Genomic DNA, 41101 nt, shown 5'->3' with positions numbered 1-41101 from the left:
AGGCGCTTGCCGAGCTCGCGTTGGAGCACGAGGGGGTCGGTGAGCTCCGCGAGGTCGCAGAACGCCTGCTCCTGCTGCGCCAACCAGTCGGGGGTGTTCAGCGGGCTTCCGATGACCCGCTTGTCGAGCAGGTCGAGCTGCGTCAGCAGCACCGAGGCGTGCGCGGCGGTGATCCGTGCCGACCGCAGCAGCCGCTCCACCGCCGGCCGCTCCCGCAACCCGCGGGACAGCTTCGCCCAACGGCGAGCCTCCGAAGGGCTCATCGGAGCGGACGCCTCGGTCGCGGAGTGTCGGGCCAGCCACGCCCACTGCGCCCGCGACCCGGTCTGCTGCCACGTCTGCGTCGCATCCACGACCTGCAACCGAGCCGCGAGAGCCGCGGCGATCTCGGCCTGCATCGCGAGCAGCTCGTGCACATCAGCCGCGGCGACCAGCCCGTCCGGGGACGGTGCGATCGCGGCTTGCAAGGCAGAACGGGCAGCGGTGACCCGCGCGTCCGCCGGGACCCCCGTCGTCGCCTGCACCATCCCCATCACCCCCTATCGAGCCGTTCGCAACTCTGTGCTAATGGTAACCCGGATCTGCCGGATCGCAAGGGGTGTGGACGACTATTTCGGGATGAAGGTGAGCGCGCACATCAGGCTCGCAAAGCCCTGCAGATGCTGGCGTTCCGGGTCGGCGTCCGCACTGACACGGTCGCCGATTTTGCCCCAAGGCAGGCGACACTCAGACGACGGACCTGACTGGCGTGGTTCTCATGCGGCCGCGTGTGCGCAGCCGCTCGCGAGTGCTGCGGGTCGACTCCGACGCCGGGAGCACACCGCCGCCTCGAAGCGCTGCCGGAGGACTCGACCCGGCGAGGAGGGATCAGGCAGCGCGGGTCGCGGCGCGCGCCTCGACCCAGCGGGCGAAGCGGTTGAGCGACACCCGCACGCCCGCCGCGAACACCGGCTTCACAAGCGGCCAGCCGAGCCGGCCGACCACGCCGAGCGGCAGCTCGAGGTCCTCGCTCCACACGAACGTCGCCAGCCTACCGCCGCGCGGCTCCACCTCGAACGCACCGGTGCCCCGCACGACCCGACCGGTGTGCAGCACGTGGCAGGCCCGCGGCGGGTCCCAGCGGGTGATCTCCATCGTGTCGAGGAAGCCGAGTCGGCCGACCCCGGTGAACGCCTCGATGCCGCCGCCGACGCCCTGCCCGCCCTGCGCTGTCGGGCGCACGCTCGTGCCCAGCATCCACTCGCCCTGCCCGGCCCAGTCGACCGCACCGGCCCACACGTCCTCGACGGACGCGTCCACGTCGACCCTCAGCACCAGCTCAGCCATGCCCCCATGGTCCTCGCTGCGAGGGGGTGGCGCCACTCAGGGGTACGACGGACCCGCCTGCTCGTCGGCGTCCTCACCGGCGTAGCGGTCGGCGGGCGCGCCGAGGTCGTGCGGCTCGGGCAGCGCGTAGGGGTCGGGCCCGCCGGTCGTGGGGTCCGGGACAGGGCCGGGTGCGGGCGTCGGGAACGGCTCGGGCGGTGACAACGGCTCGGCGGGCCGGAGCGGCTCGGCCGGCCGGAAGGGCTCGTCCGGCGCGAACGGGTCCGGGTGGGCAGGTGACACCAGGGGGGCCGCGTGCGGGGGAAGCCCGTCGGGCGGGGTCGTCGCGGGCCCGGACCACGCGGGTGCCGCAGGCGCAGCCGGCTCAGTCGGCGCGGACCACGCGGGTGCCGCAGGCGCAGCCGGCTCGGGCGGCGCAGTCGTCTCGGTCGGCGCTGTCGCCTCGGTCGGCAGGTGGTCCTGCGCGGGCGCGACGGGGGCGACCGGCTCGGCGTCGTGGACGAGGTCCTCGCCGGTCGGCGCGACAGGAGGTGCCGCAGAGACGACAGCGGCAGGGGCTACCGGGTCGGGGGTCTCGACGGCGTCGTCGAGGTCGGGGGACGCGGGCTCGAGCTCGAGCACCTGGGGCATCCCCCAGTCGTCGTCCCCGCGGTCGGTCCCCTGGTCGTCTGCGGACGGCGACAGGCGGGCAGCGCTGCGGGCCGCGCCGCCGTCGTCGAAGGCCCATCCGGTCTCGTCGTCCGCCGACCCGTCGGTGTCATGGCCAGCGCCCGTCGTGACCGCGGCGTCGCGCGGCTCGTCGAGCGGAGCGGGCACGGTCTGCTGGGTGGTCAGCACCGGGGTGAGCAGGGCTGCGCTCGGCGCGGCGACACCGGTCGTGGCCCGGGCGGGAGTCTCGTCGTACACCTCGTCGGAAGCGGGGCCGTCGCCGGCGCGCGCCTCGAGCTCGAGGATGCGGGCGTCGCGCTCGGCGAGCTCGGACTGCACCCGGTCGAGGACCTCGTCGACCTCCGACATGCGGTAGCCGCGCAGCGCGAGCCCGAAGCGCACGGACGCGACGTCCTCGGGCTGAAGAGGCCCGCTGGGCAGGCGCAGGTCGGCGGCGTCGGCGGGGGCGTCGAGCAGCACCTCGCCCTCGCGGGTGGCGACGGCCGCGGCCACGAAGAAGATCGCCAAGACGCCGAGGACGGCGAGGAGGGTCAGCACGCGGCGATGCTCCCACGCCCGCCGCCACCCACGGCGCAGGTCCAGGGAGGTGGCGTCGCGGACGCCGGCGACGCCACCCCCCGCACGGGACCGCTCAGACGTTCTTGCGCGTCCAGGGCCCGGTGATCGCGAGCGTGATCCCCGGGCTCTGGATGTTGGCGAACAGCGTCGTGCCGTCGTCGGAGAACGTCACGCCCGCGAACTCGTTGGGGTCTTCGAGGGCGTTGCGGGCGAAGTCAAAGGGCTGCTTGTCCGCGGTCGTCCCGACGAGGTACTGCTCGCCGTCACCGTCCTCGGCGAGGATCACGCCCCCGCCGTACGGCGAGACGGTGATGTTGTCGGGCGAGTCGTACTTGTCCTGCCCGGCCGAGAAGTAGAGCTCGAGGCTGAGGGTGTCGGCCGCCGGGGTGTACTTCCAGACCTGGCCGTTGTGGGCGGGGAAGCCGGGACGGATGCGGTTGTAGGACACGACGAAGAACAGGCTGTCGTCGCCCCACCAGGTACCCTCGAGCTTCTGCGAGCGAGTGACCTGGCCGGTCGGTGCGAACTGCGACCGGATCGGGTCCTGCACCCGGGCACCGGAGCTGGTCACGGCCACGGCGGAGGGGTTGCGGACCGGCACCCACGTGAGGCCGCGGAAGCTCGTGCCCGCGACCGTCACGGTCGACAGGTCGTCGACGCCCGGCACGCGCATCGCCGACAGCGCACCGCCGGCGCGCAGCGAGCCGTAGCCACCGAGCGGCTCGTTCGGCACGAAGCGGTAGAGCAGGCCGAAGGGCCGGCTCGCGTCCTCGGTCTGGTAGACGGTGCCGGTCTGCGGGTCGATGGCGACGGCCTCGCCGGGGAAGCGGCCCATCGCGACGAGCGGCGTCGGGTCGGCGTTGCGGCCCTCGTCGAACGGGTCGACCTCGAAGTTCCAGCCGTGGTCCTTGGTGTAGACCGAGCCGGCCATCGCCTCGGTCTCCTCGCAGGTGATCCAGGTCCCCCACGGGGTGCGGCCGCCCGCGCAGTTGGTGGCGGTGCCGGCGAGCGAGACGCGGTCGGCGAGCAGCTCGTTGCTCGGTCCCACGAGCAGCGTCGACGTGCCGCCGGTCGCCTTCGGGTCGTAGACGTGCGAGGCCGGTGCGGCGTCGACGGTGCTGAACGCGGCGGTCGAGCCCTGCTCGTGGTTGCGGACCAGCGCGGTGCGGCCGTGGCCGGCGTCGAAGGTCGCCATCCCGTCGTGCTTGCCGGGGACGCGCCCACCGGTCGAGAGCAGGTCGCCCTCGCGCGACAGGATCGTGTAGCGGAAGCCCTGCGGGAGGTCCAGGATCCCGGCCGGGTCGGCGACGAGCGGCCCGTAGCCGCCGTACGGGCGTGGTGCGGCCGACGCCGGTCCGGCACCGAAGATCGTGTCGACGGAGCCGGCGAGCGCGATGCCGAGGCCGGCAGCGCTGCCGCGGGTCAGGAGCTCACGACGGGACAAGGGCATGCGGTTCCCCCACGGGGTGTGGCCCGGCTCCGGCGCCGGGCGACTGCTGTCGACCCTTCGCGGCCCTGGTCGACAGCGACCGCCCGCGGGGTGAGCACCAGGTGAACAGAAGGGGACCTCTGCCCCAGGATCACTCCGACGGCTCGGCCTCGATCGTCTCCTCGAGGGTCGGCCGCATCACGACCGGCGAGGCGATCCCCGCCTCGAGCAGGTCGAACGCCTCGCCCACGGACCGGGCCCACTGCAGGGCGTCCGCCGACTCCCGTCGTACGAATCCCCTGTCGACCATCAGGTCGACCTGCGCGCGCAGCGGCGCGTAGAGACCGTCGAGGTCGAGCGCCACCACGGGCTTGCTGTGCATCCCGAGGAAGCGGGCGGTCCACACCTCGAGCAGCTCCTCCAGGGTGCCGAGGCCGCCGGGCAGCGCGAGGAAGGCGTCGGAGCGGGCGTCCATGAGCCCCTTGCGGGTGCGCATGTCGTCGACGACGAGCAGGTCGTCGGCGTCCTGGTCGCCGACCTCGAGCTCGAGCAGGGCGGCGGGGATGACACCGGTGGTGTGGGCCCCGCCGGCCCGGGCAGCGCGCGCGACGGCACCCATGCAGGACAGGTCGCCGCCGCCGGAGACGAGCGAGTGGCCGCGCCGGGCGAGCTCGCTGCCGACCTCGGTGGCGAGATCGACGTACGCCGAAGCGATCCGGGTGCTGGAGGCGCAGTAGACGCAGATCGCGGCCACTAGTCGGGGATCGCGCCGAACTTCTCGCGTTCGGCCTCCTGCATGATGGCGACGACCTCGTCGACGTCGTCGGAGACTTGGAACAGCCCGGGGTCCGGCTCGCTGATCTTGCCGTCGGCGAGCAGCGTGCCGGTGATCCAGTCGAGCATCGGCTGCCAGAAGTCCGACCCGAACAGCACGAGGGGGAAGCTGGTGATCTTCCCGGTCTGGATCATCGTGACGGCCTCGAAGATCTCGTCGAGGGTGCCGTAGCCGCCGGGGAAGCCGACGTAGCCGATGGAGTACTTGAGGAAGCAGGTCTTGCGCGCGAAGAAGTAGCGGAAGACCATGCCCATGTCGACGTAGTCGTTCATGCCCTGCTCGAACGGCAGCTCGATGCCGAGCCCCACCGAGGTCCCGCCGGCCTCGTGGCAGCCGCGGTTCGCGGCCTCCATGATGCCGGGACCGCCGCCGGTGATGACGGCGTAGCCGGCGCCCGCGAGCGCCGCCCCGAGGGCCTGCGCCTGCTGGTAGTGCGGGTCGTCGGGGTGGGTCCGGGCGGAGCCGAAGACAGAGATCGCGCGACCGAGCTCGGCCAGCGTGCCGAAGCCCTCGACGAACTCCGACTGGATGCGCAGCACCCGCCACGGGTCGGTGTGGACCCAGTCCGACGGACCGCGGCTGTCGAGCAGCCGCTGGTCGGTGGTCGTGGCCTTGACCATCCGGCCCTTCTGGAAGACCGGCCCGCTCTGCCTCCTCGACGGGCGGTCGTGGGTCGTCGAGCCCTGCGCCTCGGCGTTGGCCTCGACGCTGTCGTCCTCGTGCTGGCGGCGGGTCTCGTCGTCGTTCACGTGCGCGTCGTCATCTGGGTCACAGCCACTCGTTCCTGGTGAAGCCCCGGTGCAGGGCGAGGGACAGCACGGCCATCAGACCGAGCGCGAAGGGGTAGCCGTAGAGCCAGCGCAGCTCCGGCATGTGCTCGAAGTTCATGCCGTAGACGCCGGCGATGAGGGTGTTGACACCGGCGATCGCCACCCACGCGGAGATCTTGCGCATGTCGCCGTTCTGGCGCATGGACACCTGCGCGAGGTGCGACTGCAGGGCTCCGGTGAGCAGGTCGTCCATCGCCTCGACCTGCTCGGCCGAGCGCACGACGTGGTCGTGCACGTCGCGGACGTAGGGGATGACGTCCTCGTGCAGCAGCGGGTGGCTGCCGGTCGTGAGCCGCGCCGTCGCGTCGACGAGCGGCCGGACCGCCCGCTTGAACTCGAGCACCTCGCGCTTGAGCTTGTAGATGCGCTCGGTGGGGTCGGCGCTGCGGCCCCCCGAGAAGACCTGCAGCTCGATCTCGTCGATGTCGTTCTCGACGGCGGCGAGCGCCGGGGCGTAGCCGTCGACGACGCGGTCCGCGACGGCGTGGAGCACCACGCTCGGCCCAGCGGCGAGCCGCTCAGGGTCGGCCTCGAGCTCGGCCCTGACCTGGGCCAGGTCGGCCGCATCACCATGGCGGACCGTGACGATGAAGTCCTCGCCGAGGAAGACCATCAGCTCGCCGGTCTCGATGACCTCGTCGTGGTCGACGTAGCGGACGGTCTTCAGCACGAGGAAGACGGTGTCGTCGAAGGTCTCGAGCTTGGGCCGCTGGTGGGCGTGCAGCGCGTCCTCGACCGCGAGCGGGTGCAGGCCGAACTCCTGCGCGACCGCGGCCAGCGCCGCGTCGTCGGGCTCGTGCAGCCCGATCCAGACGAAGCCGTCCGCGTCGCGCGCCGCCTCCTGGGCGTCCTGCAGCTCGACCCGGCCACCGCGCCGATGGCCGCCGCAGTAGAGCGCGCAGTCCACGACCGCCTGGTCGAGCCCGAGCCGGTGCACGACCGCCGCGTGCTGCTCAGGTGCGGGCCGGCGCCGGCGCACCGGAGCGGTCATCGCCGCGGGGAGGCGGGCCCTGTCGATCACCTGGCCCACGGTGTCACACGGGAGCGCCCATCGACGGTAGGGCTGAACCGGTGGCGTCCGGGCGACGTACAGACGGGCGTGCGGAGGACGCGGTCGGGACAGGTGACGGACGACGCTGCCGTCGACCTGCACGACGAGGCGGGCGTGCAGGCGGCGTACCAGGCCCACGGCGCCGAGCTCTACCGCTTCGTGCTGCGCGGCCTCGGCGACCCGGGCGCGGCGCAGGACGTCGTGCAGGAGACGTTCCTGCGGGCCTGGCGGGCCGCTGACCGCTTCGACCCCGACCTCGCATCGCTGCGGGTCTGGCTGTTCGCGATCGCCCGCAACGCGATGATCGACCACGCGCGGGCCTCGAGCCGGCGGCCGTGGCAGTCGGTGCTGATCGACCCGCCGACGGCGGAAGCCGCGTCCTCCGCGGTCGACGACCCGACCGAGCAGCTGCTGCGGTCGTGGGTCGTCGAGGAGGCCCTGCAGCGCATCAGCGAGGACCACCGCACCGTCATCGTCGAGACGCACCTCAAGGGCCGGTCCTACGCCGAGGTCGCGGCCGAGCACGGCATCCCGGTCGGCACGGTCCGCAGCCGCGTCTTCTACGGCCTCAAGGCACTGCGAGTGGCCATGGACGAGATGGGAGTCGCGCCGTGACTGACCCGTCCCCCCGCGAGGTCGTGCACCGGGCCCTGCGCGAGCAGCTCGGCGCCTACGCGCTCGGGCAGCTCGGCGAGGTCGAGGCGGCTGCGGTCGGGGCCCACCTCGACGGTTGCGCCGACTGCCGGACCGAGCTGGCCGAGATCGCGCCCCTGGCGGCCGACCTGCGCCTGGTCGACCCTGCCCGGCTGCCTGGGCCGGTGACGCCGCCGGCCGACCTGGGCGCGCGGATCGTGGCGGCCGTCGCCGCCGAGCGCGTGCTGCGCGACGCCCGGGTGCGCCGGGCTGCGCTGCGCCGCCGGGTGGTCGCGGCAGCCGCGGCCGTCGCGCTGATCGCCGGTGGGGTCGGCGCGGGGCTGGCCCTCGACGAGCCGGCCGCGCCCGCGGTCACCGCCGTCGGGCCCTACGAGCCGGTCGGTGTCACCACCACCGGCGTCACGGTGACCAAGGTGGGGCTGGTCCCCCACACCTGGGGCGTCGAGGTGAAGCTCGTCGGGTCCGGCTTCGCCGCCGGTGGCCGCTACCGCGCGGTCGTGCGCAGCCGCGACGGCCGTGACCTGCCCGCCGGGGAGTTCCTCGGGACGGGCACCGGCCAGCTGACCTGCAACATGCAGGCCGCGCTCCTGCGCGAGGCCGCGTCGGGCTTCTCGATCCTCGACGAGACCGGGCGGCCGGTCGTGCAGTCGCGCTTCCGTCAGGCCTAGGCCAGGTAGCCGCGCAGCACGTCGGCGCAGCGGGTGATCTCGCGGACATCGACGTGCTCCTCGCGGGTGTGCGCGAAGGACGGGTCGCCCGGGCCGTAGTTGACGGCCGGGATGCCGAGCGCGGAGAAGCGGGCGACGTCGGTCCAGCCGTACTTCGCGACCGGGGTCACCCCGACGGCCTCGACGAAGTGCGCCGCCGCTGGCTGCGTCAGGCCCGGCAGGGCTCCGGCCGCGCTGTCGGTGAGGGTCAGCGCGTAGCCGTCGAAGACCTCCTGCACGTGGGCCAGCGCCTCGGCCTCGCTGCGGTCCGGCGCGAAGCGGAAGTTGACGACGACGGTCGCCTCGTCGGGGATGACGTTGCCGGCGACACCACCGGTGACACCGACCGCGTTGAGCCCCTCGCGGTAGACGCAGCCATCGATGTCGACGTCGCGCGGGCGGTAGTCGGCGAGCCGCTGCAGGACCGGGGCCGCGCGGTGGATCGCGTTGTCGCCGAGCCAGCTGCGGGCGCTGTGGGCGCGCTTGCCGGACAGCTGGATCTCGACGCGCAGGGTGCCCTGGCAGCCCGCCTCGACCTGGGCACTCGTGGGCTCCATGAGGATCGCGAGGTCGGCCTGCAGGAGCTCCGGGCTGGTGCGGGCGAGCCGCCCCAGGCCGTTGCGCGAGGACTCGACCTCCTCGTTGTCGTAGAGGACCCAGGTGACGTCGTACGACGGGTCAGCGAGCGTCGCGGCGAGGTGCAGGATCACCGCGTCGCCGCCCTTCATGTCGCAGGTCCCGCAGCCGTGCAGCAGGTCGCCGTCCCGCCGCGACGGCAGGTTGTCGGCGATCGGCACGGTGTCGAGGTGACCGGCGACGAGGACCCGGCGCTCGCGCCCCTGGGTGGTCCGCGCGACGACGGCGTCGCCGTCGCGGTGGACGCTCAGGTGGCTCTCCTTGCGCAGCGCCTGCTCGACGAGGTCGGCGATCCGCTGCTCGGTGCCGGACACCGACGCGACGTCGACGAGGGCCTGGGTGAGGGCGACGGGGTCACCGTGCAGGTCGAGCTCCTGGTCCAGCTGGAGCCCGGGCATCAGGGCGCGACGCCGTGCTCGCGCAGGATGTCGTTGAGGGCCAGCTTGTCGTGCTCCTGGCCGGGCTCGAGGTAGCGCAGGACGAGCAGCACCGGCAGGCCGAAGTCGCCGCCGGGGAAGGACTTCACGCGGCTCGAGCCGACGCAGACGGCGCGCTCCGGGGCGACGCCGCGGTCGAGCTCGTTGCCGGTCTCAGCCTCGAAGACACGCGTCGAGCTGGTGAGGATCGCGCCGGCGCCGAGCTTGGCACCACGGCGGACGCGGGCGCCCTCGACGACCATCGAGCGGCTGCCGATGAAGGCGTCGTCCTCGACCACGACGGGCGCGGCCTGAGGCGGCTCGAGCACTCCCCCGAGCCCGACACCGCCGGACAGGTGGACGTTGCGGCCGACCTGTGCGCAGGAGCCCACAGTCGCCCACGTGTCGACCATCGAGCCGGCCCCGACGTAGCCGCCGATGTTGGTGTAGCTCGGCATCAGCACCACACCGGGCTCGAAGTAGGAGCCCCAGCGGGCGAGCGCCCCCGCGACGACGCGCACACCGTCGAAGGTCGTCTTCAGCGGCACCCGGTCGTGGACGAACGGCGGGCCGGACTCGACCATCGGAAGCACCTTGAACGACAGCAGGATCGCCCGCTTGGCGCGCTCGTCGACGACCACCTCGTCGTCGACGACCTGCGCGACGCGGGCCACCCCGATGTCGAGCAGGTCGACGGCGGCGACCACCTCGCGGCGGGCGTCGAGGTCGTTGGGCGTGAGGCCGTCACGGCGCTCCCACAGCTCGTCGACGACAGCGGGGATGAGGCTCTCGGTCATCCCCCGAGCCTAGGTCCCGCACCCTTGCGTCCTGCAGGCGGCGTTGCGGTGCCGCGCTGGCGCCGTAGGACGCAAAGGAGCGGGGGGCGGTCAGGCCAGCCGGGCGAGGCGCTCCGCCGCCGTGGCGATCGAGGCGTCGGTGGCGGTCAGCGCGAGCCGCACGTGGCGGTCACCGGTCGGGCCGTAGAACGAGCCGGGCGCGGCCAGGATCCCCACGCGGGCGAGGTCCGCGACGGTGTCCCAGTCCTGCGCGCCGCGGGTGCACCACAGGTAGAGCCCGCCCTCGGAGTGGTCCACCCGCAGGCCGGCCGACTCGACGGCGGCGCGCAGCGTCGTACGCCTGGCGCGGTAGCGCTCCTTCTGCTCCGCGACGTGGGCGTCGTCGGCCACCACGGCAGCCATGACGGCCTGCACCGGACGCGGCACGATCATGCCGGCGTGCTTGCGGACCTCGACCAGCCGCGCGATGACGGCGGGGTCGCCCGCGAGGAAGCCCGCGCGGTAGCCGGCGAGGTTGGACTGCTTGGACAGCGAGTAGCAGACGAGCAGGCCCCGGTGGTCGCCGTCGCAGACCCGCGGGTCGAGCAGGCTGATCGGCTCGGCCTCCCAGCCGAGCTCGAGGTAGCACTCGTCGCTCGCGAGCAGGGTGCCGGTGGCGCGCGCCCGGACGACGACGGCGCGCAGCTCCTCGACAGTGGCGACCCGGCCGTGCGGGTTGCCGGGGCTGTTGACCCAGGCGAGACCGGCGCGCTCGAGGCTGGTCGGGTCGGCCGTCGCGACCGGGGTGGCGCCTGCGAGGTGGGCGCCCGCGGAGTAGGTCGGGTAGGCGAGCTCGGGGTGGCTGACGACATCGCCGCGACCGAGGCCGAGCAGGGTCGGCAGCCAGGCGATGAGCTCCTTGGAGCCGATGGTCGGCAGCACGCCGTCGGGGTCGAGGTCGGGCACGCCCCGCCGCGCGAACCAGGCCGCGACCGCCTCCCGCAGCGGGGCCGTGCCCCACACGAGTGGGTAGCCGGGGGCGTCCGAGGCGGCGGCCAGTGCCTCCCGCGCAACAGCGGGAGTCGGGTCGACGGGGGTGCCGAGCGAGAGGTCGACCGGCTCCGGACCGGCGTCGATGCCGCGCTGCGCGAGGGCGTCGTGCAGCGATGCGGCGCCGGCCAGCAGGTGCAGGTCGCTCACCGCCGCACCCCTCGCCGCCCGTGCCGCCCGCCCCGCTGCTCCCGACCATGATCATCAGGGGCGGTGCACGCGACCCGTCGGCGAGTCGCGTGCAGACCGCCTGATGATCTCGGGGAGGTGGCGGGGGCGCTGGGGGTCATGCCCGGACGCCGACGGTCAGCAGGTGGCCGGTGAGAGCGGTGACGACACCGCCCGCCGCGGCGAGGGCGTGCAGCTCCTCGGCCCACCCCTCGTCGCCGAGCGGCACCTGCGTCTCGAGCGCGGGGGTGCGCGAGGTCTCCCAGGCGGCCCGCGCGGCGTGGCCCTCGGTGAGCAGCGACATCAGCGCGGAGCGGTCCATCTCCTCGAGCTCCTCGGCGACCGCGCGCAGCTCGTCGGCTACGCGGTGCAGCACCTCCGCGAGCGGCTGGCGGTTGGCGAAGAGGAACTCCCCGGTGCGCCCGGGCGGCGCGGCGCTGACCCGGGTGAGGTCGCGGAACGACCCGGCCGCGAGGGCCTGCGCGAGGCTCGACCCGGCGGTCGTCGCGCCGAGCACGGCCGCGAGCACGTGGGGCGCGTGGCTGGCCAGCGCGACGGCCTCGTCGTGGGCGACAGGATGGGCCGGTACGACGACAGCGCCCGTCGACAGGACGAGCTCGGCGACGGCGAGCCAGTCCTGCTGGGTGCACCACGGGCCGGGCGAGAGCACCCAGCGGGCACCGACGAGCAGCGCGGGGTCGGCGGCCGCGAAGCCGGAGGACTCCGAGCCCGCCATGGGGTGACCGGGCACCAGCCGACCGCGCGAGCCCAGAGCCTGCCACCGCTGGACGAGCGGGACCTTGACGCTGCCGACATCAGTGACCAGCACGTCGGGGCGACGACCGAGGACCTCGGCGAGCAGGTCGTCGTTGGCCCCGACCGGGGCGGCGAGCACGACGAGGTCGGCGCCGTCGAGGGCGCTGCCCAGGTCGGCGGCGACCGGCAGACCCCAGGCCGACGCGGCCGCGACGGCCTCCGGGGACGGGTCCCAGCCGAGCACCTGGTGGCCGGTGAGCGCCTGGGCCACCGACCCGCCGACGAGGCCGAGGCCGAGGACGGTGACGCGCATCAGCGGGCTCCTGCGAGTGCGGTGGCACGCCACGCCGACCAGCCGTCGCCGTCGACCGAGCCGGGCGGCTGGGTGTCGTCGGTCCCGAGCAGCTCGACGGGTGCGGTCTCCGGGCAGCTGCCGAGGACCTTGACGAGCACGCCGAGGCGGGCGACGGCCTCGAACGCCTCGGACACGACCTCGTCAGCGACGTGACCCGCCGCGGCGACGACGAAGACGTAGGTGCCGAGCTGGGCCTTGAGCGGTCTTGACGAGATGCGCGACAGCGCCACACCGCGGTCGGCGAAGCAGCGCAGCGCGTCGGCGAGGATCCCGGTGCGGTTGGTGTCGGGGGTCAGGACGGCGAGGGTCACGTCGCGGCCACTGGGCGCCGCCAGCTCGCGCCCGATGAGCGCCATCCGGGTCGCCGCACCGGGCACGTCCTCGACGGCGGTGCGCAGGGCGACCAGGCCGTGCAGGTCGACCGCCACCTGGCTCGCCAGCGCGGCGGTCCCAGCGTCCCCGCGGGCCGCCACGTCGGCGCACGCCTGCGACGTCGAGGTCGTGAGCTCCACGTCGAGGCCGAGCTCCGCGACGACGCGACGGCACTGCGCCACGGCGTGCGGGTGGCTCACGACCCGCGTCAGTGCGGACTCCGACGCGCCCGGAAGAGCCGCCAGCACGAAGGTCACCGGCACGACGACCTCACGGCGCAGGTAGAGCGACGACGACCCGAAGACCAGCTCGTCGAGGGTGTGCGCGACGTCGCCCTCGACGCTGTTCTCCAGCGGCAGCAGGCCGAGGTCGGCGGTCCCCGACAGGACGGCCGACACGATCTCCCGAGCGTCGCGGGCCGGCTCGGCGTCGGCCTCGATCCCCGTCGTACCTGCGTGGGTGAAGGACCCGGGCGGCCCGAGGTAGAGCAGCCTCGGGCGGCCGCCCACTAGGCGCCTTCGGTGTTCTTGCCGAGCGGGACCGCCATGACGACCGGGTGGTCGAGGTCGACCGGGCCGACCTTCGACGCGCCACCGGGGCTGCCGATGGTCGTCGTCTCGGTGAAGAAGTCGACGTTGGCGCGGTAGTAGTCCTTCCACTGCGCCGGGGTGTCGTCCTCGTAGTAGATGGCCTCGACCGGGCAGACCGGCTCGCAGGCGCCGCAGTCCACGCACTCGTCGGGGTGGATGTAGAGCGACCGCTTGCCTTCGTAGATGCAGTCGACCGGGCACTCCTCGATGCAGGCCTTGTCCTTCACGTCGACGCAGGGCTCGGCGATGACGTAGGTCACGTCGGGGGTTCCTCTCGGTACGGGTGCTGCGCCTAGTGTCCCAGTCGTGAGCAGCAACGTGCCATCGGGGGTGCGCTACACGGTCGACGTCGGACCCAGCGCCGGCGTCGAGGCCGTCGGCGTGCGGGTCTCGCTGCGGCGCCGGCTCCCCGAGGGCGGTCTGGGCGACGTGCTCGGCGTCGTCACGCGCTGGTCCGACGGGGTCGTCGAGGTGGTCCGCCGCGACGGGACGGTGGTCACCGTCGACGAGGCCGACGTCGTCGCGGCCAAGCGCGTCCCGCCTGCCCCCGAGCGCCGACCGCGCGCATGACCGGTCCCCGTCCTGTCATGTCGCCGCAACGCGACGGACACGTCGACAGCGCACGCTCGGGGCGTGATCACACGACGCTCCCGCTCGGGCCAGGTGCAGGTGACCTTCTCGCTCCCCGTCGACGCCCCGCCCGGCGCGGTGTCGGTCGCGGGCCCCTTCAACGACTGGACACCCGGCGCGACACCGCTGAAGAAGTCACTGCGCCACGGCGACCGGCGGGCGACCGTCACGGTGCCGCCCGGTGAGCGGCTGCCGTTCCGCTACGTCCTCGACGGCGAGCACTGGTTCGACGACGAGGCACCCGACGACTGGCAGCCCAACGACCAGGGGACGTCGGACGGCATCGTCCTCACCTGAGACCGCACCCAGGTCGGCACCCGGGCGCGTTCCGGCGGGGCGGCGGTGAGCGGCGCGAGCCGGCGCCGCTTCGCCGAGGTGGTCCGCGCCGACCGCGTCGACCTCGGGCTGGCCTGCCTGCTCGTCGCGGCTGAGGTCGACGCCGACCTCGACGTCGACGAGCACCTTGCGACCCTCGACGAGCTCGCCGCCCACTGCCGACAGGCCGTCCCGCCGCTCGCCCGCCCGGAGGTCGCCGCCCGGGGCCTGCAGGCGGTGCTCGGCGACCGGCTCGGCTTCGCCGGCTCACCCGAGGACTACGCCGACCTGCGCTCGTCGCTGTTGCCCGAGGTGCTGCGCCGACGCCGTGGCCTGCCGCTGCTGCTGTCGGTGGTGTGGGTGGAGGTCTGCGCCCGCCTCGACGTGCCCGCGTGGTGCACGGCGCTGCCCGGCCACGTCGTCGTCGGCCTCGGTGACCCCGACGACGACCACGTCGTCGTGGACGCCTTCGCGGGCGGCGCCACGGTCACCGCGCCGGGGCTGCGACCGATCGACCCGCTGGACCTCGTGACTCGCGTCCTCACCAACGTGCGGGTGCTGACCGAGCGGCAGGGGCCGTCCCTGGAGGCCGCCCGCACCCGGCTCTGGGCGGTCGAGCTGACCCTGCTGCTGCCGCGGCACGACGCCGACCTGCGGCGCGAGCGGGGCGAGCTGCTCGTCCGGCTCGGTGACCACCTGGGCGGGGCGGCAGCGCTCGAGGAGCACGCCGACCTGGTCGAGGCCGTCGACACCGAGGCGGCCGACCGCTGCCGCAGCCGCGCCCGTCAGGCGCGCGCCCGGCTCAACTGAAACCCGCACCCGGCTCGACAGAGGCCCAGGCCCGGCTCTACCGAGGCGCCCGCCCACTTCCGGCGTACGCCCTCTGCGGGCCCGTGACAGGCCACCGGCCCGGCTCCTCCAGCGAGGGACCGGGCCGGTGGGACGGGCTGGGTCAGCTGACCCGGACGACGACCTCGTTGGAGGTGCCGGCCGCGTTGCTGTGCGTCGCGCCGATGGTCACGCGCAGCACGTAGGTGCCGCGCGACAGGCGACGGGTGAGCGTCCACTTGCCTGCGCTGTCGACCCGGGCGGCCGCGTCGAACGAGCGCAATTGGCCGTTGACGACCCGCTGGAGACGCACGATCGAGCCCGGCTTGGCGGGCGCGGTGTCACCGGAGATACGGGCCGTGGCGATCGGGCCGTCGAGCTCGTTGAGCGCCGCCTTGGCGTTGATGCTGGTGCGGACCACCTGGAGGACCTGCGGCGACTGCGAGCCCGCGAGGTCGTCGGTGGTGCTGCCGGCGTAGCGGGCGAACAGCACGGTGTTGACGGTCGGGACGACCTCGCCGCCGAAGCTGCCGTCGGCCGCCGTCGTGTAGGTGCGGACGACCGCGGTGCGCGTCGTGTACTGCTGGCGCGCGACGAGCTCGACGGTCTTGCCGCCGAGGCCACCGGACGGTCCGGACAGCGTCCCGGAGATGCGGGCGGGGGCGCCGCGGGCCGCCCGCGGGCCGGCCGTCGCGAGGGTCAGCGAGGTGATCGCCCCGTCGTCGTCGGTGATCGTCACGGTCTGGGCCGTGGTCGCACCGAGCGACGCGCCACCGGTCGGGTTGGTCAGCGTGACGACGAAGGTCTCGGCCGGCTCGTCGGCCGTGTCGTTGGTGACGGGCACCGAGATCGTCTTGCTGGCCTCGCCGTCGGCGAAGGTCAGCGTGCCGCTGGTCGCGGTGTAGTCGCTGCCCGCGGTCGCGGTGCCGCCGCCGGTGGCGTAGTCCACGGTGACGGTGCCGTTGGGCGTGCTGCGCGTCACCGTGACGGTGGCAGTGCCCACCGACTCCGCGACGGTCGCGGTCTCCGCAGAGACCGCGAGGCGGCCGGGCGAGGCGAGCGCGAGGTCCTCGGTGGTGGCGGGCGAGAGCGCGCCGAGTGAGGTCGCCGCACCGCTGGTGAGGTTGACGCGGTAGAGCGCGGGGACCCCGCCGACGGTCAGCGCGGCGAAGGCCGTGCCGCCCGCGGGCGAGATGTCGAGGTCCGAGCCGTTCTGGATGTCGACGCCGAGCGGACCCACGGTGTTGAGCGTGCCGTTGTTGGGCGGGTTCTGCGTGACGAGGCGGTCACCGGTGGCGTCGAGGTCGTAGAGCGTGGTGGTCGTGGCACCCGCGACGCTGTTGGTGTAGCCGGTACCGACGACGCCCGGGTTCTGACCGGCGTTGGCGTCGCCCGCGGCGTACTGCAGGTCGACGTCGCCGGTCGTGCTCGGCGCGGTCACGGTGGACGCGCCACCCGTCACCGGGTTGAGCCGAAGGTTCTGGTCGGCGTCGCTGACGACGCGGATCCGGTCGGGGACCGGGTTGAAGTCCACGCCGAAGGCCGTGCCCGACAGTCGCGGGCTGATCGGAGCACCGACGACCGTCGCCGTGCCCGTGGCCGGGTCGATGGTGACGATGCGGTCCGAGGCCGTGCCCTTGACGATGCCGAACAGCTCACCGGTCGCAGGGCGGACGTCGATGCCGACGACGTCGTCACCGGCGGCGAGGCCGGTGATCGCCCGGGTCAGGGTGGCCGTGCCGGGAGCCTGGACCGAGAAGGTCGTGATCTCGTTGGCGGTGGTGAGGCCGTAGGCCCGACCGGTCTCGTCGTCGGTGATCGTGAAGGTGCTCACGGCCGGGGACAGGACGTGGTCGGCGGTCGAGGTGCCGAGGGTGACGGTGAAGGTCTCCGCGCCCTCGACCAGGTTGTCCTGCGTGAGCGGGACGCTGAAGGTCTTGGCGCCCTCACCGGCCGCGAAGGACAGGGTGCCGGAGGTCGCGGCGAAGTCGGTGTCGGACGTCGCCGAGCCGCTGCCGGTCGTGTAGGTCACGGTGGCCGCGGTCGAGGTGTCGCCGGAGCGGGTCACCGTGACGGTCGCGCTGCCGCCCTCGGTGAGGCCGGTCGCCGCGATGGTGACACGCGGCACCGCGACGGTGATGTCGTCGACGGTCCCGAGGCCGCCGGCGACGACGGTCGCCGCACCGGTGGTCAGGTTGACGGAGTAGAGGTTGGTCGTGCCGGCCACGGTCAGGGCCGCGAAGGCCTCGTTGCCAGGGGCCGCGATGTCGAAGCCGGCAGCGGCGACGACGTCACCGATGCCGAGACCGGTGCCGACGGTGTTGAGGGTGCCGTTGTTCGGCGGCGCCTGCGTGACGAGGACGTCGCGGGCGGTCTCGATGTCGTAGAGCGTCGTCATGGTGGTGCCCGCGACGCTGTCGGTGTACCCGGCCGCGGTGGCGACCGGGTCGGTGCCGGTGCCGGCGTCCCCGGTCGCGTAGGCCAGGGTGCCGTCGCCCGTCGTGCTCGGCGCCGTGACCGCCGAGGCGCCGCCCGTGACCGGGTTGAGCCGGAGGTTCTGGTCGGCGTCGCTGATGACGCGGATGCGGTCCGGGACGGGGTTGAAGTCCACGCCGAAGCTCGTGCCGGACAGCCGCGGGGAGATCGGGGCGCCGATGACGGTTGCCGCACCCGTGGCCGGGTCGATCGTGATGACCCGGTCGGCGGCGGAGCCCTTGACGATGCCGTAGAGCTGGCCGGTGGCCGGGCGGATGTCGATGCCCACGACGTCGTCGCCGGCGGTGAGGCCGGTGATCGCGACGGGCGCGGTGCGCGTCGCGGGCGCGGCCGTGCGGAAGCTGGTGATCTGGTCGGTGGCCGTCAGGCCGTACACGAGGAAGCCGCCCGTGGGCACGGCGGCGGCCGGCGCGGCCAGGACGACCGCACCTCCTCCGGCGAGCGCGAGGGCGAGCAGGACGGACAACGGACGACGTGTGGCACCGGACGACACCGGCGTACCCCCTGTTTCAGGTGTGGGTGAGGCGTGCACCTTGCTCGGTGTTGCATACGCAGAGCAGGGCAGGTGGGTTCACCCGCCTACTCTCGGGAGCGTGCTGAGGCTCACCGACACCAGGACCCGTGCGGTCGAGGAGATCGTCCCCGCGACGCCGGGGCTGCTGACCGTCTACGCCTGCGGGCCGACGGTCTACCGCTACGCCCACGTCGGCAACCTGCGGACCTTCCTGCTCGGCGACCTCGTCCGCCGCGTCGCCCAGGCCCACGGGCTGCGGGTCCGCCTCGCGCAGAACATCACCGACGTCGGCCACCTGCAGGACGACACCGCCGTCGACGCCGACGGCGAGGACAAGCTGCTCGCGCAGGCGAAGGCCGAGGGCAAGGACCCCTTCGCGGTCGCGCGCTTCTACGAGGAGGCGTTCCACCGCGACCTCGCCGCCCTGGGGGTGCGCCCCGCGGACGCCTACCCGCGGGCGTCGGAGTGCATCGGCCTCATGATCGACCTGATCGCCCGGCTCGTGGACAAGGGCCACGCGTACGTCGGGGACGACGGCACCGTCTACTACGACGCGCGCTCCTTCCCGTCGTACGGTGCGATCTCCGGGAACCGCCTCGACGACCTGCGGGCCGGTCATGGGGCGACGGGCGAGTCGACCGCGACGGGCAAGCGCTTCCACGCCGACTGGGCGCTGTGGAAGCGCGCCGGCGAGGCCCGCGAGATGACCTGGCCGTCGCCGTGGGGACACGGCTTCCCCGGCTGGCACATCGAGTGCTCGGCGATGTCGCTGGACCTCATCGGTGACCGCATCGACCTGCACCTCGGCGGCATCGACCTGCGCTTCCCGCACCACGAGGACGAGCGCGCCCAGTCCGACGCCGCGGTCGGCCACGAGGTCGTCACCCGCTGGGTCCACGGCGAGCACCTGCTCTTCGAGGGCCGCAAGATGGCGAAGTCGACCGGCAACGTCGTGCTCGTCTCGGACCTCGCCGAGCGCGGGCTCGACCCGCTCGCGCTGCGACTGGCCTTCCTGCAGACCCGCTACCGCCAGCAGGCCAACCTGTCCTGGGAGGGCCTCGAGGCGGCTGACCGGCAGCTGACGGCGTGGCGGCGGCAGGTCGCCGCGTGGGCCGAGGAGCCGTCGAAGCCGATGTGCGCCGAGGTTCGCCTCGAGGTGCTCGACGCCTTCGACGACGACCTCGACACGCCGCGGGCCGTCGTCGCGCTGCGCCGGGCGGCGAAGTCGGACCTGCCGGCCGGCTCGCTGTTCGAGCTGTTCGCGTGGGCCGACGGGCTGCTCGGCCTCGACCTCACCCGCCTCGTCGGCCAGCCGGTGGAGCAGGCCGTGCTGCCCGCGGGCGCGCAGGAGCTGCTCGACGCGCGCGCGGCCGCGCGCGCCGCCAAGGACTGGGCCGGTTCCGACCGGCTGCGCGACGAGCTCGCAGCCCTCGGCGTCGCGGTCACTGACACCCCCGCCGGCCAGGACTGGTCCCTCACCTAGCCCGGCCCCCACCGCCTGCGCCCCCGCCCGCCCCCCGCCCGCGCAGCCGGTGTCTCGGGCGAGAGTGGTCGCTCTGGTGACCCCGATCGACCGAGACGCCACCGCGCCCACCCGCCCAGCGCTGTCTCGGGCGAGAGTGGTCGCTCTGGTGACCCCGATCGACCGAGACGCGACTGACCTCCGCAGCCTCAGCGCATGACGGAGGTCAGCTGCTGTCCGACCAGCGAGCGGTCGTGGCGCAGGTTTCCTGTCGTGAACCGCATCAGCAACGCCCGGTCGGAGAGGTGCTCGACCAGGATGGAGTTGGCCCGCAGGGTGTCGGCGTCCCATCCGCGCACGTCCATGTGCTGCGCACCGTCGATCTCGACGGCGAGCCGCCACCGCTCCCACCAGGCGTCCAGGTAGCGCTTTCCCGTGCTCGTGCGCACGGGGCGCTGAAGCCGATCGGGCAGCGGCAGGCCGAGCTCACGGAGCAGCCCCAGGAAGTCGAGCTCACTGCGCGCTGTCGCGCCCAGGTCCACGTCCTCCAGGACCTCCAGCGTCAACGCGCGGCGCGGCACGTGATGGAGCACCTGGGCCGCGGAGCGTACGGAGGCAACCGTGACGAGTCGCTGCTGGACGGCCGCGGCGACCCGCCACTCCGCGGCTCGGTCGCTGACTGCCCACGCTGCCGAGTGCAGGACGGCCGCAGGTGCGCGCAGGAGCGGGGGTGACTTCACGGGGTGCTTCAGGTCGACGAGCCGGACGACGCGGTGGGGGACGACGACGAGCGGCGGGTCGAGGTGATCGGCGCCTGACTTCGGCGGCGTCTTGATGCGACCCGGCGTCGCCACGTGGATCACGGCGGGACGGGGCAGCGTCATGCCGAGCTCGATCAGGGCGGCGTCACCCGTCAGGGCGGCGTGCTCGTCAGCGGCCAGCACCGCCGCCCACGCACGCTCGCGATCACTGGGCACTCCGCGGTGCGCCACGGCCACACCGGGCAGGACGTGCTGCCACCGCTTGCTCGTGAACTGCCACTTCCACCCGGCGGCGGTCATGCCACTGCGCAGAGCCTGGGCACGGCTGATCACGCCGTCTTGCTGGACGAGCAGATCGCGCCACGTGGGCTGGACTGGCTCAGGTGCCGTCGTCATGACTCGACACAGTGGCCGCCTCGACCGCCTTGCGGGCCCGTCGTGCGAGATCTGTGGACAGTCACCGGGCATCGTCTCGGTGGATCGGGGTCACCAGAGCGACCACCCTGACCCGAGACAGCACTGAGCGGGCGCGTGCCGTGGCGTCTCGGTGGATCGGGGTCACCAGAGCGACCACCCTGACCCGAGACAGCGGGCGGGCGGGGCGGGCGCGGGCGGCGGGGGCGGGCGAAGCGGGCGCAGGGTCAGGCGGTGGGGGACGCGGACGGTGCGGGCTTCGGGGACGCGGACGGGGACGGGGATCCAGACGGAGCGGGCGCGGCGCGGCGCGGGGGCGGGCCGCAGATGAAGCGCGGCTCGGGCAGGTAGCGGTGCTTGGCGCTGTCGCGCTTGACCTCCACGCCGCCCTTCTTGAAGATCCGCGTGATCGTGATGTCGAAGCCGTTGGCGCCGGAGGCGGCGGTGCAGTCGGCCCGCTGGACGTACTGCGTGCCGAAGGTGCGCATCCGGGTGCGCGGCGACGAGACGGACACGATCTCGTCGTACCTCTTGGTCCCCCACAGCTCGACGGTGATGGAGCGCTCGGTGTAGCGCGTGATGATCACCGCGCCGTGCGGGCTGTCGTTCTTCCACCTCAGGTCCGGCGCGGGGAACGACACGGTGGCCTCGCGACCGGCGGGGTAGCGCGAGATGAAGTAGCTGTGGGGCTTGTGCTCGACGTCCTGCATGCCGGCGAAGAAGGTCGCGTTGTAGAGCGTCGTCGCGAACTGCGAGACCCCGCCGCCGACCCGGTCGACGAACTGCCCCTCGAGGATCTGCGGCGCCTCGACGAAGCCGCGCGCGCGGTCGCGCTCCCCCACGTCACCGTTGAGGGAGTAGGTCTCGCCCGGCAGCACGACGTGGCCGTCGACGATGTCGGCGATGCGGTGGATGTTGGTGACCCTCGGCCGGCAGCAGGGGTGGAAGGTCGTGAACTCGCCGACCTTCTCCTTCACCCCGAGGGTCTTCGCGAGCGCCGTCGTGACCCGGGGCGGGGTCACGACCAGGGCCAGGGAGGTACGCCGGGGGGCGGCCGACCGCAGCACCGTGCTGAGGGCAGCCTCGAGCGCGTCCGCGCCGACGGTCTTGCCGTCCTTGCCGGGCACCACGACGGGGGTCCCGCTCGAGACGTCGAAGGTGGCGTCGAGCGGCTCCTGCTCCACGGCGGCGAGCCGGTCGTCGAGCGCCTTCAGCAGCACGTCGCCCTTGAGAGTGGGCGCGATGTTGCCCTCGCTGTCGGCCTCGAGCGAGAAGGCCTTCGCGATGTCGGCCGGTCGCACCACGAGCGGCTTGCCCTCGACGTCGACCGTGACGGGTGCGGCGACGGCGGGCCGCGCGAAGCTGGTCAGCGCGGCCTGCACCCCCTCGGCCGTGCTCTTCACCGGCGTGACCTCGACCGCGGCCTCGACCGGCTCGCCGGTGACCCACTCGTCGCGCAGCTCCGACGCGGTCGCCTCGGCGTCGAGGACCCGGCCGGTGAGCGGCAGGACCGCGACCGGCGTCGCGCCCTGGAAGCGGACCGCGCCCTCGCGGGCCGGTCGGTCGACGGCCTTCTTCAGCGCCGCGACCGCGGCCGCGAGCGTGGCGTCGTCGGCGTCGGTGCGCAGCTCGACCTCGCGGCGGGCCCCGAACAGGCCACGCAGCCCGTCGAGCGGACTGGTGTCGGTGAGGGCGTCGACGGTCGCGTCGAGGTCGACCGAGAGCCCAGCCGCGACCGGGTCGATCGTGCGCTCCTCGCCGTCCACGACGACCCTGACCGGCGCGGTGGTGCGGGGCAGCACGGCGCCGAGCCGACCGCGCGCCTCGGCGGCGGACACGCCACCGACGTCGACGCCAGCGACGACCACGCCGCGCGGGACATCGCTGCCGGTGAGGGCGAGCGCGGTCCCGCCGAGGACAACGGTGCCGCCGAGGGCACCGGCAGCGATCAGGAGCAGGCGGTTCGGCACCCGCTCCACAGTAGGCGGCGCGTCGGACGTTCGCGAGGGGCGCTCAGGCCCCGGCGCGCGCTCCCGCGAGACGGGCGTTGTCGATGACGATCGCGGCCGGGCCCTCGATGAGCTTGAGCGTCGACAACGCGGTCTCACCGAAGGCGTTCTTCACGGCGCTCGAGAGCGCGAGGACACCGACGACGGCACCACCGTGACCGCGCAGCGGCATCGACACGAACGTCGCCATGCGGGCCCCCTCGGCACCGCCCGGCAGGTCGTCCGGGTCGTCGACGAGGGCGCCGCCGGCCTGGGCGACCCGGGTCGAGAGGGCGGCGACGGACAGCTCTTCACCGCCGTACGACGAGACGCTCTCGGCGGAGGCGCTCATGAACTCCTCGTAGTGCTGCTGGGCCGTCGGTCCACCGACCGCGACGTAGGCCTGGCGCTCCGCACCGAGCAGCACCGCGGCGAGGTCGTAGCCGACGAAGCGCTGCAGGACGCCGAGCAGCGAGGCGACCGAGGCCTCGAGGCCGGACGCGGTCGCGGCGATGGCGGTGACGGACTGCGCGACGGAGGACTCGAAGAGCTTGCGGTCGAGCAGGTCGCAGACCCGCGAGAGCACGTCCTCCTCGCTGAGCTCGAGCGGGTCGGCCTTGAGTGCCGGGCGCCCACCGCGCGACGCCGTCGCCGCCATGAGCACCTCGTCGATGGTGCCGGCGAGCTCGGGCGCCTCGAAGTCCTTGGTGAGGTAGCGGTCGACGCCTGCCTGCCCCGCCCAGTAGCGGTCGGAGGCTGCGTCGAGGGAGGTGAGCATGACCACCGGCGTGTCCGCGGTCATCCAGTCGTCCTTGAGCAACCGTGCGGCGATGAAGCCGGACACCCGCGGCATCTGCACGTCGAGCACGACCGCGTCGGGTTGGTGGGCGAAGACCGCCTGCACCGCACCGATGCCGTCCTCGGCCTGGATGACCTCGTGGCCCTCCTTCGTCAGCACGCTGCTGACGATCCGGCGCAGAGTGGGGCTGTCGTCCGCGATCACGATCCGAGCCACTACCTGCCCACCAGCCTTCGCACCGTCGAGACCAGCTGCTCCTGGTCGAACTCGTTCTTGAGAAGGTACGCAGAGCAGCCGGCCTCGAGCCCGGCCTGCCGTGCGTGGTCCTCTCCACGGCTGGTCATGATGATGACCGGGACGTTCTCCCAGCCCTTGGTGCGCCGGATCGTGCGGGTGAGGGCGAAGCCGTCCATGCCCGGCATCTCCACGTCGGACAGCACCAGGTCGGCGGGGTCGTCGCGCAGCCGCGAGGCGCCGTCGAGGCCGTCGACGGCGGTCTCGACCTGGTAGCCGGCACCCTCGAGGATGACCCGCTCGAGCTCGCGGACACCCACGGAGTCCTCGACGACGAGGACGCGTGGGCGCCGCTGGCCGGCGACGTGCGCCTTGGTGGCGGGGACGGCCTTCGGGGCGGCCGGTGACGCGCTCAGGGCGGCCGTGGTCCCGACGGCGCGGTCGGCGAGCTCGCGCAGGTCCAGCAGGCAGACCACGCTGCCGTCGCCGTCGATGGTGGCGCCCGCGACGAAGGGGACCCGACCGAGGTAGGAGCCGAGGTCCTTCACCACCAGCTCCGACTCGCCCTCGAGCCGGTCGACGGCCCAGGCGATCTGACCCCCGGCCCCACCGGCGTGGCGCACGACGAGAGCGGCCCGGGGGGCCTCGCCACCGCGCGGGAGACCGAGGGCGGAGCCGAGGTCGAGCAGCGGGACGGACACGCCGTGGCGGACGACGACGGTGGCGCCCGCGAGGACGTGGACCTCCGCGTCGCGCAGCGACAGCGACTCGACGACACCCGGGACCGGGACGGCGTAGCGCTCGTCACCGACCCGCGCGACGAGGCAGCGCAGGACACCGAGGGTGACCGGGAGCGTCAGCACGAAGGCGGTGCCGCTGCCGCGCTCGCTGCGCACCTCGACGCTGCCACCGAGCTCCTCGACCGCATCGCGGACGACGTCGAGACCGACGCCGCGGCCGCTGGTCTCCGTGACCGCGGAGGCCGTGGAGAAGGCGGGGGTGAACAGCAGGGAGAGCAGCTGCGAGCCGGCCAACGGCGAGTCGGCGGGGAGCAGTCCGACGGCGACGGCCTTGTCGCGCACGGCCTGCTCGTCGACACCCGCGCCGTCGTCGGACACCTCGATGACGACGGTGCCGCCCACGGATCGGGCGCTGACGGTGACGACGGCCTGCTCGGGCTTGCCCAGGGCGCGACGCACCTCGGGGCTCTCGCAGCCGTGGTCGACCGCGTTGATGACGAGGTGCTTGAGAGCGTCGGCGACGCCGTCGAGCACCTGCTTGTCGAGCTCGACGTCCTCGCCGTGGGTCTCGAGGCGGACGTCTTTGCCGGTGGTGACGGCGACATCGCGGACGATGCGCGGCAGCGCAGCGAGCACGCGACGGACCGGCACCATCGCCAGGCCCATCGCGCCGTCACGGACCAGCGCCATGCCGCCGCGGTGGCCCTCGACGAGCTCGCGCAGGCCGCGCGCGGTCGCCGTGACCTCCTCGCCGGTGCCGGTGAGTCGGTGCAGCGCCAGCTCGACCTCGGGCGGCAGCCCACCGGCGTGCCGGGACGTGGCCTGGCGCAGGGTCGCGATCCAGCGGGCCTGCTCGGCCGCGAGCGCAAGCAGCTGGCCCGTGGTCTGCTCGACCCGCCGCGCGCCCAGGTCGGCCTCGCCGACAGCGTCGAGCAGGTCGTAGACCTTCGAGGCGCCGACCCGCACCGAGTCCGATGCGGTGGAGCGGACGGCCGGCTCGGGCTGCGGCTGGGGGGGCACGACGGGGGCGGATGGCGCGACCTCGACAGGAGCGACCGTGACGGGAGCAGCGGGCGCGGGAGAGGCCTGCGCCGGGCCCGGCTGGGCACCGGTGAGGCGCGGCACGGTCACCGGGTCCTGGCCCTCGACGGCGGCCCGCAGGGCGTCGACGAGCGGTTGGAGGGCGGAGTCGTCGACGGCGTCGTCACCGGGGAGCGCCTGCGCGATCCCGTCGCAGGCCGCGAGCAGCAGGTCGACGAGGTCGCGGCGGGCGGTCAGCCGTCCGTCGCGCACGAGGCCGAGCAGGTCCTCCATGTTGTGCGCGACGTGCAGCACGCCCTCGAGGCCGAGCATCCGGGCCGAGCCCTTGACCGTGTGGGCGTCGCGGAACAGCCCGGCGACGGCTTGCCGGGGGTTGCCGGCGCCCTCGAGCACGAGCAGCCCCGACTGCAGCGAAGCGAGCCGCTCCTCGACCTCCGCGCGGAAGGTCGCGAGCAGCTCGGGATCGTCTCCCCAGGCCGGCATGCTCTGGAGTTCGGCGCGAAGCACCCCCGCCTGTAGCGACAACGCCCCCGAGGTACGACGACGCCCGCCGGCCTCGTGGGCGCGGCGGGCGTCGGGGCTCGCGGGTCGGTCGGGTCAGCCGGTGTGGAACTGCGCGATCGAGGACCGCAGCTCGGCAGCCAGGACGTTGAGCTGGGCGGCCGCGGCGGCGGCCTGGCGCGACCCCACGGCGTACTGCCGGGACACGTCGGACACCTGCGTCATCGCGGCGACGACCTGGTCGGAAGCGCTGCGCTGCTGCTGGGTGGCGATCGAGATCTCCTTCGCGGCGGTGGTGGTCTCGTCGACCATGCCGCTGATGCGCTCGAGGGCGTCGACGACGCCGCGGGCGAGCTGGGTGCCGGCGCGGACCTCCTTGGCCCCCTCCTCCGACGCGATGATGGTGGAGTTGGTCTCGGCCTGGATCTCCCCGACGATGGCCTGGATCTGGCCGGCCGACTCCTGAGAGCGCTCAGCGAGCTTGCGCACCTCGGAGGCGACGACCGCGAAGCCGCGGCCGTGCTCGCCGGCCCGGGCCGCCTCGATGGCGGCGTTGAGGGCCAGCAGGTTGGTCTGGTCGGCGAGGTCGTCGATGACGTCGAGGATCCGGCCGATCTCGTGGGACTTCTCCCCGAGCGACAGCGCGCGGGAGGCGATGCCGTCGACGCGTTCGGCGATGGTGTCCATCGACTCGACGGAGGCGGAGACCGCCGCCCGTCCCTGCTCGGCGTAGCGCAGCGTCTCGGCGGCGTAGCGGGCCACGGCCTCGGAGGTCTCCGCGATCTGCGCGGCCGTCGCGGCGAGCTCCTCGATCGTCGAGGTCGTCTCCGAGACAGCGGAGGACTGCTGCGTCGCGGAGGCGGCGTGCTCCTCGGCGGTCGCCAGCAGCTCGCCGGCGGAGGCGCCGATCTGCTCGCCGCCCGAGCGGATCTGGGTGACGAGGTTGCGCAGGTTGCCGAGCGTGTTGTTGAAGGCGTCGCCGAGACCGGCCAACTGGCGGTGGTCGACGACGTCGACGGTGGCAGACAGGTCACCCGAGGCGGCCCGCTCGAGCGACGCGGAGAGCTCCGCGACCTTGGCCTCGAGGACCTTGCGCTCATCGCTGGCCTTCGCCCGCAGGCTCCACACCGCGGCCGACAGGGAGGAGTTGAACCACGCGATGATCGGGAAGGTCGCGCCGACGAGGATGAGCGAACCGGCCGACTGCCGGTCGAGGGTGTGCGCGATCGCAGAGGCGGCGACGAGGCCGCCGGAGGCGGCGAAGCCGAACAGCGCCGCCTGCCAGCCGGGCATCGAGACCGCCGCGAAGAGCACGACGCCGAGGTAGCAGACCCAGTAGGGACCGTCGATGCCACCGGTCAGCGCCACCGTCGCGGTGGCCCAGATGGTGTCGGAGACGAGCAGCAGCACCCGGAAAGCGGTGATGTTCGTCAGCACGAAGTGGGACTTCATCGCCAGCGACGGCATGACCGTCAGGAAGACGGTGACCGCGACTCCGAAGATGAGCCACAGGTAGATCGCCGTGTACTGGATGACGATGCCGTTGGGCGCGCCGAGCTGCGACGACGTCAGCACCGCCGCGAGCGTGACGAGCATGTGCAGCCACGTCATGACGGCTGCCGCCTTGGCGAGCCGGATCGAGAAGTCCACGGGTCTTCCTCCTACTGGTCCTGCTGGTGCGTCGGCGGGTCCGGCCGTCGGCTGAAGGTGCGGGGAGGGATCAGCCCGCGCGTCGTGCGCGCGGCAGAGCGTCGGCGAGGGCGAACAGCGCGTCGAGGTCCACCACGCCGCACGGGCCCTCGGCGTCGGTGGCCTGGCCGGCGAGCAACGAGCCGGCCGCCTCCGACAAGTGAGCGAGCGCCGGCTCCAGCGCCTCGGGATCGACCCACAAGGTCCCCTCGACGCCCTCGGTGAGCAGTCCGACGGTGACGCTGCCCCGCGTGAGGACGACGAGTCGAGCCCGCCGGTCCAGCGACGACGCGTCAGTGGTGAGCAGGGGCCGCAGGTCGAGCACCCCCAGCACCCGGCCGCGCCAGTTCGCGACGCCGGCGACCCAACTGGGCAGGCCCGGCACGCGGGTGAGGCCGGGCGGGCGTCCCACCTCGGCGACCGCGGTCATGGGGAGCGCGTAGCGGCAGCCGCCGAGCCGCACCACCACGACCTCGACGGCCTGGTCCGGCCGGCTCAGCTCGCCGTCGACTGCGGCAGGGGCACTGTCCATGTCGTCGTCATCGGCGGGCAGGGCCCTCGGGTGAAGTGCTCGCCTGCCGCGGCTGCACCGGCGTGGCCGACGTCACCACGGGGCGGGTCGCGCTGAGCGCGTATCCCGCCGCCGAGCCCACGGCGCCCACGGCCAGGAAGACCAGGCCCAGCGTCGCGAGACCGCTGCCTTCGCCGCCCGCGATGACGAGGTCCCCCTCGGACCGCTTGCTGCCGGCGAGCAGCGCCAGGGTGACCCAGAGCAGACCGGGGACGACCGCACCCCAGCGGGCGCGCACCACGCGGGCACCCACCACCCCGAGCACCGCCGTCCCAGCGCCGGCCAGCAGGAGCGACACGGGCACCAGGGTGCCTGCGACGCGCAGCGGCAGCAGGAACGACGACAGGACGGCGTTCTGGACGGCGAGCACGAGGACCACGGCGTACGACGCACCCGTGAGCACCCGGCCCGGCGGACGCTCCACGGGTGGTGCTGGCTCGGGGGCGGTCACGCCCCCGAGCCTGCCAGGTCAGGCCTTGCGGGGCCGCACGGCACGACGAGTGGGGACCGGCGTCGCGGCCAGCTCGGTCGCAGTCCGCAGGTCGATGACCCGCGGGCCCCTGGCGGTGGCGATGGCGGTGGCCGCCTCCAGCACGTCGGTGATCTGCGTGCCGATCAGCTCCTCGCGCTCGAGCAGCGCGTCGCGCAACGCCTCCACGAGGTGGGTGTTGGCCTCGAGCAGGGCCTTGGCCTCGACCTTGAGCTCACCGAGGAGCCGCTCGACCGCGGCACGCCCCTGGGTGTCGGCGAGCACCCGGCCGACGATGTTGGTGTCGGAGAACGCGCTGTTCTGCACCGCGGCGAAGGAGATCAGGCTGCCGTCCATGCCGTGCGCGCCGACCATCTCGGCGGCGACGTTGGTGGCGTAGAGCAGGTCGCCGCCGGGGCCGGTCGAGACGTCGCCGAAGAAGACCTCCTCGGCGCACTGGCCGCCGAAGGCGATGACGACGAGGGCGCGCAGCTCGGCCCGGGAGCGGGTGTAGACGTCCTCGCGGTCGCCGTGGGCGAGCATGCCCAGCGCGCCCTTGCGCTTGATGATGGTGAGGATCTCGAGGCGGCGGTGCGGCGCGGTGAGCCAGGCCAGCGTCGCGTGGCCGGCCTCGTGGGTGGCGATGAGGTGCCGCTCGTAGTCGGTGTAGCCGACCGGCTGGCCGAGGCCGACCTCCTCCGAGAGCCGAGCGGCCTCGACGTCGGCCCAGGACATCGCCGTGTCACCGCGGCGGACGGCGCTGACGAGCGCCTCGTCGAGCAGGTGCTCGATCATCACCGGCGAGTAGCCCTGGGTGACGCCGGCCAGCGCGTCGCGGCGCTCGTCGGTGGCGAGCTCCTCGCCGTGCGCCTTCCTGGTGAGGAAGTGGTCGATGAGGGCGCGGCGCCCGAGCTTGGCCGGCAGCTCGAAGGTGATCTTGCGGTCGAAGCGGCCCGGGCGCAGCAGTGCCGGGTCGAGGCTCGCGGCGCGGTTCGTCGCGGCGATGAGCAGCACGTTGGTGGGGATGGTCTGCGGGCGCGAGAGCTGGCGCTCCGGCGGCAGCAGCAGGTTGATGCGGTCGACGAACCAGCCACCGATGCGCTGCCACCCGGTGATCGCGTCGAAGGACTGCATCTGCACGAGCATCTCGTTGACGACCCCGCCGGTGCCCTCGCTCATGAAGGGCGTGCGGACCGAGCCGGTCGGCGCGCTGGCGGAGCCGTGCAGGACCGGAGCGGCCCCGGCGTACTCCATGGGCAGGCAGGCCGTGCCGTAGCAGCCCGACACCTGTCCGAGGGGGGTCATCGCGCTGACGCCGCCGCGCGACATCGCGATCGCGTCGATCTCCTCGATGAAGCCGATCGCGCCGCCCTCTTTGCGGGCCGCCTTGCGCAGCGCCTTGAAGTAGGAGCGGATCTTCTTGGCGGTCGCGCCGTACCACATGGACTGGAAGCTGGTCGCGCTCACGAACAGGAACGGCACCCCTGCCTCGGCCGCCATCGCGCGGGCCAGGTGGGTCTTGCCGGTGCCGGGCGCCCCCTCGAAGAGCAGGCCGCGGCGCGCGGTGCCGCCCATCTCGGACTGGAAGGTCTTGTGGGCGAGGAAGAGGTTGAGCGAGCGGATGACGTCGTCCTTGACCGGGTCGATGCCGACCACGTCGGCCATCCGGACGTCGATCTGCTCGGGGCGGTAGACGGTGTGCGGCGAGCGGCCCGACAGGACCTGCTGGCCCACGGTCAGGGCGATGAGCAGACCGAAGAAGATGATGATCACGAGCAGGAAGGGGTCGATGCTCGGGACCGGGACGAAGCTGCCGCCCTCGAGGGTCACCGCCCGCAGCCAGAGCAGCCCGACCACCGTCCAGACGGTCACCGCGAGCTTGACCCACCGGGTGCGGCGCTTGCCCTCGCGGCTGGCGCCGACGTCGGCCGACGAGGCCGCGAGGACCTCGTGACCACCTGCGTCCGACAGCTCGGTGAGGCGGTTGAGGCCGTCTGTCAGGTCGGGCACGGTGGCTCCTCGGGGCTGGGTCGGGGCGTGTTGGAATCCTGTGCCCCGGTGACCCTCCGTCACCAGCCCTACGCCGTGAATTCACTCGATCGGCCCATCAAGTCACGGCGTGTCGCCGCCGATGGCGCACACTCGGTGACGTGCGGGGCAGGTCAGGTCCCCGCGAACAGGTCGTCCTCGCGGTCGAAGGGCCCGCTGCCCAGGCCCCTGCGCCCGCGGGCCAGCACGAAGTGCTCGACACCGAAGGCCTTCTGCCCGACGTTGTTCGACAGCGCGAAGAACGGCCCGTCGACCTCGATCTGGGTGGCGTGGGCGCGCATCGCGGCGACCTTGCGGTCGAGGTGGGCGCTCGCATCCACCTCGGTCGTCACCTCGTCGTCAGGGTTGCCGAAGGGCAGGTCGTCGGCGCTGTCCACACCGAAGAAGTTGGTCTCGCCCGCCTCCTTGAGGTGGTCGATCCCGGCCTGCAGGACGCTCTTCGGGAAGGCCGTCCAGTAGAGCTTCGACACGACCCAGGGCTCACCCGCATCCGGGAGGTACGACGGGTCGGCGGCCGCGTCGAGCGCCGCCACGGTCACGCGGTGGGCCTGGATGTGGTCGGGGTGGCCGTAGCCGCCCTTCGCGTCGTAGGTGACCACCACCTGCGGGCGCACCTCGCGCAGCACCGCGACCAGCTCGCGGGTCGCCTCGGCGAGGTCGGCCCGCCAGAAGCAGCCCTCGCGGTCGTTCTGCGGGGTGCCCATCATCCCGCTGTCGCGCCAGCGGCCCGGTCCCCCGAGGAAGCGGTGGTCGCGCACGCCCAGCGCCTCGCAGGCGTTGTGGAGCTCCTCGACGCGGTGCTGCCCGAGCGCGTCGTGCTGGTCGCTGGCGAGGTGCGCGAGGTCGGGGACGAGCACCTCGCCCTCCTCTCCCAGCGTGCAGGTGACGAGGGTGACGAGCGCGCCCTCGGCGGCGTACTTCGCCATGACGGCACCGGTGCCGATCGTCTCGTCGTCGGGGTGGGCGTGGACGAGCAGCAGCCGACGCGGGTGGTCCAGCGCGTCCATGTCACCGCCGACGGCCGCCTCCTCGACAGCGGTCTCGGCGGCAGCCAGCACGGCCTCATCGAGGTCGGGCTCGAGGCGCTCGCCCGGCTCGGGGGGCGGGGGCAGCACGGCATCGGTCATGCCTCTGAGCCTAGGCGCGGCCGGTCTGGCAGGCTCGCCCGCGTGACCCCCGCCGTGGACCGCACCGTGCTCGACGGGCTCGCCGCCCGGATGGGCGACCGCGGGCCGCAGTTCCGCGCGACGCTCATCGGGACCTGGACCACCGAGGCTGCCAAGCGGCGCGAGCAGCTCGCCGACGCTGCTGCCACGGGCTCCGCAGACGACCTGGCCCGCACCGCCCACATCGTGCGCAGTGCGGCCGGCTCGCTCGGCGCCCATCCCGTCGCCGAGCTGTGCAGCCAGGTCGAGGACGCCGTGCGGACGGGCCGGCAGGTCGACGTCGCGGCGGCAGCCGCCCAGATCATCGCCGAGCTCGACCGCGCGGACGCCGCGTTCGCGGAGCTCCTCGCCGGGCCGTGACGCCACCCGCCCCGGCGTCCCTGCCGACGGCGCGGCCGCCCTTCCCCGTCACCGCCCCGCACCGGGTCGTGCCCGCGCCGCGCCCCCTGGGCGACGGGCCGCACGTCGCGCTCGACGACCGCTGGCCGGCCGCGGTCGTCCGCCGGCTGGAGCGGCTCGCCACCGACCGCTCGGGCGTGGTGGTGCACGACCGACCGGTCGGCGACGGGCTGACCGCGGCGGTCCGCGCCGCCTGGGGCCTGCTGCCCTGGCCGGCGCGCGGCAGCGTCGTACCCCTGCCGCTGCTGGGGCTGGAGGTCGACCTCGACGGCGGGGCTGCCCACCGGACCGGGCCCTCCGCGGTGCCTGCCGCGACCGAGCGACTGCTGACGCTCACCGGTCTGGACCTGCTCGTGGAGGGTTGGCTGCTGGCCTGCTCCGACGACCTCGTCGTCCTGCACCGCCGCGGTCCCGGGCTGCTCGCGGCGGAGCTGCTGGCCGTGGCCTTCCCGAGCGGCTGGCCGGTGCGGGAACGGGGCGGCGCGTCCCTTGCCGAGCTCCATGCGCCGGTCGCCGACGGCGAGCGACTGCAGTCCGCCTCGCCGGCGCTGAGCGAGGCACTGCTCACCAAGGGGCCGTTCGTGCAGCACGTCTGGGGGCTCGACCCGTCGGGGCGGCTCGACCGCGACCCGACCGCCAGCGATGCCGAGCCGGCGAGCTGTCCCCCGCCGGCTCAGTGGTGGCTGCGGGTAGAGCGGCAGACGACGCTGCCGCTGCCAACCCTCGAGCGGGCGCTGTTCGTCATCTCGCCCTACCTCGTGCCCCTGACCTCACTGCCTCCCGAGCAGCGCGGCACGCTGCGCGACTCGGTCGCGTCCATGTCGCCGGAAGCCCTGCGCTACAAGGGGATCGAGGTCGTCCGTGACGACCTCGTCGACTGGCTGGCTAGTTGAGGGTCGGGTCGTCGGGCAGCACTGCGGCGAAGGCGAGCGGCGGCCCCTGCCGGCGCAGCACCTGCTCGCGGAGCCGGTCCGGCCGCGGCGTCAACGCGTCGCCGGGCAGGCTGTCGAGCACCCACCACGCGCCGTCGTCGACCTCCGACTCGAGCTGCCCCGCGGACCACCCGGCATAGCCGGCATAGACCCGCACCGCCTCGAGCGGCAGCGCGTCGGGGTCGCCGTCGAGGTCGACCGTGCCGAGACCGGGGCTGCCCTCGAGCTCGGAGAAGGACCCCGTCGAGCCACCCGGCACGAGGCGCCCGAGGCAGATCGCGGCCTCCGGCTGGACGGGCCCGCCCTCGTGCACGTGACCGGAGCCCACGGCCAGGCGCCCCCAACCGAGCAGCACCTCGCCGACGGGCGTGCGGGTCTCGCGGTCGAGCACCAGCCCGAGCGCGCCGTCCTCGTCGTCGTGCTGGAGCAGCAGGACGACGGTGCGTGCGAAGTGAGGGTCGCCGAGCAGCGGGGTCGCGACGAGCAGGCGGCCTGCCGCCAGGTCCGTCACCACGGGTCCCGTCACTCCGAGCTCAGGGCCGCCTTCGCCCGCTGGCCGCGGTTCTTCTGGCGGTCGTTGGCATTGAGCTGCACCTTGCGGATGCGGACCTTGGCGGGCGTCACCTCGACGCACTCGTCCTCGCGGCAGAACTCCAGCGCCTGCTCGAGCGAGAGCTCCTTGTGCGGGATGAGGGGCACCAGCACGTCCGAGGACGACTGGCGCATGTTGGTGAGCTTCTTCTCCTTGGTGGCGTTGACGTCCATGTCGTCGCTGCGGGAGTTCTCACCCACGACCATGCCCTCGTAGACCTCGGTGCCGGGCGGCACGAACATCGTGCCGCGCTCCTGCAGGTTGGCCAGCGCGAAGCCGGTGGTCGGGCCACTGCGGTCGGCGACCAGCGAGCCGGACGGGCGGGTGCGGATGTCGCCGTGCCACGGCTCGTAGCGCTCGTGGATGTGGTGCAGCAGACCGGTGCCGCGGGTCTCGGTGAGGAACTCGGTGCGGAAGCCGATCAAGCCGCGAGCCGGGACGATGTACTCCATCCGGGTCCAGCCGGTGCCGTGGTCGACCATCTGCTCGAGGCGGCCCTTGCGCAGCGCCATGAGCTGGATCAGCACGCCCTGGTAGTCGCTGGGCGTGTCGATGGTGAGGCGCTCCATCGGCTCGTGGATCTTGCCGTCGACCATCCGCGTCACGACCTGGGGCTTGCCGACGGTCAGCTCGAACAGCTCGCGCCGCATGACCTCGACGAGGATCGCCAGCTGCAGCTCACCACGACCCTGGACCTCCCAGGTGTCGGGGCGCTCGGTCGGGACGACGCGGATCGAGACGTTGCCGACGAGCTCCTTCTCCAGCCGGTCCTTGACCTGGCGGGCGGTGAGCTTCTTGCCGCTCTTGCCGGCCAGCGGGGAGGTGTTGATGCCGATCGTCATCGAGATGTTGGGCTCGTCGATGGTGATGAGAGGCAGCGGCTTGGGGTTCTCGGGGTCGGCCAGGGTCTCACCGATGGTGATCTCCGGGATGCCCGCGATCGCGACGATGTCGCCAGGGCCGGCCTCGTCGATCGGCACGCGGGTGAGCGCCTCGGTCCCGAGCAGCTCAGTGAGCTTGACGTTGGAGATCGTCCCGTCCTGCTTGCACCACGCGACCGTCTGGCCCTTCTTGAGCCAGCCGTTGTGGATGCGGAGCAGGGCAAGGCGACCGAGGTACGGCGAGGAGTCCAGGTTGGTGACGTGCGCCTGCAGCGGCATCGCCTCGTCGTAGACCGGTGCCGGGATGGTGCTCTTGATGACGTCGAACAGCGGCTGGAGGTCGGCGTTGTCGGGGCTGGTGCCGTCGGCGGGCCGGTTCAGCGACGCCTGGCCGGTCTTGGCCTGGCAGTAGACGATCGGGAAGTCGATCTGCTCCTCGGTGGCGTCGAGGTCGAGGAAGAGCTCGTAGGTCTCGTCGACGACCTCCGCGATGCGGGCGTCGGAGCGGTCCACCTTGTTGATGATGAGGATGACCGGCTTGTTCTGCTGCAGCGCCTTGCGCAGCACGAAGCGGGTCTGCGGCAGCGGGCCCTCGGAGGCGTCCACCAGCAGCGCCACGCCGTCGACCATCGACAGCCCACGCTCGACCTCACCACCGAAGTCGGCGTGGCCCGGGGTGTCGATGATGTTGATCAGCAGGTCCTTGCGACGGACCGCGGTGTTCTTCGCAAGGATCGTGATGCCCTTCTCGCGCTCGAGGTCCATCGAGTCCATGACGCGGTCCTGGACCGCGCCCTCCTCCTGCTGGTGCTCGGTGTAGGCGCCGGACTGCAGCAGCATCGCGTCGACGAGCGTCGTCTTGCCGTGGTCGACGTGGGCGATGATCGCGACGTTGCGGATCTCGTCACGGGTGGGCATGGCAGTACTCCGGGTCTTCAGGGGAAGGCGCCGAGGAACGTCATCGGCCCTGCCAGTCTAGGGGGCGTGCTCCCCCTGCTCCGCGCTCACGAGGACGCGGCCCGCGCGGTGCTCCCGCAGGCTGCCCATGACTACGTCGCGACGGGGGCCGGCGACGAGGCCTCGCTCTCCGAGGCGACGACTGCCTGGGGGTCGCTGCGGCTGCGCCCGCGGGTCCTGCGTGACGTCTCGACGGTGTCCACGGCGACGTCGGTCCTGGGCGTGCAGCTGCCCTCCCCCGTGGGCGTCGCGCCGACCGCCGCGCACGCGATGCTGCACCCCTCGGGCGAGAGGGGTACGACGCAGGGCGCGGGCGCCCACCTCGTCGTCGTCTCGACCCGGTCGACGACCCCGCTCGAGGACCTCGCGCCCATCGGCCCGTGGTGGCTGCAGGCCTACGTCATGCGCGACCGGTCCCTCACCGCCGACCTGGTGCAGCGGGCGGCCGCGCTCGGCGCGTCGGCGATCGTGCTCACCGGCGACACCCCGCTGGTGCCGGTCCGCACCCGACCGGGCGGGCTCACCGCCGACGTCACCGTCGGCCTGGCACCGCACGCCGAGGGCGCGGCCGAGCAGGACCCTGCAACGGGCCTCGACGCCATCGGCTGGCTGGCGTCGGTGTCGGGCCTGCCGGTGCTCGTCAAGGGCGTGCTGCGCGCCGACGACGCCCGCGACTGCATCGCCGCCGGGGCCGCGGGCATCGTGGTCAGCAACCACGGCGGGCGGCAGCTCGACCGGGCGGTCGCGACGGCGGTGGCACTGCCCGAGGTGGTCGCCGCCGTCCCGGACGTGCCCGTGCTCGTGGACGGCGGCCTACGCTCGGGCACCGATGTGCTGTGCGCGCTCGCGCTCGGAGCCGCCGCGGTGCTCGTCGGCCGCCCGGTGCTGTGGGCACTCTCGGCCGGCGGCGCGGACGGGGTGCGGGACTGCCTTGCGGCGTACGACGCCGACCTCGCTGTCGCGATGGCGCTGGCCGGCTGCCCGACCGTCACCGACATCCACCGCTCGCTGCTCACCTGAGCCCGAGGCGTGCACAAGGCGCTACTCGAGGCGGAAGCCGACCTTCAGCGCCACCTGGAAGTGGGCGATCTCGCCGTCGACGACCTGGCCGCGGATCTCGGTCGCCTCGAACCACTCGACGTTGCGGACCGTGCGGGAGACCCGCTCGATGCCGTTGCGGATCGCCTGCTGCACCGAGTCGGGGGAGGTCCCGACGACCTCGGTGACGCGGTAGACGTGGTCGCTCACAGGGCTCTCCTCGCGCTTCGGGGGTGTGCCCCCGCACCCTGCCACGTCGCCGGGCCCGCGCGTCGCCGACCCTCACGACCGACGGCTCCGGATCAGGTCGCACCGCGCAGGTGCTTCCCTCCGACCGGTCCGGCGTGGTGGAGTGCGCAACGCGGCAGGCGGGACGACCGTCGGCCCTGGCTCTGCACACACCAGCGGAGGTGCGACGTGGCACTGCAGGACGAGGTGGCGGCGGCTCGGCGCGCCGTGCAGCAGCTGGAGCAGGCGACGACCTTCCTGCGCCGGCACTACGGCGACAGCCTCGACGCGCGCCGCCTCGAGGGCGACGTCGCGCGGCTCGGCACCGACCTGGACCTGCTCTGCGGGCCCGAGCAGGTCGCGGCCGCACCGCAGCTCGAGGTCATCCCCGACACCGACTACGCCCACGACTTCTGGATGGACGCCGAGGACGAGGGGCTGGGCGCCTCCGACCGGCGCGCGCCCTGACCGCCACGCCCCCGCCGTACCCCCCTGCACTGCCTGGACTGGAGGACAACGCACCGGTGACGACGACTGCCGGCCCGACCCCGGGCCCGTTCGCTCCTGGCCGCGCGGCCATCGCCGAGCGCCACCTGCGCAAGGACCGCTGGTGGCTGCAGCCACTGATCACGGTCGGCGTGCTCGTGAGCTTCATCTTCTACTCGACGGTGCGCGCGTTCGAGAACGCCAACTACTACGCCGAGCCGCACCTCATCTCGCCGTTCTACTCGCCGTGCCTCACCACGGCCTGCGAGGGCAGCACCTTCCCGGAGCTGTTCACCGGTCCGTCGTGGATCAGCCCGGCGCTCTACATCCTCATCGTGCCGCTGGGCTTCCGACTGACCTGCTACTACTACCGCAAGGCCTACTACCGCTCGTTCTGGCTGTCACCGCCGGCCTGCGCGGTCGCCGAGCCGCACAAGAGCTACAGCGGCGAGACCCGCTTCCCGCTGCTGTTCCAGAACGTCCACCGCTACTTCTTCCTGGCCGGTCTGGTCTTCAACCTGATCCTCACCTACGACGCCCTCGCGGCGTTCCGCGGTGAGGACGGCGGCGTCGGGATGGGCCTCGGGACGCTGGTCCTGCTCGTCAACGCGACCCTGCTGTGGGGCTACTCCCTGTCGTGCCACAGCTGCCGCCACATCGTCGGCGGCCGGCTCAACCACTTCAGTGCGCACCCGTGGCGCTACGCCTTCTGGACGTTCGTGTCCAAGCTCAACGGCAAGCACATGCAGCTCGCGTGGGTGTCGCTGGTCTGGGTCGCGTTCACCGACTTCTACGTCCGCAGCGTGGCCACCGGCCTCTTCGACGACCCGAGGTTCTTCGGATGAGCGCGACCACGGACAGGGCGGTCCAGAGGGGCACGTACGACGTGGTCGTCGTCGGTGCCGGAGGTGCCGGTCTGCGCGCCGCGATCGCGGCGCACGACGCGGGCGCCCGGGTGGCGATCGTGTGCAAGTCGCTGCTCGGCAAGGCGCACACCGTCATGGCCGAGGGCGGCATCGCCTCGGCGATGGGCAACGTCTACCCCGAGGACAACTGGCAGGTGCACTTCCGCGACACCATGCGCGGCGGCAAGATGCTCAACCACTGGCGGATGGCGCAGCTGCACGCGCAGGAGGCACCCGACCGGGTCCGCGAGCTCGAGGACTGGGGCGCGCTGTTCGACCGCACCCCCGACGGCCTGATCAGCCAGCGCGACTTCGGCGGCCACCGCTACGCCCGGCTCGCCCACGTCGGCGACCGCACCGGCCTGGAGCTGATCCGCACCCTGCAGCAGCGCGTGGTCGCCCTCGGCATCGACGTGCTGATGGAGGCGACGGTCACCCGGCTGTTCAAGGACGGCGACCGCATCAGCGGCGTCTTCGGCTACCACCGGGTCAGCGGCGGCTTCTTCTGCCTCTCCGCGCCCTCGGTGGTGCTGGCGACCGGCGGGATCGGCAAGTCCTACAAGGTGACGTCCAACTCGTGGGAGTACACCGGCGACGGCCACTCGCTGGCCCTGGAGGCCGGCGCGACGCTGGTCAACATGGAGTTCGTGCAGTTCCACCCGACCGGCATGGTCTGGCCGCCGTCGGTGCGCGGCATCCTCGTGACCGAGTCGGTGCGCGGCGACGGCGGGGTGCTCAAGAACTCCGAGGGCCGGCGCTTCATGTTCGACTACATCCCGGAGTTCTTCGCCAAGGAGACCGCCGACAGCGAGGCCGAGGCCGACCGCTGGTACACCGACAAGAAGAACAACCGCCGCCCACCGGAGCTGCTCCCGCGCGACGAGGTCGCCCGGGCCATCAACTCCGAGGTGAAGGCCGGCCGCGGCTCGCCCCACGGGGGCGTCTTCCTCGACATCGCGTCGCGTCGTACTCCTGAGTTCATCCGCAAGCGGCTGCCCTCGATGTACCACCAGTTCAAGGAGCTGGCGGAGGTCGACATCACCGCGGAGGCGATGGAGGTCGGGCCGACCTGCCACTACGTCATGGGCGGTGTCGAGGTCGACCCCGACACCGAGGCCGCGCTGGTGCCCGGCCTCTACGCCGCTGGCGAGGTCGCGGGCGGCATGCACGGCTCCAACCGCCTCGGTGGCAACTCGCTGTCGGACCTGCTGGTCTTCGGTGCCCGCGCCGGTGCAGCCGCGGCGGCGCACGCCACCCGCGGGCGACCGCCCGAGCCCACCGAGGACGAGGTGTCCGCGGCGGCCACGCACGCGCTGGCTCCCTTCGCGCGAAGCGGCGGCGAGTCGCCCTACGCCGTGCACGCCGAGCTGCAGGAGGCCATGAACGAGCTGGTCGGCATCATCCGCACCGCCGGGGAGGTCGAGCAGGCGCTGTCTCGCATCGACGCCCTGAAGGCACGCGCGGCGACGGTCGCGGCCGAGGGCGGCCGGGCCTACAACCCCGGCTGGCACCTCGCCCTCGACCTGACGAGCATGCTGCGCGTCTCGGAGTGCATCGCGAAGGCGGCCCTGGAGCGCGAGGAGTCGCGCGGCGGCCACACCCGCGACGACTTCCCGGGCACGTCGAAGGAGTGGGGGCAGGTCAACCTCATCTGCTCCCTCGACGCCGCGGTGGGCGAGGTCGGCGCGGTCGCGGTGCACCACCAGCCGCTGCCCGAGATGCCCCCCGAGCTGTCCGCCTACTTCACCGACCCCACGCAGATCGCCGCCGCTGGAGGGACCGCATGACCACCGCAGCTTCCAAGACCAGCTACGACGCTCGGCTGCGGGTCTGGCGCGGCGACGCCTCTGGGGGTGGCTTCCGCGAGTTCACCGTGCAGGTCAACGAGGGCGAGGTCGTCCTCGACATCATCCACCGACTGCAGGCCACCCAGGCCCCTGACCTCGCGGTGCGGTGGAACTGCAAGGCCGGCAAGTGCGGCTCGTGCAGCGCCGAGATCAACGGTCGGCCGCGGCTGCTGTGCCTCACCCGGATGTCGACCTTCGACCCGGCCGAGGTCCTCACCGTCACACCGATGCGGGCGTTCCCCGTGATCCGCGACCTGGTGACCGACGTGTCGTTCAACTACGAGAAGGCCGCCCAGGTCCCGGCCTTCTCCCCGCGGGCGCGGCAGGCCGACGGCAGCCACCGGATGCAGCAGATCGACGTGGAGCGCTCGCAGGAGTTCCGCAAGTGCATCGAGTGCTTCCTGTGCCAGGACACCTGCCACGTCGTGCGCGACCACGAGGAGAACAAGCCGGCCTTCGCGGGCCCGCGCTTCCTCATGCGGATCGCCGAGCTCGACATGCACCCGCTGGACACCGTCGACCGACGCAAGCTCGCCCAGGACCACTTCGGGCTCGGCATGTGCAACATCACCAAGTGCTGCAGCGAGGTCTGCCCCGAGGGCATCCACATCACCGACAACGCGCTCATCCCGCTCAAGGAGCGCGTCGTGGACCGCAAGTACGACCCGCTCACCTTCCTCGGCCGCGTCATCAAGAAGCGCCCCGGGTTGTAGCGAGATGATCACCATCGCGCCCTTCCGTGGTGATCATCTCGCGCAGCGCAGCCACCACCGGGGCGTCCACCGGGATCCACGCGACGTCGTCGAGCTCGCTCGCCGACAGCCACCGGTGCGCGTCGTGGTCGACGAGCGCGGGCTCACCGCTCGGCGCCTCGCAGAGGTAGACGCGCAGCACCGCGGTGTCCCCGATGAGCAGGTCCGGGCCGATCCGCTCCCCCACGACCACGGTCAGCCCGAGCTCCTCGCGCAGCTCCCGGGCCAGCGCCGCCTCG

General features: G+C 73.2%; 40 protein-coding genes (1 of these 40 running past the window's edge). 13 read left to right on the top strand and 27 right to left on the bottom strand.

Features of this window, described 5'->3' with window-relative positions:
- From Q8R60_16995 to Q8R60_16965, 7 genes are all read right to left on the bottom strand, one after another.
- A partial coding sequence (locus tag Q8R60_16995; GenBank protein MDP3714172.1) for a hypothetical protein occupies positions 1-527 on the bottom strand: 527 nt, incomplete at its 3' end.
- A gap of 340 nt (positions 528-867) precedes the next feature.
- Positions 868-1326 carry an SRPBCC family protein gene (locus Q8R60_16990; protein ID MDP3714171.1) on the bottom strand — a complete coding sequence of 153 codons (459 nt, stop codon included), beginning with the start codon at positions 1324-1326 and terminating at the stop codon, positions 868-870.
- Between the two features lie 36 nt (positions 1327-1362).
- Complete coding sequence (locus Q8R60_16985) at positions 1363-2532, bottom strand: DivIVA domain-containing protein (GenBank protein MDP3714170.1); 1170 nt, start codon at positions 2530-2532, stop codon at positions 1363-1365.
- A 94-nt stretch (positions 2533-2626) separates the two neighbouring features.
- Positions 2627-4003, bottom strand: coding sequence for a DUF839 domain-containing protein (locus Q8R60_16980; protein MDP3714169.1), 1377 nt, complete (start codon positions 4001-4003; stop codon positions 2627-2629).
- Between the two features lie 130 nt (positions 4004-4133).
- A complete protein-coding gene (locus tag Q8R60_16975; protein ID MDP3714168.1) occupies positions 4134-4736 on the bottom strand; it encodes a TIGR00730 family Rossman fold protein in 603 nt (200 codons plus the stop codon).
- Positions 4736-5437 carry a TIGR00730 family Rossman fold protein gene (locus tag Q8R60_16970; protein ID MDP3714167.1) on the bottom strand — a complete coding sequence of 234 codons (702 nt, stop codon included), beginning with the start codon at positions 5435-5437 and terminating at the stop codon, positions 4736-4738. Before Q8R60_16970 ends, Q8R60_16975 begins: the two co-directional genes overlap by 1 nt.
- Positions 5438-5585: 148 nt before the next feature.
- Positions 5586-6668, bottom strand: a complete 1083-nt coding sequence (locus Q8R60_16965) for a magnesium and cobalt transport protein CorA (protein ID MDP3714166.1) — start codon at positions 6666-6668, stop codon at positions 5586-5588.
- A 102-nt stretch (positions 6669-6770) separates the two neighbouring features.
- Between Q8R60_16965 and Q8R60_16960 the strand changes: the two genes are divergently transcribed.
- Both Q8R60_16960 and Q8R60_16955 read left to right on the top strand, forming a co-directional pair.
- On the top strand, positions 6771-7313 hold the full coding sequence (locus Q8R60_16960) for a sigma-70 family RNA polymerase sigma factor (GenBank protein MDP3714165.1): 543 nt from the start codon (positions 6771-6773) through the stop codon (positions 7311-7313).
- Positions 7310-8020 (top strand): zf-HC2 domain-containing protein, encoded by a 711-nt coding sequence (locus Q8R60_16955; GenBank protein MDP3714164.1) that lies wholly within the window; start codon positions 7310-7312, stop codon positions 8018-8020. The genes Q8R60_16960 and Q8R60_16955 overlap by 4 nt, the downstream gene beginning before the upstream one ends.
- Here the strand turns inward: Q8R60_16955 and dapE are convergent.
- The 6 genes from dapE to Q8R60_16925 form a co-directional block, all read right to left on the bottom strand.
- A complete protein-coding gene (dapE, locus tag Q8R60_16950) occupies positions 8017-9093 on the bottom strand; it encodes a succinyl-diaminopimelate desuccinylase (protein MDP3714163.1) in 1077 nt (358 codons plus the stop codon). The two genes, Q8R60_16955 and dapE, sit on opposite strands and share 4 nt — an antisense overlap.
- Positions 9093-9908, bottom strand: a complete 816-nt coding sequence (locus Q8R60_16945) for a 2,3,4,5-tetrahydropyridine-2,6-dicarboxylate N-succinyltransferase (GenBank protein MDP3714162.1) — start codon at positions 9906-9908, stop codon at positions 9093-9095. Before Q8R60_16945 ends, dapE begins: the two co-directional genes overlap by 1 nt.
- 90 nt (positions 9909-9998) lie before the next feature.
- On the bottom strand, positions 9999-11051 hold the full coding sequence (gene dapC / locus Q8R60_16940; GenBank protein MDP3714161.1) for a succinyldiaminopimelate transaminase: 1053 nt from the start codon (positions 11049-11051) through the stop codon (positions 9999-10001).
- 172 nt (positions 11052-11223) lie between these two features.
- Entirely contained in the window at positions 11224-12174 is a 951-nt protein-coding gene (locus Q8R60_16935) for a prephenate dehydrogenase/arogenate dehydrogenase family protein (GenBank protein MDP3714160.1), read from the bottom strand.
- Positions 12174-13097: a prephenate dehydratase domain-containing protein gene (locus Q8R60_16930; GenBank protein ID MDP3714159.1), complete on the bottom strand. Its 924-nt coding sequence runs from the start codon at positions 13095-13097 to the stop codon at positions 12174-12176. The genes Q8R60_16935 and Q8R60_16930 overlap by 1 nt, the downstream gene beginning before the upstream one ends.
- Positions 13097-13438 (bottom strand): ferredoxin family protein, encoded by a 342-nt coding sequence (locus Q8R60_16925; GenBank protein MDP3714158.1) that lies wholly within the window; start codon positions 13436-13438, stop codon positions 13097-13099. Before Q8R60_16925 ends, Q8R60_16930 begins: the two co-directional genes overlap by 1 nt.
- A 46-nt stretch (positions 13439-13484) precedes the next feature.
- Here Q8R60_16925 and Q8R60_16920 point away from each other — a divergent pair, with 46 nt between their 5' ends.
- The 3 genes from Q8R60_16920 to Q8R60_16910 all read left to right on the top strand — a co-directional run bounded on the left by Q8R60_16920 (position 13485) and on the right by Q8R60_16910 (position 14933).
- Positions 13485-13748, top strand: coding sequence for a hypothetical protein (locus Q8R60_16920; protein ID MDP3714157.1), 264 nt, complete (start codon positions 13485-13487; stop codon positions 13746-13748).
- Between the two features lie 63 nt (positions 13749-13811).
- The gene (locus Q8R60_16915) at positions 13812-14105 is read left to right on the top strand and encodes an isoamylase early set domain-containing protein (protein MDP3714156.1); all 294 of its coding nucleotides are present in this window, start codon (positions 13812-13814) and stop codon (positions 14103-14105) included.
- 45 nt (positions 14106-14150) lie between these two features.
- Positions 14151-14933, top strand: a complete 783-nt coding sequence (locus tag Q8R60_16910) for a transglutaminase family protein (GenBank protein ID MDP3714155.1) — start codon at positions 14151-14153, stop codon at positions 14931-14933.
- Positions 14934-15075: 142 nt separating this feature from the next.
- On the opposite strand, the gene Q8R60_16905 is transcribed toward Q8R60_16910, so the two are convergent.
- On the bottom strand, positions 15076-17913 hold the full coding sequence (locus tag Q8R60_16905; GenBank protein MDP3714154.1) for a DUF4394 domain-containing protein: 2838 nt from the start codon (positions 17911-17913) through the stop codon (positions 15076-15078).
- A 127-nt stretch (positions 17914-18040) separates the two neighbouring features.
- On the opposite strand from Q8R60_16905, the gene cysS reads away from it, so the two are divergent.
- Entirely contained in the window at positions 18041-19444 is a 1404-nt protein-coding gene (gene cysS / locus Q8R60_16900; protein ID MDP3714153.1) for a cysteine--tRNA ligase, read from the top strand.
- Between the two features lie 188 nt (positions 19445-19632).
- Here the strand turns inward: cysS and Q8R60_16895 are convergent, their stop codons facing one another.
- From Q8R60_16895 to mshB, 9 genes are all read right to left on the bottom strand, one after another.
- Complete coding sequence (locus Q8R60_16895; GenBank protein MDP3714152.1) at positions 19633-20517, bottom strand: hypothetical protein; 885 nt, start codon at positions 20515-20517, stop codon at positions 19633-19635.
- Between the two features lie 308 nt (positions 20518-20825).
- Complete coding sequence (locus Q8R60_16890) at positions 20826-22568, bottom strand: VanW family protein (protein MDP3714151.1); 1743 nt, start codon at positions 22566-22568, stop codon at positions 20826-20828.
- Between the two features lie 43 nt (positions 22569-22611).
- Positions 22612-23601, bottom strand: a complete 990-nt coding sequence (locus tag Q8R60_16885) for a response regulator (protein ID MDP3714150.1) — start codon at positions 23599-23601, stop codon at positions 22612-22614.
- Complete coding sequence (locus tag Q8R60_16880) at positions 23601-25883, bottom strand: hybrid sensor histidine kinase/response regulator (protein MDP3714149.1); 2283 nt, start codon at positions 25881-25883, stop codon at positions 23601-23603. Before Q8R60_16880 ends, Q8R60_16885 begins: the two co-directional genes overlap by 1 nt.
- Before the next feature lie 114 nt (positions 25884-25997).
- Positions 25998-27551 carry a methyl-accepting chemotaxis protein gene (locus tag Q8R60_16875; GenBank protein MDP3714148.1) on the bottom strand — a complete coding sequence of 518 codons (1554 nt, stop codon included), beginning with the start codon at positions 27549-27551 and terminating at the stop codon, positions 25998-26000.
- A 70-nt stretch (positions 27552-27621) separates the two neighbouring features.
- Positions 27622-28122 (bottom strand): chemotaxis protein CheW, encoded by a 501-nt coding sequence (locus Q8R60_16870; protein MDP3714147.1) that lies wholly within the window; start codon positions 28120-28122, stop codon positions 27622-27624.
- A 7-nt stretch (positions 28123-28129) separates the two neighbouring features.
- Complete coding sequence (locus tag Q8R60_16865; protein ID MDP3714146.1) at positions 28130-28612, bottom strand: hypothetical protein; 483 nt, start codon at positions 28610-28612, stop codon at positions 28130-28132.
- 18 nt (positions 28613-28630) lie between these two features.
- Complete coding sequence (locus Q8R60_16860; protein ID MDP3714145.1) at positions 28631-30640, bottom strand: AAA family ATPase; 2010 nt, start codon at positions 30638-30640, stop codon at positions 28631-28633.
- A gap of 152 nt (positions 30641-30792) precedes the next feature.
- Positions 30793-31806: an N-acetyl-1-D-myo-inositol-2-amino-2-deoxy-alpha-D-glucopyranoside deacetylase gene (mshB, locus tag Q8R60_16855; protein MDP3714144.1), complete on the bottom strand. Its 1014-nt coding sequence runs from the start codon at positions 31804-31806 to the stop codon at positions 30793-30795.
- 42 nt (positions 31807-31848) lie between these two features.
- On the opposite strand from mshB, the gene Q8R60_16850 reads away from it, so the two are divergent.
- Together Q8R60_16850 and Q8R60_16845 are read left to right on the top strand one after the other, a co-directional pair.
- Entirely contained in the window at positions 31849-32205 is a 357-nt protein-coding gene (locus tag Q8R60_16850; GenBank protein ID MDP3714143.1) for an Hpt domain-containing protein, read from the top strand.
- The gene (locus tag Q8R60_16845; protein ID MDP3714142.1) at positions 32202-33137 is read left to right on the top strand and encodes a DUF3445 domain-containing protein; all 936 of its coding nucleotides are present in this window, start codon (positions 32202-32204) and stop codon (positions 33135-33137) included. The genes Q8R60_16850 and Q8R60_16845 overlap by 4 nt, the downstream gene beginning before the upstream one ends.
- Here the strand turns inward: Q8R60_16845 and Q8R60_16840 are convergent.
- Entirely contained in the window at positions 33130-33687 is a 558-nt protein-coding gene (locus Q8R60_16840; GenBank protein MDP3714141.1) for a YqgE/AlgH family protein, read from the bottom strand. The genes Q8R60_16845 and Q8R60_16840 overlap by 8 nt on opposite strands.
- A gap of 11 nt (positions 33688-33698) precedes the next feature.
- Positions 33699-35567 (bottom strand): translational GTPase TypA, encoded by a 1869-nt coding sequence (typA, locus tag Q8R60_16835; GenBank protein ID MDP3714140.1) that lies wholly within the window; start codon positions 35565-35567, stop codon positions 33699-33701.
- A 66-nt stretch (positions 35568-35633) separates the two neighbouring features.
- On the opposite strand from typA, the gene Q8R60_16830 reads away from it, so the two are divergent.
- Positions 35634-36626, top strand: a complete 993-nt coding sequence (locus tag Q8R60_16830) for an alpha-hydroxy acid oxidase (protein MDP3714139.1) — start codon at positions 35634-35636, stop codon at positions 36624-36626.
- Between the two features lie 21 nt (positions 36627-36647).
- On the opposite strand, the gene Q8R60_16825 is transcribed toward Q8R60_16830, so the two are convergent.
- On the bottom strand, positions 36648-36854 hold the full coding sequence (locus Q8R60_16825; GenBank protein ID MDP3714138.1) for a dodecin family protein: 207 nt from the start codon (positions 36852-36854) through the stop codon (positions 36648-36650).
- A gap of 207 nt (positions 36855-37061) precedes the next feature.
- On the opposite strand from Q8R60_16825, the gene Q8R60_16820 reads away from it, so the two are divergent.
- From Q8R60_16820 to Q8R60_16805, 4 genes are read left to right on the top strand one after another with little or no spacing between them, the layout of a single operon-like run.
- Positions 37062-37340 carry a hypothetical protein gene (locus tag Q8R60_16820; GenBank protein ID MDP3714137.1) on the top strand — a complete coding sequence of 93 codons (279 nt, stop codon included), beginning with the start codon at positions 37062-37064 and terminating at the stop codon, positions 37338-37340.
- A 56-nt stretch (positions 37341-37396) separates the two neighbouring features.
- Complete coding sequence (locus Q8R60_16815; GenBank protein ID MDP3714136.1) at positions 37397-38203, top strand: hypothetical protein; 807 nt, start codon at positions 37397-37399, stop codon at positions 38201-38203.
- Positions 38200-40050, top strand: coding sequence for a fumarate reductase/succinate dehydrogenase flavoprotein subunit (locus Q8R60_16810; protein MDP3714135.1), 1851 nt, complete (start codon positions 38200-38202; stop codon positions 40048-40050). The genes Q8R60_16815 and Q8R60_16810 overlap by 4 nt, the downstream gene beginning before the upstream one ends.
- Positions 40047-40823: a succinate dehydrogenase/fumarate reductase iron-sulfur subunit gene (locus Q8R60_16805; GenBank protein MDP3714134.1), complete on the top strand. Its 777-nt coding sequence runs from the start codon at positions 40047-40049 to the stop codon at positions 40821-40823. The genes Q8R60_16810 and Q8R60_16805 overlap by 4 nt, the downstream gene beginning before the upstream one ends.
- On the opposite strand, the gene Q8R60_16800 is transcribed toward Q8R60_16805, so the two are convergent.
- A protein-coding gene (locus Q8R60_16800; GenBank protein ID MDP3714133.1) for a (deoxy)nucleoside triphosphate pyrophosphohydrolase crosses the window boundary here: on the bottom strand, positions 40801-41101 show its 3' portion. Its footprint extends 131 nt past the window's final position; only the last 301 of its 432 coding nucleotides appear in the window; its start codon lies off the right edge, out of view; its stop codon occupies positions 40801-40803. The genes Q8R60_16805 and Q8R60_16800 overlap by 23 nt on opposite strands.

Source organism: Mycobacteriales bacterium, assembly GCA_030697205.1.
In the GTDB taxonomy this organism is placed as follows: domain Bacteria; phylum Actinomycetota; class Actinomycetes; order Mycobacteriales; family SCTD01; genus JAUYQP01.
This window is presented reverse-complemented; position numbering and strand designations above follow the sequence as displayed.

What these genes read in the sequence shown, in the direction of transcription:
- Q8R60_16880 (MDP3714149.1), bottom strand. Translation starts at nt 25,883, where the DNA reads ATGCCGGCCTGGGGAGACGATCCCGAGCTGCTCGCGACCTTCCGCGCG.
- Q8R60_16945 (MDP3714162.1), bottom strand. Translation starts at nt 9,908, where the DNA reads ATGACCGAGAGCCTCATCCCCGCTGTCGTCGACGAGCTGTGGGAGCGC.
- Q8R60_16980 (MDP3714169.1), bottom strand. Translation starts at nt 4,003, where the DNA reads ATGCCCTTGTCCCGTCGTGAGCTCCTGACCCGCGGCAGCGCTGCCGGC.
- Q8R60_16870 (MDP3714147.1), bottom strand. Translation starts at nt 28,122, where the DNA reads ATGGACAGTGCCCCTGCCGCAGTCGACGGCGAGCTGAGCCGGCCGGAC.
- Q8R60_16805 (MDP3714134.1), top strand. Translation starts at nt 40,047, where the DNA reads ATGACCACCGCAGCTTCCAAGACCAGCTACGACGCTCGGCTGCGGGTC.
- mshB (MDP3714144.1), bottom strand. Translation starts at nt 31,806, where the DNA reads ATGACCGATGCCGTGCTGCCCCCGCCCCCCGAGCCGGGCGAGCGCCTC.
- Q8R60_16935 (MDP3714160.1), bottom strand. Translation starts at nt 12,174, where the DNA reads ATGCGCGTCACCGTCCTCGGCCTCGGCCTCGTCGGCGGGTCGGTGGCC.
- typA (MDP3714140.1), bottom strand. Translation starts at nt 35,567, where the DNA reads ATGCCCACCCGTGACGAGATCCGCAACGTCGCGATCATCGCCCACGTC.
- Q8R60_16810 (MDP3714135.1), top strand. Translation starts at nt 38,200, where the DNA reads ATGAGCGCGACCACGGACAGGGCGGTCCAGAGGGGCACGTACGACGTG.
- dapE (MDP3714163.1), bottom strand. Translation starts at nt 9,093, where the DNA reads ATGCCCGGGCTCCAGCTGGACCAGGAGCTCGACCTGCACGGTGACCCC.
- Q8R60_16990 (MDP3714171.1), bottom strand. Translation starts at nt 1,326, where the DNA reads ATGGCTGAGCTGGTGCTGAGGGTCGACGTGGACGCGTCCGTCGAGGAC.
- Q8R60_16970 (MDP3714167.1), bottom strand. Translation starts at nt 5,437, where the DNA reads ATGGTCAAGGCCACGACCACCGACCAGCGGCTGCTCGACAGCCGCGGT.